This is a genomic window from Thermodesulfobacteriota bacterium (assembly GCA_040753795.1).
Taxonomy (GTDB): Bacteria; Desulfobacterota; Desulfobacteria; order Desulfobacterales; family Desulfosudaceae; genus JBFMDX01.
Map to the genome: position 1 here is coordinate 1 of JBFMDX010000009.1, position 57,671 is coordinate 57,671.

At 58.9% G+C, this 57,671-nt stretch carries 46 protein-coding genes; 27 read left to right on the forward strand and 19 right to left on the reverse strand.

What is annotated here, in order from left to right; all coding sequences use genetic code 11:
- The first annotated feature begins 153 nt into the window (after positions 1-153).
- The 3 genes from AB1724_11780 to AB1724_11790 all read left to right on the forward strand — a co-directional run bounded on the left by AB1724_11780 (position 154) and on the right by AB1724_11790 (position 4,149).
- A complete protein-coding gene (locus tag AB1724_11780; GenBank protein ID MEW6078485.1) occupies positions 154-1,356 on the forward strand; it encodes an acyl-CoA dehydrogenase family protein in 1,203 nt (400 codons plus the stop codon).
- An 84-nt stretch (positions 1,357-1,440) separates the two neighbouring features.
- Positions 1,441-1,725: a TRL domain-containing protein gene (locus AB1724_11785; GenBank protein MEW6078486.1), complete on the forward strand. Its 285-nt coding sequence runs from the start codon at positions 1,441-1,443 to the stop codon at positions 1,723-1,725.
- A 129-nt stretch (positions 1,726-1,854) separates the two neighbouring features.
- Complete coding sequence (locus AB1724_11790; protein MEW6078487.1) at positions 1,855-4,149, forward strand: PAS domain S-box protein; 2,295 nt, start codon at positions 1,855-1,857, stop codon at positions 4,147-4,149.
- Here the strand turns inward: AB1724_11790 and AB1724_11795 are convergent.
- From AB1724_11795 to AB1724_11825, 7 genes are all read right to left on the reverse strand, one after another.
- Positions 4,146-6,038, reverse strand: a complete 1,893-nt coding sequence (locus tag AB1724_11795) for a hypothetical protein (protein ID MEW6078488.1) — start codon at positions 6,036-6,038, stop codon at positions 4,146-4,148. The genes AB1724_11790 and AB1724_11795 overlap by 4 nt on opposite strands.
- A gap of 185 nt (positions 6,039-6,223) precedes the next feature.
- Positions 6,224-6,931 carry an ABC transporter ATP-binding protein gene (locus AB1724_11800; GenBank protein MEW6078489.1) on the reverse strand — a complete coding sequence of 236 codons (708 nt, stop codon included), beginning with the start codon at positions 6,929-6,931 and terminating at the stop codon, positions 6,224-6,226.
- Positions 6,924-7,721, reverse strand: a complete 798-nt coding sequence (locus AB1724_11805) for an ABC transporter ATP-binding protein (GenBank protein MEW6078490.1) — start codon at positions 7,719-7,721, stop codon at positions 6,924-6,926. Before AB1724_11805 ends, AB1724_11800 begins: the two co-directional genes overlap by 8 nt.
- Positions 7,718-8,920, reverse strand: coding sequence for a branched-chain amino acid ABC transporter permease (locus AB1724_11810; protein ID MEW6078491.1), 1,203 nt, complete (start codon positions 8,918-8,920; stop codon positions 7,718-7,720). The genes AB1724_11805 and AB1724_11810 overlap by 4 nt, the downstream gene beginning before the upstream one ends.
- Before the next feature lie 9 nt (positions 8,921-8,929).
- Positions 8,930-9,838 carry a branched-chain amino acid ABC transporter permease LivH gene (locus AB1724_11815; protein ID MEW6078492.1) on the reverse strand — a complete coding sequence of 303 codons (909 nt, stop codon included), beginning with the start codon at positions 9,836-9,838 and terminating at the stop codon, positions 8,930-8,932.
- A gap of 2 nt (positions 9,839-9,840) precedes the next feature.
- Positions 9,841-10,923: a branched-chain amino acid ABC transporter substrate-binding protein gene (locus tag AB1724_11820; GenBank protein ID MEW6078493.1), complete on the reverse strand. Its 1,083-nt coding sequence runs from the start codon at positions 10,921-10,923 to the stop codon at positions 9,841-9,843.
- 213 nt (positions 10,924-11,136) lie between these two features.
- Positions 11,137-12,441 carry a helix-turn-helix domain-containing protein gene (locus AB1724_11825; protein MEW6078494.1) on the reverse strand — a complete coding sequence of 435 codons (1,305 nt, stop codon included), beginning with the start codon at positions 12,439-12,441 and terminating at the stop codon, positions 11,137-11,139.
- Positions 12,442-12,729: 288 nt separating this feature from the next.
- On the opposite strand from AB1724_11825, the gene AB1724_11830 reads away from it, so the two are divergent.
- The 4 genes from AB1724_11830 to AB1724_11845 all read left to right on the forward strand — a co-directional run bounded on the left by AB1724_11830 (position 12,730) and on the right by AB1724_11845 (position 18,129).
- Positions 12,730-14,385 carry a glutamate synthase-related protein gene (locus tag AB1724_11830; GenBank protein MEW6078495.1) on the forward strand — a complete coding sequence of 552 codons (1,656 nt, stop codon included), beginning with the start codon at positions 12,730-12,732 and terminating at the stop codon, positions 14,383-14,385.
- 392 nt (positions 14,386-14,777) lie between these two features.
- A complete protein-coding gene (locus AB1724_11835) occupies positions 14,778-15,674 on the forward strand; it encodes a hypothetical protein (GenBank protein ID MEW6078496.1) in 897 nt (298 codons plus the stop codon).
- Positions 15,675-15,711: 37 nt separating this feature from the next.
- A complete protein-coding gene (locus AB1724_11840; protein ID MEW6078497.1) occupies positions 15,712-16,731 on the forward strand; it encodes a hypothetical protein in 1,020 nt (339 codons plus the stop codon).
- A 48-nt stretch (positions 16,732-16,779) separates the two neighbouring features.
- Complete coding sequence (locus AB1724_11845; protein ID MEW6078498.1) at positions 16,780-18,129, forward strand: YhjD/YihY/BrkB family envelope integrity protein; 1,350 nt, start codon at positions 16,780-16,782, stop codon at positions 18,127-18,129.
- A gap of 6 nt (positions 18,130-18,135) precedes the next feature.
- Here AB1724_11845 and AB1724_11850 read toward each other — a convergent pair whose 3' ends face one another.
- From AB1724_11850 to AB1724_11865, 4 genes are all read right to left on the reverse strand, one after another.
- The gene (locus AB1724_11850) at positions 18,136-20,118 is read right to left on the reverse strand and encodes an adenylate/guanylate cyclase domain-containing protein (GenBank protein ID MEW6078499.1); all 1,983 of its coding nucleotides are present in this window, start codon (positions 20,116-20,118) and stop codon (positions 18,136-18,138) included.
- Between the two features lie 53 nt (positions 20,119-20,171).
- Positions 20,172-23,996 (reverse strand): FecR domain-containing protein, encoded by a 3,825-nt coding sequence (locus tag AB1724_11855; protein ID MEW6078500.1) that lies wholly within the window; start codon positions 23,994-23,996, stop codon positions 20,172-20,174.
- Positions 23,997-24,143: 147 nt separating this feature from the next.
- On the reverse strand, positions 24,144-24,590 hold the full coding sequence (locus tag AB1724_11860) for a DUF6756 family protein (GenBank protein ID MEW6078501.1): 447 nt from the start codon (positions 24,588-24,590) through the stop codon (positions 24,144-24,146).
- Positions 24,591-24,626: 36 nt separating this feature from the next.
- On the reverse strand, positions 24,627-25,709 hold the full coding sequence (locus AB1724_11865) for a DUF763 domain-containing protein (protein ID MEW6078502.1): 1,083 nt from the start codon (positions 25,707-25,709) through the stop codon (positions 24,627-24,629).
- Between the two features lie 219 nt (positions 25,710-25,928).
- On the opposite strand from AB1724_11865, the gene AB1724_11870 reads away from it, so the two are divergent.
- The 12 genes from AB1724_11870 to dinB all read left to right on the forward strand — a co-directional run bounded on the left by AB1724_11870 (position 25,929) and on the right by dinB (position 37,596).
- Entirely contained in the window at positions 25,929-27,605 is a 1,677-nt protein-coding gene (locus AB1724_11870) for a radical SAM protein (protein ID MEW6078503.1), read from the forward strand.
- Between the two features lie 52 nt (positions 27,606-27,657).
- Positions 27,658-28,506, forward strand: a complete 849-nt coding sequence (locus AB1724_11875; GenBank protein ID MEW6078504.1) for a 3-hydroxybutyryl-CoA dehydrogenase — start codon at positions 27,658-27,660, stop codon at positions 28,504-28,506.
- Positions 28,507-28,652: 146 nt separating this feature from the next.
- Positions 28,653-29,072, forward strand: coding sequence for a DUF3795 domain-containing protein (locus AB1724_11880; protein ID MEW6078505.1), 420 nt, complete (start codon positions 28,653-28,655; stop codon positions 29,070-29,072).
- A gap of 11 nt (positions 29,073-29,083) precedes the next feature.
- Complete coding sequence (locus AB1724_11885) at positions 29,084-29,443, forward strand: hypothetical protein (protein ID MEW6078506.1); 360 nt, start codon at positions 29,084-29,086, stop codon at positions 29,441-29,443.
- Positions 29,444-29,468: 25 nt separating this feature from the next.
- Positions 29,469-30,125 carry a M15 family metallopeptidase gene (locus tag AB1724_11890; protein MEW6078507.1) on the forward strand — a complete coding sequence of 219 codons (657 nt, stop codon included), beginning with the start codon at positions 29,469-29,471 and terminating at the stop codon, positions 30,123-30,125.
- Positions 30,126-30,186: 61 nt separating this feature from the next.
- Positions 30,187-30,987: a penicillin-binding transpeptidase domain-containing protein gene (locus AB1724_11895; protein ID MEW6078508.1), complete on the forward strand. Its 801-nt coding sequence runs from the start codon at positions 30,187-30,189 to the stop codon at positions 30,985-30,987.
- A 34-nt stretch (positions 30,988-31,021) separates the two neighbouring features.
- Positions 31,022-31,354, forward strand: coding sequence for a hypothetical protein (locus AB1724_11900; protein ID MEW6078509.1), 333 nt, complete (start codon positions 31,022-31,024; stop codon positions 31,352-31,354).
- 21 nt (positions 31,355-31,375) lie between these two features.
- Positions 31,376-32,143 (forward strand): acyl-CoA dehydratase activase, encoded by a 768-nt coding sequence (locus tag AB1724_11905; GenBank protein MEW6078510.1) that lies wholly within the window; start codon positions 31,376-31,378, stop codon positions 32,141-32,143.
- Between the two features lie 179 nt (positions 32,144-32,322).
- On the forward strand, positions 32,323-33,978 hold the full coding sequence (pgm, locus tag AB1724_11910) for a phosphoglucomutase (alpha-D-glucose-1,6-bisphosphate-dependent) (GenBank protein MEW6078511.1): 1,656 nt from the start codon (positions 32,323-32,325) through the stop codon (positions 33,976-33,978).
- A 63-nt stretch (positions 33,979-34,041) separates the two neighbouring features.
- The gene (locus AB1724_11915) at positions 34,042-35,361 is read left to right on the forward strand and encodes an HD domain-containing phosphohydrolase (protein ID MEW6078512.1); all 1,320 of its coding nucleotides are present in this window, start codon (positions 34,042-34,044) and stop codon (positions 35,359-35,361) included.
- Between the two features lie 11 nt (positions 35,362-35,372).
- Complete coding sequence (locus AB1724_11920) at positions 35,373-36,434, forward strand: AI-2E family transporter (GenBank protein ID MEW6078513.1); 1,062 nt, start codon at positions 35,373-35,375, stop codon at positions 36,432-36,434.
- Positions 36,435-36,441: 7 nt separating this feature from the next.
- A complete protein-coding gene (dinB, locus tag AB1724_11925; protein MEW6078514.1) occupies positions 36,442-37,596 on the forward strand; it encodes a DNA polymerase IV in 1,155 nt (384 codons plus the stop codon).
- Positions 37,597-37,659: 63 nt separating this feature from the next.
- Here dinB and AB1724_11930 read toward each other — a convergent pair whose 3' ends face one another.
- Both AB1724_11930 and AB1724_11935 read right to left on the reverse strand, forming a co-directional pair.
- The gene (locus AB1724_11930) at positions 37,660-37,965 is read right to left on the reverse strand and encodes an ArsR family transcriptional regulator (protein MEW6078515.1); all 306 of its coding nucleotides are present in this window, start codon (positions 37,963-37,965) and stop codon (positions 37,660-37,662) included.
- Positions 37,962-39,419, reverse strand: a complete 1,458-nt coding sequence (locus AB1724_11935) for a coniferyl aldehyde dehydrogenase (GenBank protein ID MEW6078516.1) — start codon at positions 39,417-39,419, stop codon at positions 37,962-37,964. The genes AB1724_11930 and AB1724_11935 overlap by 4 nt, the downstream gene beginning before the upstream one ends.
- A gap of 287 nt (positions 39,420-39,706) precedes the next feature.
- Between AB1724_11935 and AB1724_11940 the strand changes: the two genes are divergently transcribed.
- A complete protein-coding gene (locus AB1724_11940; protein ID MEW6078517.1) occupies positions 39,707-41,296 on the forward strand; it encodes an MmgE/PrpD family protein in 1,590 nt (529 codons plus the stop codon).
- Between the two features lie 116 nt (positions 41,297-41,412).
- A complete protein-coding gene (locus AB1724_11945; protein ID MEW6078518.1) occupies positions 41,413-42,534 on the forward strand; it encodes an FAD-dependent oxidoreductase in 1,122 nt (373 codons plus the stop codon).
- 93 nt (positions 42,535-42,627) lie between these two features.
- Here the strand turns inward: AB1724_11945 and AB1724_11950 are convergent, their stop codons facing one another.
- A complete protein-coding gene (locus AB1724_11950) occupies positions 42,628-43,761 on the reverse strand; it encodes a hypothetical protein (protein ID MEW6078519.1) in 1,134 nt (377 codons plus the stop codon).
- A gap of 31 nt (positions 43,762-43,792) precedes the next feature.
- Complete coding sequence (locus tag AB1724_11955; protein MEW6078520.1) at positions 43,793-46,141, reverse strand: pyruvate formate lyase family protein; 2,349 nt, start codon at positions 46,139-46,141, stop codon at positions 43,793-43,795.
- Between the two features lie 195 nt (positions 46,142-46,336).
- Between AB1724_11955 and AB1724_11960 the strand changes: the two genes are divergently transcribed.
- The 6 genes from AB1724_11960 (at position 46,337) to AB1724_11985 (ending at position 53,192) form a co-directional block, all read left to right on the forward strand.
- The gene (locus AB1724_11960; protein MEW6078521.1) at positions 46,337-47,173 is read left to right on the forward strand and encodes a M90 family metallopeptidase; all 837 of its coding nucleotides are present in this window, start codon (positions 46,337-46,339) and stop codon (positions 47,171-47,173) included.
- A gap of 390 nt (positions 47,174-47,563) precedes the next feature.
- Positions 47,564-47,767, forward strand: a complete 204-nt coding sequence (locus AB1724_11965; protein ID MEW6078522.1) for a heavy-metal-associated domain-containing protein — start codon at positions 47,564-47,566, stop codon at positions 47,765-47,767.
- Between the two features lie 46 nt (positions 47,768-47,813).
- A complete protein-coding gene (locus tag AB1724_11970; protein MEW6078523.1) occupies positions 47,814-50,072 on the forward strand; it encodes a heavy metal translocating P-type ATPase in 2,259 nt (752 codons plus the stop codon).
- A 137-nt stretch (positions 50,073-50,209) separates the two neighbouring features.
- Entirely contained in the window at positions 50,210-51,358 is a 1,149-nt protein-coding gene (locus AB1724_11975) for a nitronate monooxygenase (GenBank protein ID MEW6078524.1), read from the forward strand.
- A 143-nt stretch (positions 51,359-51,501) separates the two neighbouring features.
- Complete coding sequence (locus AB1724_11980) at positions 51,502-51,825, forward strand: hypothetical protein (GenBank protein ID MEW6078525.1); 324 nt, start codon at positions 51,502-51,504, stop codon at positions 51,823-51,825.
- Positions 51,826-51,893: 68 nt separating this feature from the next.
- On the forward strand, positions 51,894-53,192 hold the full coding sequence (locus AB1724_11985) for a CBS domain-containing protein (GenBank protein MEW6078526.1): 1,299 nt from the start codon (positions 51,894-51,896) through the stop codon (positions 53,190-53,192).
- A gap of 5 nt (positions 53,193-53,197) precedes the next feature.
- Here AB1724_11985 and AB1724_11990 read toward each other — a convergent pair whose 3' ends face one another.
- Genes AB1724_11990 through AB1724_12005 form a run of 4 tightly spaced genes read right to left on the reverse strand, consistent with a single transcriptional unit; the run spans position 53,198 to position 57,601 of the window.
- Positions 53,198-53,620, reverse strand: coding sequence for a hypothetical protein (locus AB1724_11990; GenBank protein MEW6078527.1), 423 nt, complete (start codon positions 53,618-53,620; stop codon positions 53,198-53,200).
- 47 nt (positions 53,621-53,667) lie between these two features.
- On the reverse strand, positions 53,668-54,813 hold the full coding sequence (locus tag AB1724_11995; protein MEW6078528.1) for an acyl-CoA dehydrogenase family protein: 1,146 nt from the start codon (positions 54,811-54,813) through the stop codon (positions 53,668-53,670).
- A complete protein-coding gene (locus tag AB1724_12000) occupies positions 54,810-56,246 on the reverse strand; it encodes an acyl-CoA dehydrogenase family protein (GenBank protein ID MEW6078529.1) in 1,437 nt (478 codons plus the stop codon). The genes AB1724_11995 and AB1724_12000 overlap by 4 nt, the downstream gene beginning before the upstream one ends.
- Complete coding sequence (locus tag AB1724_12005) at positions 56,246-57,601, reverse strand: DUF1566 domain-containing protein (GenBank protein MEW6078530.1); 1,356 nt, start codon at positions 57,599-57,601, stop codon at positions 56,246-56,248. Before AB1724_12005 ends, AB1724_12000 begins: the two co-directional genes overlap by 1 nt.
- Between the last annotated feature and the right edge of the window lie 70 nt (positions 57,602-57,671).

Below are 57,671 nucleotides of genomic sequence, written 5' to 3' on the forward strand. Positions count from 1 at the left end.
CTCCCAGCGGCAAAAAAGCCTGGCGTCGGAGATGTTTTAAACAAATTTTCAAAGAGCAGGCGATCAACTAACGAAATCGGATCGCAAAAAGTCAAAAATATATAGGAAGGCTGCGAGACAGCCTGTTCAGCCTTCCAGAACCAGGAGATGCTCATGTCTTTCCGTGATATCGATATTCTTCCGGACGAAACTTCCCGGGCCATCATAAAAGAGCTGGAAAAATTTACCGCCACGGTCATGCGGCCGGCCGCCATGGAACTGGACAAGAGCCATGCCCCAGCCGAAGTGTTCGCCGAAACGTCCCCTCTGTGGAACGTCTTCTCCTCCTTCCGCGGGCTGGACCTTCATCTGACCGGCATCCCCGAAGCCCTGGGCGGCATCGGCCATATGGACGCGGTCACTTCCGTCATGATGGCCGAGCGCCTGGGATACGCCGACGCCGGGCTGGCCATCGGCCTGACCGCGGCCGGGACACCCTTCTGCCTGGCCGCGCAGCTTCAGACTCCAGCCATGGAGGCCCTGGCGCGGAATTTCTGCCAGGACAGGGAAGGCCGGATGATCGGCTGCCGTTCCCTCGGCCGCCGGCGGAAAACACCGGCCGGCGGGAATGGGACCGGAACCGCGGGCCCGAGCCCCTTTCTTTCGGCTCGGGAGGACGGAAGCGATGTTATCCTCTCCGGAAAACTCTCCGGCATCGTCAATGCCCCTATCGCCACCCACGGGGCCTTTGAGGTGATATTATCTCCGGAAAGAACAGGGTTGGCCGTTATCCCGCTTGATCAGCCGGGCATAACCCGCCAGACCCCGGCCGTCGTCGTCAGCCAGAAATCGGCTCCCCGGGGTTCGCTGCGGTTTGAAGCGGTCCGCGTTCCCGGTGAATGTGTCATTACGGAAGACAACACGTCCCTGGCCGGAATCCGCGAAACGTTCACGGCCGGCCTGAATCTTTTCCTGAGCGGAATTTATGCCGGCACGGCCCGCGCCGCCCTGGACGAAGCCCTGCGGTATGCGAAAAACCGGGTGCAGGGAGGCGTTCCCATTTTCGAGCACGGCAACATCCGCCTGCAGCTGTTTACCATGTTCAAGATGGTCGAGGCCGCCCGCGCCGCCGCCCTGCGCCTGGCCGGTTATCAGGACCGTCAGGGCACGGCCGGAACCTGGCCGCACACGGTGGCCGCCCGCTGTCTGGCCGTGGAGGCCGCCTGCCAGGTGACCAGCGACGCCATCCAGGTATTCGGCGGCTACGGTCTGGCCCGGGAATTTCCACTGGAAAAATTTTTTCGGGACGCCCGCCTGGGGCTGGTGGAAAACGGCGTCAACGAGGACCTGGCCATAGAGGCTATGCTTGAGGGTTGAGAGGGTTAGCCCGTAACACCTTGTTTAAGAAGGGTGCTCCGGGTTTGTCGGATAAAATAAAACGCTTAAAAAAGGAGAACGGTTATGAGAAAACTGATGGTCGCCGCGGCTTGTATCTTTCTGGCGGTAACGCTGATGTCCTGCGCCACTTACCCCATTCCCATCACGGCCACGGGCAACCCCATGGGGCCCAAGGTGGGCAAGGCTTCCGACAATATTTACTTCGGCTTTTTCGGGGATGCCTCGGACGCCAGCATTCCCAATGCCGCCAGAGCCGGCAATATCACCAAAATCTCGACGGTCGACGTTCAGGTCGAAAACTTCCTGAACATCGTCCAGACGGTTACCTGCGTTGTAACCGGAGAATAAAAATCCGGGGACAGTATACTGAAGTAATTCCAGGGACAGTATATTGATTTCTTCTGTGTCGGAGAGAGCCCGGGCACGCGTTTATGAAATCAATATACTGTCCCCCGTTTTTTGTTGAAAGAGAGCAACGTGCCCGAAAGACCGGTTTACGAAGAGATTGAGTCGATCGTCCGGAAACATGACCGCCTGAAAAAGAGCCTTCAGCGGATTTTCGATACCTCTCCGGATCTGATCGGCTTTGCCGATCTGCAGGGATACTTTAAACAAATCAACGGCTCCTTTGAAAAAATTCTCGGATACAGTCCGGAAGAATTCTGCAGCAAGCCTTTCCTCCATTTTGTGCACGAGGATGATCGCGAGAAGACCGCTGAAGCGCTGGCCAGCGCCTCGACCGGCGCCAAACTGATTGAAATCGAAAACCGCTATCGCTGTAAAAACGGGGAATGCAAATGGATCGACTGGAAGGTCTGGGATACGGAAGCTGGCGGCCAGTACATCGCGGTGGGAAGGGACATCACCGATCGCAAACAGCTGGAAGAGTTGCTGCGGAACCGGACCGAAATACTCAACACCATTCTTGACAATATTCCCGCCATGATCGTTGTGATCGACCAGCATCGGGCCCCCCAGTTTATCAATCGCTGTTTTCAGAATACCCTTTGCTGTCAGCCGGACATGGCCCGGGGCGTCGATATTTGGGCAGAGCTTTATCCGGACCCTGAGGAATTCCAACGGGCAATTGATTTTATTGATTCCTCCAGCGGCGACTGGGAAGAGTTTACAACCCGGGCCCTGGATGGTCGAATGCTTGATTTGCTGTGCGCCAGCATTTCATTGAGGGACGGAACAAAAATAGGCATCGGGATCGACCTGACCGAAAAAAAACGGTTGAAAAAAGCGCTGACGGCCAGCGAACAGCGTTATGCGGCCATTGCCGCGGCGGCCCAGGACTGCATCTTCATCAAAAATGAAAACAGGCAGTATGCCTTCCTGAATCCGGCCGCTATCAAGCTGTTCGGACGGAAACAGGAGGCTTTGCTCGGGAAAACGCCGGAACAACTTTATGGACCCCGATACGCGGCGGTGATCAATGCGGTAGACGACAGAACCTTCCAAGGAGAGACGGTCAACGAAATCAGGCCCCTGTCGATCGACGGCAGGGAACACATTCTTCATACCATTCAATTTCCCCTGGAACGAAAGGACGGAAAGGTCATCAGCATCAGCGGCATTGTCCGTGATATTACCGATAACGTCAGGCAGCGGGAACGCAAGGAAGAGATAGAAGCCCAGCAGCTCCAGATCCAGAAACTGGAATCCCTGGGGACCCTGGCCGGCGGTATCGCCCACGATTTTAACAACATGCTGGGGGTAATTCTCGGCAATGCCTCCTATGGCCAGTCTCTGCTTACAAAAGAAGACCCTCTGGTTGATATCCTGTCCAGTATTCAGACCGGCGCATCTCAAGCCCGGCTCCTGACCCAACAGCTCCTGACCTTTGCCAGAGGCGGCGCGCCCATCAAACAGTCAACCGACCTGAACCGGCTCATCGAAGAATCCGCCCGGTTTGTAACCCGCGGCTCCAAATGCGGATGCGCGTTCGAATTATCAACCGATCTGTGGCCGGGAGACGTTGACCCGGGCCAGGTCAATCAGGCCATCGGCAACCTCGTCATCAACGCCTGCCAGGCCATGCCCGAGGGAGGCACCGTTACCATAACGACGGCAAACGCGATCATTAAAGACGACACCGCCCTGCCCTTATCTCCCGGGCGCTATGTGAAAATAGTCGTCGAGGATCAGGGAATGGGCATTGCTCCGGAAGACCTGCCCCGAATTTTTGATCCCTATTTTTCGACCAAGGAAAAAGGAACCGGTCTGGGACTGGCCACCACTTTTTCAATCATTAAACGGCACGGCGGCCATATCACCGTCCGCTCGGCGCTTCAAAACGGCACGGCGTTTACCCTTTTCCTGGCGGCTTGTTCCGAAAAACACGCACAGACGGAAGAAAAACAGACAAAGCATCAGGGCCGCGGTAAGGTACTGGTCATGGATGATCACAACCAGATTCTGATCATGGCGGGCATTATGCTCGGCGAGATGGGATATGAGGCCTTTTCAGCCACGGATGGTCTTCAGGCGGTGGAGATGGTTCGGCAAGGCCTTCAGTCAGGAGCGCCCTATGACCTGATCATCCTCGACCTGACCGTTCCAGGAGGCATGGGCGGGGCAGAAGCCATGCGGGAGATCCTGAAGATCGATCCCGGGATCAAGGCCATCGTCTCCAGCGGATATTCCAATGATCCGGTCATGGCTGATTACAAAGCCCATGGTTTCCAGGGTATTCTGCCCAAGCCCTACACCCGGGACCAGCTGGCAGGGGTGCTGAACAGCGTTTTCGGCCGGGATGGACAGCCTTAAGGCGATGAATTGGTAAAGAGTATCGCCTGGTCGAAGAACACCTCACCGTCCGGGGGGCCGGTCACGGAAAAGTAACTGCCGTCCCGGACATCGCCCGGCCAGGGCCCGACGGTGGTCAGCCGGTCCACGTATATCCGGAATCCCATGAAGACCGTGTCCCCGTTGTTGTGACCGGTAAAGGAGCCATCCGGGTTGTAGGGGATGGCGAAAGTGTTTTCATCCAAGGCGGTCCGGGCGAATTTGTAGACATAGAGCATGTTCGACCGGTCCGGGTCGGCGTCGGGCAGGTCGCGCAGATAGGCCGGGGCCGTGCCGAAATAAGACCTGCGTCCAGGGGCCTCCGGCGACCAGGGGGTACTGACGATGCCGCCGACGCCGTTTTCGGCCAATCCATAACAGCTCACGTTGGAGTAGACGGATTTTCCGGTCAGGTCGTGGTTGGCGCCAAAGACCACGATGAGATCATCCTCATGAAGGATGAACTCCCTGGTTTTCAGATACAAGGTGTCGTTGGTCTCCCCCAGGACGTCTTCGGCTTCGGCGATGGCCACGTCACCTCCCGGAAACATCCAGGTGCCGGTCCCCAGCTCCCTGACGTACTGGTAGTCTCCGCCGTGGGCGGCGATGATTTCCGTTTTCAGTTCTTCCAGCATTTCCGCCAGTCCGGGCGTGTCCTGTTCCCGGACGCCGGTGCGGCGGTCCCGGGAGTCTTGCCGTTCCATGGGGTTTGACGCCAGTTCCGTCATGGGGGTGACGCGCAGGATTTCCAGGGTGGGATCGGCGGTATAGGCATCCTCATCCACCTCACTGGCAAAAACCGAGGCCCGGTGGAGAAAATTAAAACTGTCCGCCGCAAGATCCAGACCGAACCGGATGGGCAGGTCCGGTTCGGTCCGATTCGGGATAACCAGGGAGAGGATGCGGCCCGAATCAATTCCGGCGGCCAGGACCGCCCGCTCCACCGCGTCGCAGGTGCTGCGGTTACCGGCGATGATCAGCACGAAAAACTGCTCAAACGGATCATTGCTGAAGGGGAAGTTGTAGCTGTTGACGGCATCAGCCAGCCGGGCATAAAGCTTTTTCACCGTCGGCGTTCCCTCATCCGCGTAGAACCGGTTCATCAGATATAACTGGTAGCTGAAATACCGGGTTTCCGGCGGGGTGCGGCCTATCCAGACAAAAGCCTCGTCCTGATCCATTTTCAGAATCATAGGGACAGTGGATAGCTCTCCGGACCGGGGCGAGGGTGGCACCTGGGTGACCAGATAAGAGGCCCCGGCGTTGTTGCCGTTGCAGTCCTCCACGTATCCCGCGGCATACAGCCGGATAGGATCGGTCCGGCAGATTTCTCCCGGCTGGACAATAAAATCGTTTTTCAGTTGGCCGGCGATCATCCCGGCTTCCGGAAATTTGTCCCCGATTTCTCCCGGTGGTGGCATGGTGACCGTGATGATTCGCTCGTCTTCCGAAAGCTGAATGTCTCCGGACACCGCCTGCGCGAAGAAGTTCAATGGTGCCCAGTAGATGCCGGCGGCGGATTCCATCGGCGGGGTCATGGCGACTTCCCGGGCCGAACAGAAACCCGAAGCGAACCCGACGGAGGCAAAGGAAACGGACTTGCCGTACTGAAGGGCGATGCCGGCGTTGAGCGGGTTGTTCATGGGGTAGAGCCGCATTCCTGGCAGCCTGGAGGCCAGACCGCCGGCGTCCGCCACCAGGCCGCCGGCCGTGTTCCGGGTGACGACCCGGCCGGGCTGCATGACGCCGTTGACGCAGACCCGGTACTCATCCGGATTGCGACCGTGACCATTATCATCGCACCCGGCCAAGCAGAGTATCGTTGCCGCGAAGATATAAACCGCTGTTGTTGAGAAAAAAGAAGATCTCATGGCACGTTTGTCCCCATCGCAGATCAATAATTAATGCCCTAAACCCGATATATAAAAACCGACCGGGAGCGTCAATGCGGAAAACAGGACCGTCCGTATCCCGTTTTCAAATCAAAGATGATCTCAAGGCGGCCAGGAGGAGGCGACGCAGCCAACGTTTAAGAGCGCTTTGATTTGGACCGGAATCACATGCCCAGGTAGGCCTTCCTGACTTCCGGGTTCTCCAGCAGGCGCCGGGCCGAATCGGTCAGGGTGACGCATCCGTTTTCCATGACATAGCCCCGGCCGGCAACCTTCAACGCCAGGTTGGCGTTCTGCTCCACCAGAAAAATGGCGGTGCCGTTTTCCACGTTGATCTTGCGGATAATGTCGAAGATATGCCGGATCATGATGGGCGCCAGCCCCAGGGACGGTTCATCCAGCAGCAGGAGCCGGGGCCGGGCCATCAGGGCCCGGGATATGGCCAGCATCTGCTGTTCGCCGCCGCTCAAGGTTCCGCCGGCCTGGTGCCGCCGCTGCTGCAGAATCGGAAACAGGTCAAAGATGTAGTCCAGGTCCTGGCGGATACCCGCCCGGTCTTTACGTAAATAGGCGCCCATATCCAGGTTCTCCTGCACGGTCAGGCGGGGGAAGATGCGCCGGCCTTCCGGGACCTGGGAGATGCCCAGGGAGACGATCTTTGCGGCGGGCAGGCCGGTGACGGCCCGGCCCAGGAAACGGATCTGCCCTTTTTGCGCCGGCACCACCCCGCAGATGGTCATGAGGGTGGTGGTCTTGCCCGCGCCGTTAGCGCCGATGAGGCTGACGATTTCACCCTCGATGATCTTGAGGGAAACATCCCGCAGGGCGGTGATGTTGCCGTAAGCGGCGCAGACGTTCACCAGCTCAAGCATCGAAATCCTCCCCCAGGTAGGCCTTGATCACTTTCGGGTCGGACCGGATCTGCTCCGGCCGGCCGTCGGCAATCTTTCGTCCGTAATCTAAAACATAAATCCGGTCGGACAGGTTCATGACCAGTTTCATGTCATGCTCGATCAGCAGGATGGAGACATTCTCCATGTCGCGCAGCCGGACGATGAGTTCGTCCAGTTCCTGCGTCTCCCTGGGGTTCATGCCGGCGGCGGGTTCGTCCAGGAGCAGGAGGAAAGGCCCGGTGGCCAGGGCCCGGGCGATTTCCAGCCGGCGCTGGGCGCCGTAAGGCAGGTTCTTCGCCGGTTCGTTGACGTATGCGGTCAGGCCGATCTTCTCCAGAACGGCATAACTGTCATGGACCACCTTTTCCTCTTCGGCCCGCGTCCGGCGGTCGCGGCAGATGGCGCCCAGGATGCCGGAGGTGAGCCGGCAGTGCCGGCCGATCATGACGTTTTCCAGGACCGTCATGCCGGGGAACAACCGGATGGTCTGGAATGTCCGGGCCAGCCCCTTCTCGGTGATGCGGTTGGGCGCCAGGCCGTTGATCCGCTGGCTCTTTTCCCCGGGAGGGATGATGACGATGTCGCCGCCGGTGGGGGTGACGATGCCGGTGAGGCAGTCGAAGAAGGTGGTTTTGCCGGCGCCGTTGGGCCCGACCAGGGCCACGATTTCGTTCCGGCGGATTTCCAGATCGACGCCGTCCAGGGCGCGCAGTCCGCCGAAATCCATGCGCAGGCCGGAGACTTTCAGGACTGGTACGGCGGCGCTCATCCGGTTTCCCCCTTGAAGTGGTAGGTGCGCCGACGGTCCGGGAGGAGACCGCCCGGCCGGAAGATCATCATCAGTACCAGGAGGAGGCCGAACAGCAGGACGCGATACTCGGAAAAGGCCCGCAGGTATTCCGGCAGCAGGATCAGGAACAGGGCGCCGACGACCACCCCGATGATGGAACCCATGCCGCCCAGGACCACGATGCAGAGAATGAGCATGGACTCCCAGATGGTGAAGCAGGCCGGATTGATGAAGGTGGTCCGGGAGGCGAAGAGCACCCCGCCCAGCCCGGCCCAGGTGGCGCCCAGGGCGAAGGCGGCCAGCTTGATCCGGGTGGTGTCGATGCCCATGGCCTGGCAGGCGATCTCGTCCTCCCGCAGGGCCACCCAGGCCCGGCCGATCCGGGAGTGCTGGAGCCGCGTCACCACGAAGACCGTCAGGGTCACCATCAGGAGCATCAGAAAATAGAAAAAGACGGTGCTGGCTTCCAGGGACATGGAGATCCCGAACAGGGGCGGCCGGGGGATGTCGGCGATGCCGCTCGGCCCGAAGGAAAAGCCGCTCCAGTTTTCCAGCACCAGCCGGATGATTTCACCAAAAGCCAGGGTGACGATAGCCAGGTAGTCGCCCCGCAGGCGCAGCACCGGATAGCCCAGGGCGATGCCGGCCAGGGCGGCCAGCGAGGCCCCCAGGGGCAGGGCCAGCCAGAAGTTCAGGCCGTAATGTAGATGCAGCAGGGCGTAGGAGTAGGCGCCGACCGCGTAGAAGGCGACGTAGCCCAGGTTCAGGAGGCCGGCCAGGCCGACCACGATGTTCAGCCCCAGGCCCAGCATGATGTAGATCATGGCGGTGATGAGGATGTTAACCTGGTAAAGGGAGGAAAAAAACGGCAGGGCCGCCAGGCCGGCTGTCAGCAGGAGGATCCCGGCCGGGCCAAACCGCCGGAAGCGGGACAGGCGATGCCCCGGGGCGATACCGCCCGGGGTTTTCCGTCCGGCGCCGGTCTGGCGCCGCTGCCCCCGCGCCAGCATACGCCCCCAGACGATATGGAGCGCAAAGGCGGCCGCGCCCACCATCAGCATGTTCCGCCAGCGCCACTCAACGGTGTTTTCCACCGTGTTGACCCGGATGACCAGGATGGGGAAGGTCAGGAACATGAACCAGAGGCTGACCAGCAGGGCTTTGGAGAGTTCCTTCATCATTATTAATTACGCCTTTTTCGTTTCCGGCCGGCCCAGAAGACCGGACGGCCGGAAAATGAGCACCAGCACCAGGAAGACAAAGGCGAAAACGTCCTCGTAGTCGCTGGAAACGGTTCCGGCGAAAACGCTTTCCGCGCAGCCCAGCACCAGGCCGCCCAGGACCGCGCCGGGGATGCTGCCAATGCCGCCCAGAACGGCCGCCACAAAGGCTTTGATGCCGGCCAGAAAGCCGATGTAGAAATTGATCTGGCCGATGTGCGAGGCGATCAGCACGCCGCCCACGGCCGCCGTGGCCGACCCCACGATAAAGGTGACGGAGATGACCTGGTTCACGTCCACCCCGACAAGGGCGGCCATGGTTTTGTCCTGGGCCGTGGCGCGCATGGCCTTGCCCACGCGGGTGAAGCGGATCAGGAAGGTGAGCAGCACCATGATGACCGCCGTCGTCGCCAGGATCACCATTTCCGTGGAGCCGATGATGTGGGCGTAGGGTTCCCAGAAGGCGAAATCCGGGATGAGGCTGGGGAAGGGGAGGTAGTCGGACGTCTGGGCCAGCAGGACGTAGTTCTGAAGGAAAAGCGACATGCCGATGGCGCTGATCAGGGCCGAGAGCCGCGGGGCCCGGCGCAGGGGCTTGTAGGCGATTTTTTCGACGGTAAAGCCGTAGGCGCAGGCATAGACCACGGCCAGGGAGACGGCCAGCAGGATGACGGCCGCCTCATTGACGCCCATCATGTTCAGCACGCTGGCGGCAATCAGGGCGGTGAAGGCGCCGATCATGTAGATCTCGCCATGGGCGAAGTTAATCAGTTCGATGATGCCGTAGACCATGGTGTAGCCCAGGGCGATGAGGGCGTATATGCTTCCCCGGGTCAGCCCGCCCAGAAAGAGCTCCAGGAAGTACGGGGCGTCCATGTTTACGGCTGCTCTTTGAAAGCGCCCTGCTCCACCCGGTAAACCGTGAACCCGATGCCGGTGGCGTCGCCGTTTTGGTCAAAGCCGATCCGACCCAGGGGGGTTTCCACGGTTTCGGCTTTGAGCGCGTTCGTCACGGCGGCGTAATCCGTGGAGCCGGCTTTCTCTATGGCGTTGAGCAGGGCCAGGGTGGCGGCGTAGGCGTTGTCAAAGAAGGCGCCGGGGTCCGACTTGTAGGCTTCCCGGTGTGCTTTCCAGGCGGCAATCGTCATGGGGTTCTGCGACACGTCCCGGGGTCCGGTGGCGTAAACCCCTTCGGCCGCCCCGCCTGCCACCTTGATGAAGGTGTTGTCCTTGACGCCGTCGGCGCCCATGAAGGGCGTCTCCATCCGTTTCTTGCGCATCAGGGTGACGATCTTGGAGGCCTCGGGATGGTACCCGCCCCAGACCACCAGATCCGGCTTGTTGAGTTTGACCTTCTGGACGATGGCCGTGTAGTCCACCGCTCCGGGCGTGACGCCCTCAAAAAGCGCCACCTCAACGCCGGCCTTTTCAAAGTGCTTCCGGGCCAGTTCCGCCAGGTCCTTGCCGTAGTCGCCCTTATCGTGAAGAATGACGACTTTCTTCGCCTTGAGGGTCTCGACGGCAAATCTGGCCTGAAGCCGGGCCTGGGTGTCGTCGTTGGCGATGGTCCGGTAGAAGTTGGGGTAATCGCCGCTCAAGGTCAGATCGGCCTTGGTGGCCGACGGGGACACGCAGATGATGTTGGCGCCCTTGTAGATGCTCATAGCCGCCTTGGTGGCGCCGCTGCAGATGTGGCCGATGACGGCGCACACCCCCTGGGAAACCAGCTTGGTGGCGGTGTTGGTGGCCAGCTCGGGTTTGCAGGCGTCATCTTCGGTCAGCAGCACCACCGGCTTGCCCAGCACGCCCCCCCTGGCGTTGATCTCCCTGACGACCAGTTCGGCGGCCTTGACCGTGGGCAGGCCGTAGGAGGCCAGGTCGCCGCTGTGGGCCCCGGCCACACCGATTTTGATGACATCTTCCGCCAAGGCGGCGGTTGCCGCGAAAAAAAGGACAATCATCACAGACGTCAACAGGATCAGCCGCTTTCCCGGACCGTTCTTTTCCATGTTTCCTCTTTTATAATAAGGTTGTGTTTTTTGTATATTTACAGCTTGCACAGGCTGTTTCAAGAAAATTCTGCATCAGACAGGAGAGAGAAAAAATCCAAAACGGCCATATCCGGGGGCCACGCCCTGAAATGTCGAAAACAATGCAACCAAAGCCGGCGGAAACTACTTCTGAATAATCCATAGCAGACGGGCCGGTTTCCGCCCCCTGTTCTCCCACTGGGAGGGAATTTCCGAGGTCAGCAGAATAAAATCGCCGGCATCGATCTCCTGCCGCTCGTTTTCAATGGTCAAGGCCAGTCGGCCGGACAGCAGGCACCCGGCTTCGTCCTTCTTGTGAACCAGAAAATGGCCCGTCAGCATGGCTCCGGGAGAAAATTCAATCAAATAGGGGATCATGGGCGTTTCCATCCCGCTGGGCAGTAATTGTTTTACGGTGATATCCTGCCGGTTCATCCCCGGCAGCATAACGGGGATGGCATCGTCCGGCGAAAACACCGCCGCCGGCTTGCTGCCCCCGGCCTGATCAAAAAAATAACTGATATTCACCGAAAAAATCCCCGCCAGCCGCATCAGCATGGGAATGGACGGAAAAATCAGGCTGTTTTCAATCTGGGAAATATTGCTGGATGTCACACCGACCTGCCGGGCCAGGTCGTTCTGGGATATGCCTCTCTGGTTGCGCAGGTCCCTGATCCGCCGGCCCACGTCAATCGGTCCTGCTCCCGACCGCCCGGCGTCAAAGGTCACCACCATACCCTTGGTCCAGTAAGCAACGGGATTGTTCAATATTGTGGTATCCCGGCCTTCGGCCTTTTCCACGGACAAATAGGTTTTCCCCCGCCGGATGGACAGATCAACGGCCACCTGGGTAACTTTGTTGAAATGAGCCTTCAGCCGGTCGGTGTGCGCCTTTTTTTCCACGACCCAGTAAGCGACCGTATTCAACTCATACAGCCGGGGACAGGCGCTGGCATAAAATTTTAATATCTGTTCCTCACCGCCCCACAGGGACTGCATCCCGGTCAGACTTTCGAACACGAACCGGACATCGCCGGGCAGTTTCCGGTGTATTCCGTAAAACGCCTCCGAAAGGCGTTCCATGTTCCGGGGCTCTTCGACGCAGACAAGCCGGCATTTTCGTTCGGCCTTTTTCCGCTTGTAAAAATCCAGAAAGACGTCGGATGATTCGCCCAGGCCGTGGGTAAAACAGTCAAGGATGATCACGTAAGGGCTGTCCGCCATTTTGCCGAGCCGCTCCAGCAGATTCTTCGGGCTGCGATCGACACTGACGTAGATGATGTATTTACCGCCTTCAGCCGAGGCCTGAATGAGGTTGAGGCTGAAGACAGACGCCAGCAGGCCCTCCTCGTCATACCAGACGACATTGTCACCGATAAAAACGCCCCTGCCCAGAAGCCGGTCAAGGTCAGGAACGCCCGTTGTAACCGCTGTTTTATGCATGCCCATAGTCCCCTCTCCTGTTTTTCCCGCCGATATCTGATTTTTAAAACAATAAACGACAACCTTCATGCGGAATCAAGAGCAATTCCGGATTTTTTTGCTTGACACAAGTTTTAGTATATCTTAACTTTATCAAGTTTTGTAAAACACACTTAACTTGCCGCACGACGATGTGCGGCGGGACAGAAAAGACAAAGACGTCTGTTTCCCGGCAAAGGTAACCCTGCCGGGAGTCAGACGTTTTTTTTTGCGCCAACAACAATACATAATGAAGGAGAGAAAGAAATGGAGCAGATGAGATTCGCAAAAAGCAATGACGTGCTGGGCACCGCCAACCGGGGAAATCCCGCCGAATCCGGTTTATGCACTCTGTGCCGGGCGGATTGCCAGGGAAAATGTGAAACCTGGCTGTCCAGCCTGATCGGCCGGAAAATAATCTATCCCAGAGATTTCGGCATGGTCACCGCCGGCGCCAACAACACCACCCATGTGGGCGTTTCCTACAACTCTCTCCGGATTCAGGGATATGCCTACGGCGCTCAGGGCCTTTCCAAGGGGCTGAGCAACGACCCGGACGACTGCATCTTTCCCAACGTCAGCCTGGAAACCCAGTTCGGTAAAACCGTCAAAACCAAGGTCCGTGTGCCCCTGATGACCGGTGCCCTCGGCTCCACATTTGTCGCCGAGCGGTACTGGAATTCTTTTGCCATCGGCGGCGCCCTGTGCGGTATCCCCATCGTCATCGGCGAAAACGTGGTCGGCGTTGACCGTAAATCCCAGATCGGTACCGGTAAGTCCAAAAAAGGAAAGATCAAGGGCGCGCCGGAACTGGAACGCCGCATCGACGGCTATCTGCGCTATGCCGACAAGGGCTACGGCGCCATCATCGTTCAGATGAACGTGGAAGACACCCGCAACGGCGTGGCCGAGTTCGTGGCCGAAAAGTACGGCAACAAGTGCATTCTCGAGCTCAAATGGGGCCAGGGCGCCAAGGACATCGGCGGTGAAATTCAGGTCACCACCCTGGACTATGCCCTGTTCCTGAAAAACCGCGGCTATGTGGTCGATCCGGATCCGACCAAGCCGGAAGTTCAGAAGGCGTTCAAGGAAGGCGCCATCCGGTCCTTCGCCCGTCACAGCCGCCTGGGCGGAACCAACCTGGACACCGTCGATCAGGTCCGGGAAGACTTCATGAGCAGCGTGGAATACCTGCGATCCCTCGGCTTCAACCGCATCTCCCTGAAAACCGGTTCCTACGGCATGACCGAACTGGCCATGGCCATCAAGTTCGCCACCGACGCCGGTCTTGACCTGCTGACCATCGACGGTTCCGGCGGCGGCACCGGCATGAGCCCCTGGAACATGATGCAGAGCTGGGGCGTTCCCTCCATCAACCTCCACTCCAAAGCGTACGAATACACCGCCATGCTGGCCGCCAAGGGCGCCGACGTCGTCGATCTTTCCTTTGCCGGCGGCTTTGCCCTGGAAGACCATATCTTCAAGGCCCTGGCCCTGGGCGCGCCTTACGCCAAATTGATCTGCATGGGCCGGGCCGTCATGATTCCGGGATTCCTCGGCTGCAACATCGAAGGCGCCCTGCATCCGGAGCGCCGGAAAGCCCTCTGGGGCAACTGGGACGCCCTGCCGAAAACGGTCTCCAGCATCGGCAGCAAGCCCGAGGAAATTTTTGCCGCCTACTTTGACGTGGAAAAGAAACTGGGCAAAAAGGAAATGGCCAACATCCCCTATGGCGCCATCGCCTTCTGCACCCTGGTCGACAAACTTTCCTGCGGCCTGCAGCAACTCATGGCCGGCGCCAGAAAGTTCTCGCTGAAGCAGATCGCCCGTACCGATCTGTTCGCCGCCAACCGGGAAACCGCCCGGGAAACCGGCATCACCCATGTGGCCGACGCCAATGACGAACTGGCCAAGAAGATCATCAATTCGTAGCTGACGGGGTCAAAGGATCCCGGTGATCGAGGGCTCAAGGGGCCAAACATCCCCTTGAGCCCTCTTTTTTTCTGAAACCAGCACCGAACACCGCTTGTAAACTATAGAAGCGCCCTTAAATTCATGCTGGTTATATGAAAAATTGACTTGTAATACAGGAAATGTTATAAAATGAAATTATACCGATTTCCTGTTGCAGCCTCACCCGTTTGTCCGAATGAAGACAACAGCGGTTCGAAACAAAAAGTATTGAGGAGGATAAAATGCTTCAAAAACGTTTTTTACGCCGCGGCCATGAAAAATTGTTCTGCTGGGTTTTGCTGATTCTGTCCGGCTTTTTTCTGATGATGCCTGGATCCGTTGATGCGGCATGAGGTTTTCCAACGCTGACCGTGAATGTCAGCCCGGCAGACGGCGGAACAGTTACCTCTCCTCAATTTGAAACACCGATAGCGGATTACCCGGCGAGTTTTACCTGCAGCGATACATATGACCTGACCGCCGTACCCAATGCGAATGAAGGGTATGAATTTGTCGACTGGGTCGTTAACGCGACAACACAAGCCGAAAACCCCTTAACGGTGGACGTTTCCGAAGAAGCGAAAGCCGTTACCGCTTTCTTCCGCATAGCGGGCGCCCCCAACACCGCCCCCACGGCGGACGCGGGTGATGATCAGGCCGTTGACGAAAACGCCTTTGTCATATTAAACGGCTCCGGTTCGTTTGATCCGAATAACGACATCCGGAAATATCAATGGCAGCAGACATCCGGGACCGCGGTTACCCTGTCCAACCCGGCCGCCATCAACCCGACGTTCTCCGCTCCGGCGGTTTCGGCTGCCGAAAGCCCGATCATACTGATCTTTCAACTGACCGTTGAAGACGTGCCCGGTGAAACCGGCACCGACACCGTCGCCATTACCGTTGCAGACTCCGGCAATGACCCGCCGGTCGCGAACGCGGGCCTCGACCAGACGGTTGAGGAAGGCGATCTGGTAACACTGGATGGTACCGGCACCGCTGACCCCAATGGAAGTAACGATATCAAGAGCTACACCTGGGAACAATTGGAAGGCAAGGAAGTCATCCTGTCCAACAATTTACTGGTTAACCCTACCTTTACCGCTCCGGATGTGGAAGTGGTCGAAGATCCGTTATATCTGGTGTTCAAGCTGATCGTTGAGGATTTCGCGGGGTTGGAATCCGAGGACACCGTAACCATTAAAGTCAAGCGCGGCCCCATCGGGGGATCCAGCGCCGGATGTTTTATTACCGAAGCCGGCCGGTAACCGTTTCATACCGGTATATTAACAGAGGAGGGGAGGTATGGTTCATCATCATTTTCTGTACGGCCGCCTTGAAAAAGTTTCCGGTTGTGTCCTTCTTTTTCTGTTCTGCCTGTCGGTTATGCTGACCGGTCCCGCGGCCGCGACCTGTTATGATAGACTGACCGTAAAGGTCGACCCGGCAGGAAGCGGTAATATCACTTCTCCTCAGTTTTCAACCAACCCGAGCGTTTATCCGTCGGTTTATGTGCTGCAAATCAGCTACACGCTTACGGCCGTGCCCAATCCCGGATATGAGTTTGTCAACTGGACCGTAAATTATACGACGGTAACCGGCAACCCGATAACCGTATCCGTGGCTGACGGGCAGAAGACAGTCCGGGCCAATTTTAAAATAGCGGAACCGAACATCCCGCCCGCGGCAGATGCCGGCGAAGACCAGTCCGTTATGGAAGATGCGCGGGTTTTTCTGGATGGTTCCGGATCGTTGGATCCGGATGACGGTATCATCGGCTACCACTGGCAGCAGACCGATGGCCCCGTGGTCATCCTGTCGTCCCCAACCGTGGCCGCGCCTTTTTTTACCGCCCCGCAAATCCAGTCCGGGCAGCAAGCGCTTTTGTTCCAGCTCACCGTAACGGACACTGACGGAGCAACCGACACCGACACCGTTTCCATAACTGTTCAGGATACCGACGAGGATAATATTAACGATCCGCCTTCGGCCGATGCCGGCGACGGTCAAACGGTCCACGAAAGAAGCCTGGTGACGCTGGACGGCTCCGGCTCCTTTGATCCGGATGACGGCATTCGGAGCTACAGCTGGCGGCAGACGGAAGGCCCTGTTGTAACCCTGTCCGACCCGTCCGCGGCCGGCCCGACGTTTACCGCACCCGGGATAAACGCTGATACCCTGACCATGGAATTCACCTTGACCGTGGAGGATTTTTCCGGCGCAGTGGCGATGGATTCTGTTTATATTGTCGTCCAGAAAGGATCCGGTAGCGGTAGCGGGGGCGGGGGCGGGGGCGGATGCTTCATCTCCGGCACCGTGCGCTGAACTTCCGGACTCCCCGTTTTTGAGTCTGATAAGAAGGGTTCCGCCTCTTTGAAAAATGCCACCAAAAAAATCCCCGCTCTAATCTCCGGCGGCAGAAACTTTCTTACCACCGACCTGTGGCGGATCCGGCTCAAAGACCTGGAAGGGAAAAAAGGCTTTTCCGTCCGGAGTCTGAGAATCCTCCTGGTGGCGGCGTCAAAGTTCATCAGCGATCAATGCCCCCTGCGGTCATCGGCACTTACTTTTTATTCCCTTCTGTCCATTGTTCCGGTCATGGCCATGGCCTTTGCCGTGGCCAAGGGGTTCGGCGTCCAGAACATGCTGGAGAAAGAATTGCTGGAGCAGTTTGCCGGGCAGCAGGAAATTATAAACAGGATCATCGAATACGCCCGCGCCATGCTGGAGCAGACCCGGGGCGGGTTACTGGCCGGGATCAGCGCCGCCGCCCTGATCTGGGCCGCCCTCAAGGTCATGGACAACATCGAGCGCTCCCTCAACGACATCTGGGCCGCCGCCGCGGGGCGGCCGTTGAGAAAGAAGTTCAGCGATTATCTCGCCATCCTCCTGATATCGCCGCTGCTGCTGATTATGTCCGGCAGCGCCACGGTGCTGATCATCAGCCGGATCACCATGATCACTGAAAAAGTCGCGGTGCTGGGCATCTTCAGCCCGGTCATCATGGGGCTGTTAAAACTGCTGCCCTATGGGGTAATCTGGATCCTGTTCACTTTTATTTATGTGTTCATGCCCAACATCCGGGTCGCCGTCAAGTCGGGTCTGATTGGGGGAATCGTGGCCGGAACGGCCTTCAAACTTCTGCAGTGGGCCTATATCTATTTTCAGGTGGGCGTGTCCCGCTACAACGCCATCTACGGCAGTTTCGCGGCCCTGCCCCTGTTTCTGATTTGGCTGGAGTTGAGCTGGCTGATCGTCCTGTTCGGGGCCGAACTGTCGTTTGCCCACCAGAACGTGGATGAATACGAACTGGCGCCGGACAGCCGGAATATCAGTGATTCCCTGAAAAAATCCCTCAGCCTGTCCGTTCTCCACCTGATGGTCAAAGCCTTTCAGCGGGGAGACCGGCCGTTGACAGACCGGGAGATATCAGAGGCCCTTGACATTCCCATCCGCCTGGTCAAGTCGATCCTGTCCGCCCTGTCCGCGGGCAACCAGATTAACCGGACAGAATGCCGGGAAGGCGCCGCATCCGCCTGGCAGCCGGCCCGTGACATCAACACCATCACCGTCGCCGCGGTGCTGGAGGCCCTGGACAAAAGCGGGGTGAACGAACTGCCGGTGGAGCGGTCCCGGGAGTTTGACGTTATTTCAGGCGCCGTCAACGCCGTTTATGACGCCGTCCGGAACTCACCGGCCAACGTGGCGTTAAAAGATATCTGATACCGGCTACTTGGTGTCCGCGACGTAAACCCCGGCCCATCCCTCTTCCGGCGGATGAATTTCATAATGATCGATGCGCCGGCTATACAGATCATGCAGCCGCCCCTGGTCCGGCGCCAGCTCCCGGCATGCCGCCAGCGCTGTCCGGGCCGCCGCCCACTCCTGCTTACGGAAACATCCCAGCAGCCGGTTGTGCCGCTCCTGAAGCCTGCTGAAGGCTTCACCTCTCCTTAACTCCGGCCCGCCCATCAGGGCAAAAACATGCATAGCCCTGGTTTTGCCTTTGACGGCGATCAGGTCCAGTTCGAGAAACGCCATATCCGCCGCGGCGGCCGCTGTCTCCGGGCCGACGACAATGCGCGTACCGTAAGTTTTGGATTGTCCCTCAAGCCGTGAGGCCAGGTTGACGGGGTCGCCCAGCACGGAATAGTCAAAACGCTGTTCGGCGCCGATGTTGCCCACCACGCACGGTCCGGTATTGATGCCGATGCCCACATCCAGCTTAGGAGCCGGGTTGCCGGCAGGCGCCGGTTCAGCGGCAAACTCATCGTTCAGGCGGCTAACGGCGGCTATCATGTCCAGGGCGGCGGCGCAGGCCCGGGCCGCGTGGTCGGAAACCTCCAGGGGAGCGTTCCAGAAGGCCATGATGCAGTCGCCGATGAATTTGTCCACGGTGCCGCCGTGTTTTAAAATAACGGCGGTCAGCGCCGAGAATAGCCGGTTCATGACATGAACCAGTCCCTGGGGATCTTCCGCGAAGCGCTCCGACAAGGCCGTGAACCCGCGGACATCGCAGAACATGAGGGTCATGTCCCGGATTTCGCCTCCCAGAACCAGGCGGGACCGGTCAGCGGCCAACTGGTCCACCAGAGCCGGGGCCAGGTAGCGGCTGAAGGCCAGCCGGATATGGCGGCGCGCGGCCTGCTCCGCGACAAAGGCGGTCCCGCCGGCACCGACGTAGATCATCAGCGCCGCCAGCACAAACAGCGACGGCGAAATCCAGGCCCGTCCATAACGCAGCAGTAAAAAGCTGGCGGCAGTCATAACGACAATGAGAGCGATCATGGTGATGGTGGCGGACCGCGGCCGCCAGGGATGAAGGACCAGGCCCAGGAGGACGACAAACACGGCCAGCGCTGCCAGAACCATAAACCCGGGCGCGGGCCGGATAAAAAGCCCCAGCCGCAGATTGTCGAAAATTGTCGCCTGGACTTCCACACCGGCCATGACCGTGCCCGCGGACCGCGTATAGGGCGTGGCAAAGGCATCTGTTTCGCCTGCCCGCGTCTCCGGGGAGGCTTTGACCGCTTTGCCGACCAGGACCACCCGGTTTTTGAAAATACCGGGGGGGAGAAATTCCTCCGGCACCAGGGCCTGGTAATAAGAAACCGTGGGATAACTCCGGGCCGGGCCGACAAACTGCAGATAGTACGGCGATCCGGTAGGGATTGCCGGCAGCTTGACCGAAGGCTTCCGGCTGGCCGTCAGCCACAGATTCAGGGCCGTCACGGCAAATCCGTCCGGCCGGAGGGGAAGCGCTCTTAAAATGCCGTCGCGGTTCAGCGTGACGGCGGCCACACCCGGGACAGCCCCGGCAGCCAACAGCAGGTCCAGCGGGTCCGTCCGGATGATCTGGGTGACATGGGGCGTTTCTTCCAGAGTTTCATCGGCGGCCAGGACTACCGGCGGGGCTTTTTCGATGGCATCGGCCAGGAACCGGTCGGATTCCGGATTCGTGGGTTCGGCGAAAAGGATGTCCAGGGCGATCACGGCGGCGCCCGCCCGGGCCAGGGACTCGATCAGGGCACCGTGAATTTCTCTCGGCCAGGGCCACTGCCGCTCCAGTTCCCTGAAACTTGACTCATCAATGGCCACTATTATCACCGGCGAGTTTACAGGAACGGGGGCGGCGGTTGTGGAAAACCAGTCAAACAGCCGGTCGTCGATCATCCGATAGTCACGGGAAAGCGAAATCATCGCCAGCGTCATAAAGACCGCCAGCCCTAAAAGCCACGACCGCAGGTTTGGTTTCGTTATCATTATTAAAAAAGGACCTTACCGCTGACGGTGACCACCCGGCCGGGACCGGGCATGTCCGTGGCCTGGTCAAAATTTGCGTCAAGCAGATTGGTGACGGAAAGGCCGATATCCAGATGCCGGTCAAGGGGCTGCCAGGAGAGGGCCAGGTCGGTGGTGACATAATCATCCAGGTCGGCGGTTCCGGCGACGACAGGCCGCTCACCGATAAAGCCGGCCGTCAGGCTGGCCCGGATCCGGGAAGGGTGTACCCAGGCCAGACCGGCCTTCAACTCGCGTTCCGGGACCAGGGGCAGTTCCGGCCGGCCCGCGACGCCGCTGCTGCGGTTGGCGGTATCCCGGACCACTCCATCGGTGATGATGCCGATGCCGCCCCGGACCCAGAGGTTGACGGCCAGGCCCAGGGAGTTAATCCGGCCGTCATCCACCGCATAGGTTTCAAAGCTGTTCTCAGCGGCGCTGACGTCAAACCGGTGAATGTCCTGGCACCCCAGCCTCAGCGCCGTAAACAGATGGGAGAACCACTCCCTGTCCCAGCGGGCCTGATAGAACGTGCTCCGCCCGCCTTCGCCGACCCGGGTCATGTCATTGAACAGGCCCACCGTAGCCGTCGGCGCCAGGCTGGCCAGTCCGGGCAGGGCGAAATCCCTGCGGGCCATGAGCCGCAGCCAGTCCCTGTCATCCACCTGCCAGGCGATTCCGGCACGGGGCCCCATGCGGGTAAAGCGGGTGCCGGCGTCATCATCATAACGGTAAAAAAAGTTTCCGCCTTCGACCCAGAATGACTTGTCGATGCGCCACAAGGCGTTGACATGGCCATTGCCGTCCAGTCCGTGCTGCCGGGTTGTCTGCTTTTGCGGCAGCGGGTCGCCGAAAACAAACGGCAGGGACTGGTCCGCGCCGAAAATATACCCCACCCCCGGGTCGCGCTGGAAAAATTCCAGCCATCGCGCCCGGTTCTCGGTGCGGTCGGACGCCATATCCAGTCCATAACTGAAGTCCACCTCGTCCACCGTAAACAGGTGCTGGCAGGAAACGCCGAGAAAGTTGTTGTCGATTTCGGTCAGGGAGGCGGATTTGGTGTCCAGGACATCGGGGATGGTGCTGGTCAGGCTGGATTCGGATTCGCCGACCAGCAGCAAAGGCGTGCCCGGGTTTTCCGGGTCGGTCACGTCCGTCAGTCCGGCGGCATAAAGCAGCCGGGACGCATCCGGCCCGAAATTGCTGACCAGGGAATAATCAATCGCCGAAAGGCCGGTGCCGAACGGATCATCGTTGCGTATGGTTTTTTGCGCCCGCGTGGCCGTGACCAGGCTCATAAACACATTGCGGGCCCCGAAGGAATGGGAGTAGCCGATGGCGCCGACCGCCCCGTCAGCCTCCATATCATCGTCCCTGTCCGGGACCGATCGTGTTCCCGGCAGGCCGGTTTCGCTGTCCGAACCGCTGATGTTGACAATCACGTGATCATGAGGGGTCAAATTCATTCCGGCCATGCCCAGACCGTATGCCGGCCGGGTCTCGGCGTTTTCAACGTCTCCGGGGAAAGCCGCCGCCTCGAAACTGAAGTAGTACGACATGGGCAGGCGGGACTGATCAAAGCCCTGGATATCACCGGCCAGGCTGTAGCCCGTACCCTCGTCCGGGCGGCTGACCGTGCCGCCAAGCGAAAAATCCGTAAAGGGACGGCGGTAAAAATCCGTCTGCCGGTTGCGGGCGGAAACCGCCAGCGGTTCGAGCATCAGCCCCTGGTAAAGCGAGGAATAATCATCAAACTGAAGGGCCCGGTAAAAATGGCTGTCCGCCGAATAAGGGTCAAACGAAACCTCGTTGTAATAATCGGCCCAGTTGTTTAAAGACAAATCCATGAAGGCGCCGCCCAGGGTGTTCTTGCCCCCTCGGTTGGCGGCCAGGCCGGAAACGCCGACGCCTTCCACCCGGCGGTATTTTTCAATGGCCTGACGGGCATAGGCAATGGCGTCGTCCGACCGGTCCTGGTCCAGGGCCATGGTCGCTCCCACCAGGGGGATATCCGGATCATTGGGATCCAGGCGGGCGGCGTTGGCCAGGGCCTGCTCGGCCAGGGCCTGTTCGCCGTTCTGATAATAGGCGATAGCCAGCCCCAGGGAGCCGGTGGGCATGCCCGGGTTGACGGTGGTGGCCTTGAGGAAATCATCCCGGGCCGTGGCTATCCGCCCGGTCTGCAGATCCTGTCGGCCCTGGAGAATCATGGTGATTTCCCGGGAGGGTTCGATGGCGACCAGTTGCTGAAGGGTGTCGGCGGCTTCGCCCATGCGGTTCTGATCCAGCAGCAGCATGGCGTAGTTGCACAGAAAAACCATGTCCCGGGGAGCGATGGAAATGGCTTTCAAGAGGGCTTCTTCGGCCAGCTGCATTTCATCGATCTCATAATACGTCAGTCCCAGGGCGCCCCAGAGATCAGGATCGCTGGGGTTGAAGCCGAGGCCCTGCCGGAAGGTGCGGATGGCGGTCTCCTTGTCCATGCGGAAGTCACTCTGACAGGTGCCGAGAACAAAAAAACCAAAAGCCGCTTCCGGATCAATGGCCAGGGTCCTGGCGGCGGCTTTTTCCGCCGCTTCCTCCCGGCCCAGCAGCAGGTCCAGCGCGCCTTCCATGCCCGGGAAGCCCGCCTCATCGGGAAACTGAACGCTGTATTGCCGTGCCATGTCCGCGGCCAGGGGCAGATCGCCGGCAAAGGCGGTCAGCACCACCTGAAACTCCAAAAACCGGGGTTCGGCCCCGTATTCCGCCGTCATCTGTTTGATAAGGGCTTTGGCCGGATCCACATCCCGCGTGAGCAGCAGGACGCCGGCCCGGCCGATCATGGCCGCCAGTCGCCTGGAAGGGTCAAGCTTATCCTGGGCCGCGCCCAGCAGTTCATCGGCCCGATCCAGTTCCAGGTCGGCGATAGCCAGCAGGCCTCGGATCAGATTCGCCCGGGCGGACAGTCGGGCGTCGTTTTCAACCCGGGCCGCCGCAAGGCACTGCCGGACCCGATCGCTTTCATGGTCTTCACAGGCGAGTTCGGCCAGATCCAGCCACTGGACGGGAGTCCGCTTCTCGCCCTCCACAGCCTCCAGCTCCGCTTTGGCCTGGCGGCGGTCACGGGTTTTAAGATCGTTCAGGGGAATCAGCCCCAGGGCCTGGGCCAGGCTCATGTTGTAATAAATCAGTTCGCGGTCGTCCGGCGCCACCATGATCATTTTACTGGGGGCTTTACCGATCTCGGCCACGGCCATCTCTCCCCGGGAGACAGCCACCCGGCCGAACTCATTTTCCAGTGATACGGTTCCGTCGAGAACGACCAGAGTGGTCCGGCCGGCTTCATCCACCTGAAGGGACCAGTCGGTTCCCCGGATGGCGGCGGTAGCCGACGGCGTTTCAATGCTGACCCGCGAATCATCCCGGGCGGCTCTGGACCATGCCCCGCCCTGGTTGAGGCGGAAGATGCTGCCCCCGGGATGAACCTCCCCGGCCACGGCCTTGACGGTCAGCGAAGAGTTGCGGTGCACCCGGATCTGGGTCCGGTCGGCAAACAGCAGGGCCATTGCCCCCAGGGGACCGGTGCGCAGGCTGTCTCCGGTCAGCAGGTCCTGATCACTGTCGGCCTGAATCCACTGGCTTTCCCGGACAAGGCAGATCTGGGCATCGCCACTGGCGCTGGCAATAACGCCCACCGCCGGCTGCTGACGGGGGACGGCAGCAAAACCGGGAATCGTGGCTGCCGATAAAATCATTAGTGCCAGTGACAGAACAGTGAAAAAGCCGGTGAGGAGAAAACAGGCCTGGGAATTTTTTTGATCGGCCATTGTGGTCGTCGCTCCGGGTTTGGGCGTTAAGATAAGAGACTGTTTTTATGATCGTTATTTATATCAGCGCCGGTCCAGGGTGTCAATGGCCTTCAGGGTCGCTGCCGTATCCGCCGCGTATCCTCTATCTTGATTCGTTACCCGCCGCTACTCGCTGATGGCGTCAAGCCGGGAAAGAGCCGCGGCGCCGGTAGCGAACATCAGGTGTCGCGGATTCTCGACAAACATCCAGCCCAGTTTTTTATCCGCCACGGCATAGGCGGGAATGAACGGGCAGGCATGGATGAGGCGCGAGGCCGCCTCGGGAAGGGCGTCATACACGCCTTCCTGTTCACCGATAGGAACAAACCAGACCTTCTTGCCCTCGTTGGGACAAAGTTCGGGTAGAAGCAGGTGCGGTTGCCGCAGCCTTCGGCTGTCGGAAGCGTACCGGAAACACTCCCACCAGGAGGCGGTTCTGGCGTCGGCCAGAAAGTGCCGCTTCACGTCTTGAAGCACCTTATGCTCGCGATGCTCGTCCAGACGCCGGAACCGGTCACTGCCCAGGCCGATCTGCCTGGCGACGGTTCTGATTTCCTTGTGAATGGTCCACATTGGTCCGTCCGCTATCGTATCGGTGCAGCCACGGATTCAGCCTGCGCGCTGAAACTCCGCCAGCCGCCTTAAAGCCTTCACCTTTTCCGTATAGTCGATTTTGCCTTTGTCCAGGGCCTTGCGCAACACCTCAATGGACAGATCATAGCTCTTCCGGTCAACGGGATAGGGGGTTCCATCCTTGCCGCCGTGCGCGAAGGAATAGCGGGCCGGGTCACGAAAACTCGGTCTGGCGCCGTAAACGATATCGGCAATCAGCGACAGCGCCCGGATGGTTTTGGGTCCCACCCCCTCCAGTCCCAGCAGCCCGGCGAAATCCGCAGGCTGGCCTTCATAGACTTTTAAAAACGTTTTTTCCAGATACTTAGGATTGATGTCCCTGGAACGGTTGATCCAGTGATCGGCCGTCATGTCCAGCGTAAGAATTTTGTTTAGTTCCGTCAGCAGCTTTTCCGGCTGCTCGCGGGAAATCTGGCAGGAGACCTCGCGGCACGGCTCGCTTTCCCCGGCGACCAGGTTCAGCGTGGCCGCTTTTTGCTGGGCGCACACGGCGGCATGGGGTTCGTTGACAAAACTGGTCACGCCGGCACCAAGCCAGTGATACCGGCGGGCGTAATGATTGGCGTCATTCATGCCCTGCTGGACGACGCACCATTTGTTGGTCCGGGTGAAGAAAAACCCGTGGTGATACAGATGATAACCGTCCTGAACCGCCGCCGAATCGACTTTGGCGGACATGCGGCTGGCATACACCAGCGCATCCGGGGAAATGGAGGAGATTTTTTCCGCCCAGCCTGCTATCTCCGCCGGGGTTTTCCGGGATGTGGCGCCTTTTCCGCCGGCGGCAAAAAAACCCAGTTCTTTTTCCATGCCCCTGATACCCTCCTTGACGGCCCCGCACACGGTGGTGGTCACGCCGCTGGAATGCCAGTCAAAACCCAGCACGCAGCCGAAACACTGGAACCAGAATGGATCGGAGAGCTTGTTGAGCACCTCCTCGGGCCCGAACTCGTAGGTGATGAATCTGACGATTTCACCGGCCAGCTTCCGCATGCGGTTAAAGAGCCAGGCCGGCGCTTTGCCGCCGTGAAGGGGAAGGTTGGCGATACCGGTACGCATATCGTGTTGATCGTTAGGGGGTTTTAAACCATACCCGGATCCGCATGGAATCAAGTATAATGAAAAAATTCCATTCCCGCCATATTTTCAGGGTGCCCTCGACAATTTGACAGACCCCGGCGGCCCTGATATGAAACAATGATAATAACGGGTTCATTATGCGCCGGGCCTTGCCCGGCCAGGACGCTATCGTCAGTGCCCGTACCGGCGATTTCGTTTATGAAGATTCTTCTGGTATATCCCTGCTTTCTTGACAACCGGATGGACGCGACCGACATCAGCGCCGTTCCCATGGGCCTTTACTATCTTGGCGCCCTGCTGTCCGAGCACGGACATTCGGTTCAACTGTTGAATATGTTCGCGCCCGGCACTCCGGCCGACAACATGGATACGTTTGTAAACGATTTCAAACCGGATATCGTCGGGTTCTCGATTGTTCACGCCAACCGCTGGGGCGGCATCGACATGGCCGGCCGGGTCAAAACAATCGACCCGGCCATTGTCACCGTGTTCGGGGGCGTCGGCGCCACCTTTTTATGGCGTCACCTGCTGGACCATTTTCCCCAGATCGACTATGTGGTGGTCGGTGAAGGCGAATACGCCTTTCTGGGCCTGGCAGAATCACTGGCCGGCGGCGGGAAACAATCCCTGTCCGGCATAAAAGGACTGGCTTATAGAAAAGACGGGGAAATCGTTCATACCGGCCCGCCGGTATTGATAGAAGACCTGGACCGCCTGCCCAACCCGGCCCGCTATTTCTCCTATCAGCATGTGGCCATCAGCCGGGGGTGCCCGCAAAACTGCACCTTCTGCGGTTCACCGGCCTTCTGGGGCCGACGGGTGCGGTTTCATTCCGCGGACTATTTTGTGCGGCAGCTCCGTTTGCTGTATGAAAAAGGGGTCCGTTTTTTTTATGTTTCCGACGACACTTTTACCTTGAAAAAAGATCTCGCCATAACCGTCTGCCGGACCATTGTCGCGGAAAAACTGCCCATCACCTGGGCGGCCATTTCCCGGGTTGATCTGGTGGACGCGGAAATCCTTTCCTGGATGCGGCGGGCCGGCTGCATCCAGATCAGCTACGGCGTGGAAAGCGGATCCGAAGCCATCCGCGGCGTTTTAGACAAACGCATTTCCCGGACGCGAATCATAGAGGCATTTGAGCAAACCATGCGCCACGGCATTCTGGCCCGGGCCTATTTTATTTACGGTTCTCCGGGGGAAAACGACGACACCATTGAGGCCTCCCTGGACCTGATCGAAGAGATAAAACCGCTGAGCGTCGTTTTCTACATGCTCACCCTTTTCCCGGGAACCGCCCTTTATCGCGATTACCTGGAAAGGACCGGCCGGACCGATGAGATCTGGATGCGGCGGATGGAAGATATCCCTTATTTTGAAACCGACGCCAGCCTGTCCCGATCGGCGGTAATGGAATTCGGTCGACGGTTGCGGACCTTCTTTTATGAGCGCCTGCCGGATTTCGCACGGGCCTGCTCCCTGACGGAAGACCCCTGTCTTTCCCCCGGCCAGGCCGATTTTTACTCCCGACTGGCCATGACCTTTACCCATGGCGATTACGCCGCCAATCCCCATATCCAGGACAAGCCGGGACTGGCTGAGGAACTCTACCGCCGAGCGCTGTCGTACCACCCGGACCACCGGGCCTTTCTGGGCCTGGGCATGCTTTACCAGCAGCAGAACGACAGCCGGGCTTCCGCCGATATATTAACCCGGGGCCTTGACTGTTTTCCCGACAGCGAGCCCCTGACCCTCTGCCTGGGGACATCTTATCTTAACCTGGACCGAATCGACCGGGCCAGGGAGTGCTTCAACCGGTTTCCGGATTCTCCCCAGGCGCGGCGCTATATTGAAGAATGTGATCGACTGGCATAAGAAACAAAAGTATTTTGTAACCGCCGTAACGGCAACTAATGTGAGGTGAACAATGGAAATCAGGACTTTCGGCGTCATCGGCGCCGGACAGATGGGCAATGGCATCGCCCAGGTCGCCGCCATGAGCGGCTTGAACATCATTATGCACGACATCGAAGAACGGTTTGTCAAAAAAGGATTGGACACCATCACCGCCAACCTTAAAAAATCAGTGGAAAAAGGGAAACTGGCCCAGGAGGTCATGGATGCGACGCTGAAAAGAATCGAAACATCCATTGATCTGAAAAACATGGCCCGGGCGGATTTCGTGGTCGAAGCCGCCACCGAGAACGAAACCCTCAAACTCAATATCTTCCGGGAACTGGATAAAATCTGCGGCAAAGGCGTTATCCTGGCGACCAACACCTCATCGATTCCTATCGGCAGAATCGCCGCCTGCACTTCCCGTCCGGAGCTGGTGATTGGCATGCATTTCATGAACCCGGTGCCGGTCATGAAGCTGGTGGAAGTCATCCGGGGCCTGGCCACGTCGGACGAGACATTTAAAACCACCTGGGATCTTTCGATAAAATTCGGAAAAACGCCGGCTGAAGCCAATGACTATCCGGGATTTATCGCCAACCGGATCCTGCTGCCCATGATCAACGAGGCCGTTTTCTGCCTGTATCATGGCGTCGGCACCCGGGAAAGCATCGATACCGTCATGAAGCTGGGCATGAACCACCCCATGGGGCCCCTGGCCCTGGCCGACCTGATCGGCCTGGACACCTGCCTGGCGATAATGGAAACCCTGTATAACGGGTTCAAGGATTCCAAATACCGGCCCTGCCCCCTGTTAAGAAAATATGTGGAGGCCGGCTGGCTGGGCCGGAAGACGGGCAGGGGTTTTTATACATATTAAGAAAAAGCCGGGGGTCTTTTTTGCGCTGCCTTTAGACGAACTCACGCCGCGGGGAACGACCACCTTTCACGAGGGATTCCGGACGGAAAGCTGACCGGAGGTCTGACCGTCGGACTGATACTTTTTTACACCAACCGGAGGGAAAAATGGATTACAGGCAAATGACCGCGCCGTGCGGCCTGGACTGTTTTAACTGCATCTGCTATCTGGCCGGTGACAACCCTGATTTGAAACCCGTTATCGCCGCCGCCTTCAACATCTCCAGCGAGGAAGCGGAAAAAGTGGTCTGCCGGGGCTGCCGCAACCATGGCGGCAACATTCCCTTTCTTCCCGTGAAATGCCGCGTTTATCCCTGCGTGGAAAGCAGAAACATTTCCTTCTGCTGCGACTGCCCGGACTTCCCCTGCGACCTGCTTCACCCTTACGCGGATAAAGCCGCAAAAGTACCCCACAACACCAAGGTATTCAATTTATGCCTGATCAAAAAAATGGGGCTGGAAGAATGGGCAAAAGATAAAGCCGGATCCGTCAAAGAGACCTATTTTAATAAAAAATGGACGCTTTAAGGAGACCGATCGTGAAACAGGCCATCATTATTATCGTTTTAGTTATTGCGGGCTATTTTGCCTATCAGCATTTTTTCGCCGGGTCATCGGATGATGTTGCCGTGGAAGAAGAGGCTGCGGTCGAAAGCGACGCGTCCGCCATTGAACAGCCGCCGCCCATACCCGAAAGCTGTAAGATGCTGGCTGGAAATCTTGAAAACGCCATTTATGGAAACATTAAAGGCCAGACGTCCTTTGCCCAACGCAACACCGCCTACCGCAAGTTCCACTCCTGCTTAAGCGACGCCGGCTTTACGGATCCGCAGATAAACGGAGCGGCGGCTGAAATCGAAGCGCGCGCGAAGCGGTATGCCGGCCAGGACGGCGGATAACGCGGCCGCGCCGGGTTTATGTTCGATGAAGAAGACGGTCCCCAGACTACCGGCGGTACTTATCATTTTTGCCGTCCTTCCGGCGGCGGGGGTTATCTATTTCTATTTTTTCGATCAGTTCTGGACCCATCTGGATCTGACCGGAGCGAACCACCTGAGGGAATATGCTTCGGACAGCATCCGCGGATATCGCGGCCAACAGATCCTGGTCCATCGGGATTTTCTGGAGCCCATGCGGCGGCTGGACGGATATGCCCGGGCAACCGGGGTAAAAATTTTGGTGGTTCACAGCTTCCGTCATCCCGAGGCCGTATTAACAGACGCCAAAGTCGTGCCGGGGAAGCGATCCAACCATCTGGCCGGTCATGCCGTAGACATCAATGTACGCAGCGGCCTGTGGCTTTACATGTTTGAAGATATGAAAAAAACGTCTCTTCCGGATCAGCCTTCTCCGGTACAGGATTTTATCCGGCTTATCCGTGAGGATCCCGGGATGCGTTGGGGCGGCGACTTTGAGGATGAGGATCCCGTTCATATTGACGACGGCCTGAATCTTGCTGATTATCAGCAATGGCAGCAACACGCCGAGGCGTGCGCCCGGGATGTCATGTCCGCCCCGCCGAAGTGGAAACGCCGGGTTCATCTCCTGCTCGACCACTGGACAAACGGCATATTCCGGTAGATTTAATGCTGCGATAATAATGTAGGGACAGCCTTCAAGCCGCCCGTGGGGAGATTAGACTTTGAAACCATTTCCAGCGATAGCGGTTACCATCGTCTTCAGTCTGTTGGCCTGCGGACCGAACCTTCGCCCGACTGACGACATCGCCGCTCGGGCCTTTGCCGGTCGCGACGGCGCCCTGGTCATCATTGACTGCGCCACGGGCGCGGTCAATGACTTCCGGCCGGCGGCTTCCGGCGAAAAGCTTCCCCCCTGCTCGACCTTCAAGATCTGGAACACCCTTATCGGCCTTGAGTCCGGGATCATTTCATCCCCCGACCAGGACTTTTATCGATGGGACGGGGTGACCCGCTCTTTACCGGACTGGGACCGGGATCTTACCCTGAAGGAGGCCTTCCGGGTCTCCTGCGTGCCCGCTTTTCAGGATCTGGCCAGGAGGATCGGTCCCGACGTCATGCGGTCCTGGCTGGACCGGATCGGTTATGGCGACCGGGACATGTCGGCCGGGGTCGACTGTTTCTGGCTTCCGGTCAGGGGACGAAAGACCATTCTGATTTCACCCCTGGAGCAGGCCCGGCTGATCGACCGTCTGGTGTCGAAAAAGCTGCCTTTCGGAGAAAGATCCCTGGCCGTACTCCGGGACGTCATGATGGTCCGGAAGACCGATCGCGGAACACTTTTTGGCAAGACCGGCTCCGGGGCTGACGATTCCGGAAAATACACGCTGGGCTGGTTCGTGGGGTATATCGAAGCCGGCGGGGAAACCCATGCTTTCGCCGGCACGGTCAAAGGTGATAATGTCATGGGCAAAGACGCCCGGGGCGTGGTAGAAAGCGTTTTTGAACGACAGGGCCTTCTATAAATTTTGATTGTTTCCGGAAAAGGAGACGCTGAAAATGACCGACGATATCATCCGGACAGACGCCATCGCCATCAACGAGGTCCAATTGATCCTGGCCGAGAAACGCACCTCCCTGGCGGTGATGCGGACAGGTATCGCGGTGTTGGCCCTGCCCCTGTCGGTCATGAGCGTTCTGATCGCCACTTCAAGATATTACAGCGTTCTGAATGTGCTGCATCTTCTCCTCCCCCTGGCCCTGATCAACCTGGCGCTGATCATCATCGGCGTTTACCTGATTTTCCGCTCCATCAGGCGCATGCGGCGCCATGACCGCCTTATTCACGAAATCAAGCTCAAACACAGCCTCATCAAAGATTTTCTGGATTAACTCATAAAACGAGGGAGAAAAATGATCACGGTCGGCATTGATATCGGCTCCATCACCACCAAGATCGCCGTGATGGACGGGAACAGGCTGGTTTATACCGATGTGGACTTCAGCGGCTACGACATGAATCTGGCCTGGCGGAATATCTACACGAAGATGCTGGGAAAAACCGGAAAAAAGGAGGCCGATATCGCCGCTGTCGTGTCCACCGGATACGGCCGGAAAAGCGTGGTCATCGCCGGCCGGCAGATCACCGAGATCTCCTGCCACGCGGCCGGGGCGCGCTATTTCTTCCCCAAAGTGCGGTCGGTCATCGATATCGGCGGTCAGGACAGCAAATGCATCAAGATCGGCGAAACCGGTGAGGTATCGGACTTTGTCATGAACGACAAGTGCGCGGCCGGAACCGGTCGGTTTCTGGAGGTCATGGCCCGGGCCCTGCAGGTAAACCTGACCGATTTTGCCGCCATGGCCGGCAAGGCGAAGAAACCCGTGATTATCAGCAGCATGTGCACGGTCTTTGCCGAATCCGAGGTCATCTCCATGATCGCCCGGGGAGAAAGCCGGGAGGACATCATCGCCGGCATTCACGATTCCATTGCCTCGCGCCTGGCCTCCATGATGCACCGGACCGGCGTGGCTGAGCCGGTGGTCATGACCGGCGGGGTGTCCAAAAACGCCGGCATGCGGACGGCCATTGAGAAACGGATGGGGGTCAAGCTCCAGGTGCCGGAAGAGGCCCAGTCCTGCGGGGCCATCGGAGCGGCGATATTAGCAGCTAAAAAATAAAGGGGGAAAAAGGTGTCATGCTTTATTCGGCCGAATTCAGCATAACAGTTTTCAGGCATTAATGAATTAAGTATGGTATTCCCCTTGACTCTCCGGCCCTTCCCTGCTATAAATAACTGATGTAAAACAGATTTTTTTGATTACCCGTCTTCCGTCAACCCCATGATCGCGAGGCACACATGACTCTTCACGAACTGGCGGGCAAGCCGGCGCCCGCGTCCATACTGGAAAATATCCCCCGACTGATAACCGCATACTACACCCGCAGGCCCGTCCCGTCCGATCCGGCCCAGCAGGTGGCCTTCGGCACCTCCGGCCACCGGGGCACGTCGACCAACGGCAGCTTCAATGAAGACCATATCCTGGCCATCTCCCGGGCCATCTGCGAATACCGCCAGGCCGGCAACATCACCGGCCCGCTGTTTCTGGGGATCGACACCCACGCCCTGTCCGAACCGGCCATGGCCACGGCCCTGGAGGTTTTTGCCGCCGAAGGCGTGGTCGTCATGATCGATCACAACCTGGGGTATACGCCGACCCCGGTCATTTCCCACGCCATTCTGACCTACAACAACCGCAAGGACCGGCGGGGGAAGGCCGACGGCGTCGTGGTCACCCCGTCGCACAACCCGCCCAAAGACGGCGGCTTCAAGTACAACCCGCCCCACGGCGGACCGGCGGACAGCGCCGCCACCGCCGCCATCGCCGACCGGGCCAATGCCCTCCTTTCAATCGGAACCGGCAGCATCCGGCGCGTTCCCTTTGAAAAGGCCATCAAGGCCGAAACCACCGTCCGCTACGACTACATCACCCCGTACGTGGCCGACCTGGCCAATGTCATCGATATGCCGGCCATCGCCGCCGCGGGACTGAAAATCGGGGTGGACCCGCTGGGCGGCTCGACCGTGGGGTTCTGGCAGCCCATGGCTGAAAAATACGGCCTTTCCCTGGAGCTGGTCAGCGACCGCACGGACCCGGCCTTTTCCTTCATGACCGTGGACAAGGACGGCAAGATCCGCATGGACTGCTCGTCCGCCTGCGCCATGCAGCGGCTGCTCGGGCTCAAAGACAAATTTGACATCGCTTTCGGCAACGATCCGGACGGCGACCGCCACGGCATCGTGACAAAAAGCGCCGGCCTGCTCAACCCCAACCATTACCTGTCGGTAGCCATCTGGTACCTGTTCCAGAACCGGCCCGGGTGGCGCCCGGACGCGGCCGTGGGCAAGACTCTGGTGTCCACCTCCATGATCGACCGGATCGCCGCCCACCTGAAACGGCCCCTTTCCGAGGTACCCGTGGGCTTTAAATGGTTCGTGGAAGGGCTGGTCGACGGCTCCTTCGGGTTCGGCGGCGAGGAGAGCGCCGGGGCCTCTTTTTTACGAAAAGACGGCACGGCCTGGACCACGGACAAGGACGGCATCATCATGGACCTATTGTCCGCCGAGATCATGGCCCGGACCGGCAAGGACCCGGGCGAGATCTACCGGGACCTGGAGGAAAAGTTCGGCTGCTGCGTGTACGAACGGATGGACGCCCCCGCCGACGCCCGGGAAAAGAAAATTTTGTCCAACCTGTCCCGGGAGGCCATCACCGACAATACCCTGGCCGGAGAGCCCATCCGGGAAGTGCTGACCCGGACGCCCTACAAAAATTCGCCCATCGGCGGCCTCAAAGTGACGGCGGAAAACGGCTGGTTCGCCGCCCGACCCTCCGGCACGGAAGACATATACAAAATCTACGCCGAAAGCTTCAGGGGCAAAGACCACTTAAAACAGATCCAGCAGGAAGCCCGGGAGATCGTCGGCCGTGCTTTGAAAGCCGGCGCCAAATAAGCCGTGACAGGGCCGCGCTTATAGTTCGGACAAAGGCATTTTTCTATAGCACGGAGAAAAAAGATGATAAAAAACCGGTCTCTGCATCTGATGCTCATCACGCGGCTGGCGGCGGTGACCCTGATCGTTTCCGTGCTGGTCGCCATTCTGGTCGTCGGTAAAGAACGGGAACGCGTTTTCCAGAAGGCCAGGGAAAAAGCCCTGATGCGGACCGGCATGCTGCGAATGCTGATTCTGGAGAATCTCGATGCCCCGAACCTGGGCAGCCACGAAGCCATTCGAAAGATGGTCAAATCCATGGCCTACCAGGGGTCCGACCTTGATGTCGGCCGCTATGTGTTCGCCCGGATCATCGATGCCTCGTTTACGGAGGTAGCCAGAGTCGTCAACGAAAACCATGATCAGATCAACGATCTGGTGCAATATATCGAATCCGGACAACACCGGATCCCCGCCGGCGTCAGCCGGCCGGAAATGACCTGGGTCCGGGTTGGATCCCGACGATATGTTTACGCCATGGTGCCCTTTGCCAACAGCCGCGGCGACATCGCGGCTTATGTGGAGGGTTTTTACGCTTCCACGGAGCAGGAGGACCGCGCCGCCTTCCGGAACCTGCTTCAGGCTCTGGCCATTGCCATCGGAACGGTCCTGGCGACTTCCCTGCTGCTTTATCCCCTGATTGTCCAGCTTCTGCGCCGGGTGGAGCGGCTCTCCCTGCGGCTGCTGGATGCCAACATGGAAATGCTCCGCGTCATCGGCAGCACCATTGCCAAGCGGGACAGCGACACCGATATCCATAATTTCCGGGTAACGATCTACGCGGTGCGGATTGCCGAAGCCATGGGGTTGGACGCTTCGATGATACGCACCCTCATCAAAGGCGCCTTTCTCCACGATGTCGGCAAAATCGGTATCCGGGATAATATCCTCCTTAAACCCGGAAAACTGGATGAAAATGAATTCACGGAAATGAAGAAACATGTTCATCACGGCAGAGACATCATCAACCGTTCTTCATGGCTCAAGGATGCCTTGCCCGTAGTCGAGAGCCACCACGAAAAGTTTGAAGGCCAGGGCTATCCGGATGGTCTGATCGGGACGGACATCCCCATCCTGGCGCGGATTTTCGCCATCGCGGACGTGTTCGACGCCCTCACCTCCCACCGCCCGTACAAAAGCCCCCTGTCCTTTGAAGATACCATCGATATTCTCATCAAGGGGCGGACCATTCATTTTGATCCCGAGGTTCTCGATGTGTTCATCGGCATTGCCAAGCCGCTATACGACACTTATGGAAACAGAGACGACGATACGCCCCGGTATGATCTGGATGAGATCGTCAAACGCTATTTCAGAGCCGATATTGCCGCATATTTAGATTAAGAGGGAACAACATGGCTGAAAAACACCAGCTTCTGCTCGAGCGGATCGCGGTCGTTACCTTTTTTCTGCTGATCGCCATTGCCTGTTTTAAAATTATCCTTCCCTTTTTAGGGCCCATCCTGTGGTCGGTCATCATCGTCGTGGCCACCTGGCCCCTGTATCTCCGGCTCAAGAACAAGCTGGGCTCCCGCTCGAAGCTGGCCACGCTGATCATGACCATCGCTCTGTCGCTGGTTCTGGTTCTTCCCCTGGTGATTCTGACGGTGTCGCTGTCGGAGCAGATCAGCAATACCAGAGACGTCATCAAGGACCTGTCTCAAGTCACCCTGCCGGAAAACCCGCCCGCCTGGATCAGTAAGATCCCCATCATCAGCACCCGGCTTGAAAAACTCTGGCATGAGGCCAGCACCGATATGCATGGGCTGGTGGAGCAGATCCGCCCTCAAATCCGGCAAGTCACCGCCTGGCTGCTGGCCCAGGGCGCTCATCTGGGTCTGGTGCTGCTCCAGTTTGTTCTGGTGCTGGTGATATCGGCGGTATTATACGGCAGCGGCGAAGCCATGGCCGGCCAATGCCGGAAACTGGCCGTCCGCCTGGGAGGAGACGGGGGCTTGAGTTCGCTGGAGGCGGCGACTCAAACCATCAAAAAGGTTTCCCTGGGGGTGATCTGCACGGCCGCCATCCAGGCGATATTGAGCGGTTTCGGGTTCTGGCTGGCCAGTGTGCCCGGTTGGGTGCTGCTGACCTTCTTCTGCTTCTTCCTGGCCATGTTACAGGTCGGCACCGGCCTGATCTGGATACCGGTGTCCGTGTGGCTTTTCTACCAGGATGCCAACGGCTGGGCGATTTTCACTATTGCCTGGGGCATTTTCATCAACATCGGCGACAATTTCATCAAGCCCCTGCTGATCAGCCACGGCGGCAAATTGCCCATCGCGCTGATTTTCCTGGGCGTCATCGGCGGCCTGCTGACCTGGGGCTTTATCGGTATTTTCCTGGGGCCGACCCTGCTGGCCATCGGTTATAACCTGCTGCATCTGTGGCTGGAACAGGAACCGGGCACGTCGCCTTGAAATTTTTATGATTCTTCACATCGACATGGACGCATTTTTCGCGTCCGTTGAACAGCTCGACAACCCCGGCCTCCGGAGCCGCTGCGTGCTGGTAGGCAAAGGTTCCGGCCGGGGGGTGGTGGCGGCCGCCAGCTACGAGGCCAGAAAGTACGGCGTCCAATCGGCCATGCCCGTGACCCGGGCCCTGCGGCTCTGCCCGGCCGCCGTCGTGATATCCCCCCGCATGGAACGCTACAAAGAGGTTTCCGAACAGGTCATGAATATCCTGTCGACCATCTCTCCTTTGGTGGAGCAGGTTTCCATCGATGAAGCTTATATCGATATTTCCGGGTGCCAACGCCTGCTCGGAACGCCGGAAGCCATCGCCCGGGCAATTAAAGACAAAGTCCGCGGCGCCATCGGCATCACCTGTTCGGTGGGCGGCGCGCCCTTGAAATTTCTGGCCAAGATCGCCTCGGACATGAACAAGCCCGACGGCCTGACCATCATTTCCCCGGAAACCATGCTCCGGTTCATCGAAACCCTGGCGATTGAAAAAGTACCGGGCGTGGGTCAGGTCACCCGCGACCTGCTTGCTCTGCTGGGCATCAAAACCCTGGGCGACGTGGCCCGCTGCCCCGAGGATCTGCTGATGAAAAAAATGGGCAAGTTCGGAGCGCGTCTGATCGCCCTGTCCCATGGCAAAGATGACGCCGCGGTGGTGCCATGGAGCCAGGCCAAGTCGGTCAGCACGGAAACCACCCTGTCCCGGGACACGACCGATCCGGTCCTTCTCAAACAGCACCTGCTGCGCCAATCCGCCCGGATCTGCCGGGAACTCCTGGATCTTGATGCCAAGGCCCGGGTGCTGTTCATCAAGATCAAGTACGCCGACTTTTCGGAAACCAGCCGACAGATCACCCTGGACCCGGCCATCGCGTCATCGGACGCCATTTATCAGCAAGCCGTGTCCCTTCTGGAAAAGCAGAAGCTTCCCAAAAAGGTACGGCTGATCGGCGTGGGGCTGACAGGCCTTGTCTTTAAAACCACCGGTGTCCAGATGGAACTGTTTAACCCGGACAACCGCCGGCAGAACCGCTGGGAAAAGGTGGATCGCTCGGTTTCGGCCATCACCGAAAAGTTTGGGGAAAACGCCATCAAGCGCGGCTCGCTGACCGAATAGTCATTGTAATTAATGCCAACCGCTTTACCTGTCTTTTGGCTTTATTGTTTTTCCCGCCAAGGATCAGGCAGGGGGTACCTTTATAGTAAACATCGGATGGCGGATACGAGTGCTTCTGCACAGCGGGCATTTCCCTGGCTTTTTAATTCTTGTCCGGTCTTTAAAAACAAAGCCGCAATCAGCGCACTTCGGCGGAATGATCGTGAGCAATCCGGAACGGCCGATCTGGTCCAGATGATCGGAGATTTCCTTTTCAGATTTTCCGACCTCCTTTGAAATGGCCCCGACAGGCAGCACCTGTCCGTCAAGCAGCTTTATTATAGCCTGCCGGACCGTTTCGGTTCTCGCCTGGGGAATCGGTTCTTTCACCGCAGCATGATTTTATAGATCAGCCTGTGTATCCACCGGCCGTATGGCGGATAAATCAATTTGCCGCTGTTGAATTTCGGTTTGAACAGCACCCCTTTTTCCTTGGAATACGTGAGAAATCCGGCATGTCCGTGATATTGTCCCATGCCGGAGTGACCGATGCCGCCGAAGGGCATGTCCTCCTGGGTCACATGAACGATAACGTCGTTGATCACGACCCCGCCGGAATGGGTGTGTTTGATGATGAACTCGGCATTCTCCCGGTTATAATCAAAAAAATAAAGGGCCAGGGGCCGCGGCCGTTCGTTGACGTATTGGGCGGCGCCGGCCAGCGACTGGTAGGGAATGACCGGTAAAACCGGACCGAAAATCTCCTTTTGAAGAAGGGCCATTTCGTCCGTTGCTTTCAGCACCAGATGAACCGGCATTTTGCGAGAACCGGAAAAGTCCTCGTTGGCCGGATTGACGACGATAATCTCGGCCCCTTTTTCCCTGGCGTCCCGGAGCAGTTCCAGCAGGTGCCGGTACTGCTGGTCGTTTTCGACGCTGGTGTAATCCGGGTTGTTCTTCAGGGAAGGGTACATGCGGCCGACCGACTCGCGAAAAGCCGCCACGAATTCATCGATGCGGTGCTCCGGGCAGAGCACGTAATCGGGCGATACGCAGGTTTGACCGGAGTTGAGCATTTTCCCCCAGGCGATGCGCTCGGCGGCGTCCTTCATGGGCACCTCCCGGCTGATGATGGCCGGCGATTTTCCGCCCAGTTCCAGGGTCACCGGCGTGAGATTGTCCGCCGCGGCCCGCATGACTTCTTTTCCGGCCGCCGTGGAACCGGTGAACATCATGTGGTCCCACGGCCGGGACGTAAAGTCGCTGCCGGAAACATCGTCACCCGTGAACAGGGCCACCAGGTCCTCGTTGAACGTTTCAGCGATAAGCCGCTTCATGACCTCGGCCGTTTTCGGAGTACACCGGCTCATGCGCAGGATGGCCCGGTTTCCAGCGGACAGAGCGCAGATCAGCGGTCCCATGGAGAGATAGACCGGATAATTCCAGGGCGCGATGATGCCGACCACACCCAGGGGCTGATAATAGACAAGTGACGAAGCCGGCAGGTACAGCAGGGAAGTCCGGCGCCGGGAGGGCTTCATCCATTTTTTCACGTGGCGAATGGTGTATTTTATACTTTCAATAGTGGAGACCAGTTCGGCCAGCAGGGTCTCATCCCGGCAGCGGGCCCCGAAATCGGCGTTCAGCGCCCCGACAATATCCTCTTTACACACAACCAGGCTCTTCTTCAGCCGCGCCAAGTGAGCGATACGCTCCTCCGCGGACGGACAGGGATTCTTTAAAAAAGCGGTTTTCTGAAACTGAAATGTTTTTTCAAAGTCGGATTTGGTTGCCTGGATATCGGAAGACGCGATTGCTTCGGAATTGATCGTGGGTTGCGGCATGATTGTCCCCCCGCCTGTCGAATGGAACGTTAAGATATGGTTTGGATTTGAAAAATCATTGACGATAAAATTCAGGAGGTTAATTATATCTCACAAATGGCGGATGAAGTCAAGTTTGTTGTCGCTGTTGCGGATAATCGGAATATCGGAATGCCCCGGGCGACATTGACACCTGCTGCCGGGGCAGGTACCATCAAAAATATTATATGAACCGTCTTCCCTTTCGTCATTCCGGCAAACATCCTAACCCAAATGGCGCTTCATGCAAGCAGCAGGAGGTGAAAACAGTGGCAACATTGATCGAACAGATAGCCGAGTGGGCCATCGGGCTTCAGGAAACGGATATCCCCGAACGCGTTAAAGCCAAGGCCCGCCTGCAGCAAATGTCCGTCATCGCGGCCATTGCCGCCAGCGCCCGCCATGACATCGGCCTTAAAATTCTGGCCGGGCTGAAGCGGTGGGCGTCATCGGGCAAGTGCACCCTCCTGCCGGCGGGCAAACGGGTGGATCTGTTGGCCGCGATCTACGGCAACGCCGCCCTGAGCCTGGCCCTGGATTATGACGACTACCTTTTATTCGGCCATACCGGCCACAGCGCCGTGTGCGTCTCCCTGGCAGTGGCCGAGCAGGAGGAGCGAACGACGGCCGAAGCCCTGACCGCCCAGATCATCGCCAACGAAATCGAAGGCCGGCTGGGCGCCGCCATCGTCATCGGCCCGCACAACGGCCAGACCTGGTCGCCGATTCACCTGGCCGGATCGGCCGCGGCCGCTTCCCGGCTGATGGGTCTGGATGCCCGGCAAACGGCCCATGCCCTGGCCATTGCCCTGTATCAGCCGCCCTACCTGCTCTTTCCCGGCTTCATGGGCCCGGACTCAAAAGCCACCACCGCGGCCACGCCGGCCGTGACCGGGGTCCAGGCTGCCCTGCTGGCGGCGGCCGGAGCGACAGGGCCGTTGAGCCTTCTGGAACACCCCCAGGGTTTTCTGAAGCGCTTTAGCTTTGTGGACACCTCGTTTTTCATCTCCGGTTTCGGACGCGCCTGGGTCACCGACACCCTGGCATATAAGATTTATCCCGGCTGTGCCTATATCGACACCACCGTGGACGCCGTGCTGGCTCTGCGTCAGGAATACGAAAAAACGGCAGGCAAGGCCTTGATGCCGGAAGAGGTGACGGACGTGCGGGTGGACGCCACTCTCCTGACCGTGGAAATGGACCTGCTCAGCCGCACGGGCGGCTCGTTTGACCCCTTAAATCCGGTCTCCATCAATTTTTCCATTCCCGGAAACATTTCGCTGGCGCTGTTAAACGGCCGTCTGACCACCGATGACCTGTCCGAAGCGTCTCTGCGCGCCAACGCCGGCCGCATACTGGAGCTGTCCGCGAAAGTCCGGTTGCGCCATGACTGGCAATTGACCCTGGATCTGATGGCGGCCATGGACCGGACGCTGAATCTGCGAAAAGCGGTCCGGCAGATCGGGTGGCGACGACTGCTGGCTGCCCGCAATCAGATCCGGGGAAATTATAATCATCCGATCGGCCTTTCCCGGGATGATTTTCGCCAGTACGCCGGTATTCTTTTCAAAATCGCGTTAAAACTTCCGAAGAAACTCCTTAAGAAAAGTCCCGCAACCCCTTTCTCCCTCGCAGGGCATCGCCCCTATGATCTGGGCGACTGCGCCCTGGAACAATTCACCATGCCTTTCGCCAGCCGCGTTACAATCCGCACTCGTGACGGACAAATCCTGACCCGCTGCCAGGCCCTCCCTCTTGGCGGCCCGGGCCGGGACTGGCATGAAACCTTCCGGCTGGTGGAGGAAAAACTGACCCGGGAAACCGGCGCTGCCTTCGCGGGTCAGTCCCTGGAAACATGACCGGCGGATGCGGCGCAGGAAAAAGGCGGCGGTCTGGTCCGGAATTTTCTGGAAAAGTGGATTGTTACCGGATAATAATCATCATATTCATTCAGACAACACATGGGGGGAATATCATGAAACAGATCACCATCGTGGGCGCGGGCCTTTCAGGCTTGACCGCGGCCATCATCCTGGCCCGCCGGGGATATGCCGTCACCGTCCTGGAGCAGAAAAAAGCCGTCGGCGGCGCCTCTCTCCACGCCTCTGCCGTCAGCGGGTCCGACGTCTGCTTCGCGGACATGACGCCCCTGGATATTGAGGCCATGAGCCGTTATCTGGGTTTTCCCCTTTCTTCTTCCGGGGATCCCCGCTCCGCGACCTTCTGCAATCCCCTGCCGATGTTGCGATTCCGCATGTTCGGCAAGAAAATGGACCTGGCCCTTCCGGATGATGTCCACATGAAGATGGTTGAGCGCGGACAGCGGCCCTCGTCTCTGGACATGGTTCTTTACCGCCTGGCCGTGGAAAGCGGGGTGAATTTCTCCTTTGACACCCCCATCCGCACCCGCCAGGATTTCAGCGGTCTTCCGCCCGACGCCATCATTGCCACGGGCATGTTCCGCCACGCCTTTGACGCCCTGGACATCCCCTACAGCCGAGCTTACGGATATTTTGCCGGAGGTCCGGCGCCCGAAGGCCGCAGCCCCTTCTGCGTGGCCTATTACCACGAGCTCACGCAGGACTATGCCTATTACGCCTCGGCCAACGGCGTCGGCGCCGCCGTCCTCTTTCAGCGGGGCAGACCCCTTTCGGTGGAAGCCTTGGAGTGGTTTCCCCGGCAGCTTCAGGAGGACGAAGCACTTTCCTTTCCCCAATGGAACATGATCGAAAACCTGGTGGGCACCCCCACCGGCACCCTGTTCAACCCTCGGCTTTTCTCCGGCCGTCTCATCCTCACGGGCACCCTGGCCGGCATGCAGGACCCCCTCATGGTCCTGGGCGTGCATGGCGCCCTGGTCTCCGGGAAGATCGCGGCCATGGCCGTGCAGGACCGGGCCGGGGCAGCGGCGGAATTCCGTCGGATGAACCGGTGGTGGCGTCTGGCCTACCTGACCCGTCGCCTGCTGTGGGCCACTCACCCCTGGGGTCCCCGGCGACTGGTTCCGCTGGTGCTGGGAATTCAGCCGCGAATCGACCAGCGCTACCTGTGGCTGCTCAATCCGGCGGTACCCGGCTGGATGCGCCTGCCGAAATAACAGGATCGGATGCGAAAAAACATGGGATACTTTGATGGTTGGTTTTCGAAGTGGCTGCTCCGCATGATTAGGGTATCCTCAACCAAAAGAATTCTAAAATTGTTCGTTTAACCCGCAACTAAGACCGGCCGAAGAGACCCCGCCTAAATAATAGTCCGGATTATCGAGAAATTTCTGGAAAAGGACGACGAAAGCGAGGGCGCTCTGGGTCATCAGTGATTTGTCCTGATAGAGCTTTTTGAGTTGGGCCTCGCGCAAATTTTTGTCGCCATGGTCAAAGTAGTTGGTGAGGAACCCGTCGAGGGGGTGGGTGGAAGAGGTCATGGTCACGCAATCAATCCCCCCGGTTACCGTGTATTTTATCGTTTTGAGAACCAATTCGCGCTGTTCCTGTTTGTCGGGCAGATGATACATGAAAATATGCAGCACAATCCGCTGGGCCTCATACATACAGGCTTTAGCCAGCGCATCGAAGAGGCGTTTGGCGCAGTCGTCCAGCGGAATGCGGCGTTGCCGGATCAGTGAGAGGATGACCGTGCTTTTGAAGAGGCGGTAAAGACGGTCAGCGCCATTAAGGGGGGATTCGGGCGGGTGCGGTTCCGTCGGCTGGTAACCTTGATAGTGCTTTTCGAAGAGGATCTTGAATATCGTTTCGTGGAATCGATCGACCGGCAGACGGTCGAAAACGTCGATGCGCAGGTCGAGCACGTTGTCGAGGCCGTCGGCGAGTTTGGCCCGCAAGATCTCCGGGGTCTGCACGGCATGGTCGAGCAAACGGCCCATGTAGTTGAAATAGGTTTCCCCGGGCCGACGGGTCAGCCAGTCGAGTCGCTCCATCAGGAACCATTCTGCATTGGGATCGATCCGTTTCAAAAGCGAGTGGAAACGGGCTTCCAATTCGGCCGTGTCCGGCAGATCCTCTCTTTTGTCATGGACCAACTCGGTGAGAATCTCCAGGAATTGGGGCTTACCGCGGGCGCGCACCAGAATGGCGGCCGCACGGAGGGGATGGAGAACGGCAAGCGAGCCGAGGCGCCGTCGTCTTCCCTGATAGGCTGCGTCAAGATAGTCCAGCACATCAAGCAGCACGACCTGCTCCCTCTCGGGCAGCGGCTGCCGGTCGAGGATGAGGGCCAGGCAGTTGGGCCATTTGCCCTGGGTTGCGCCGAGCAGATAGTTCAGGCCGGACGAAAGGCTGATAAACTCGTTCAAATCGTATAAGTGCATCTGAAAATCCTCCTCATACTGAATACCTTATTTAAACCGTGTTGAAGCTCCGGGCGATGATCTCGTCCTTCATCTGCGGGGAAAGATCGTTAAAGTAGGCGGAATAGCCGGAAACGCGCACCAGCAGATAGGGATGAAGGCCGGGGTTGTCCCTGGCCTCCAGCAGGGTTTTCGGGTCGAGCATGTTGGCCTGGACCTGCATGCCGCCGCGGTCAAAGTAAACCCGCAAAATGCTGCCCAGGGCGTTTTGCCCGGCCTCGTCCTTCATGTTCATGGCATTAAACTTGATGTTGAAATTGATGCCGTTGGTCACGCGAGTGAAATCCAGACGGTTCATGGAGTTGACCAGGGCCGTGGGGCCCCGGCGGTCCATGCCGTTTTCCGGGGCCAGGCCCGAGGCAAAGGGTTCTCCCCGGCGCCGGCCGTTGGGCAGGGCACCCACGAATTTCGCAAAATGAATATGGGTGGTGTTGGAATAGATACCCGCGGTGTAAGGGCCGCCGCGGGTGTTGCTGCCCAGAGCGGTAACGGCCTCGACGTAATCGTCCAGCACAAACCGCGTCCATTGATCCGCGGCCGGGTCGTCGTTGCCGAACTTCTCCAGGCGACGAAGCGTCACGCGGATCTTATCATCGGTCAGACCACCGCGCAGTTGCTCTACCAGGGCCGTCAGGGTCATGGATCGGTCGATGAACACGACCTTTTCAAGCGCATAAAGTGAATCACCCACCGTGGTCATGCCCACCCCTTGAATCCCGGAAAAATTGTAGACCGCGCCGCCGGCGGTGGAACATTTTCCTTTTTCAAGACAACCGTCGATGAGCAGGCTGGTCAGGGGCGTGGGATGGAAGGCGGCATGGGCTTTTTCAATGGCCTGGAGGTCGGCCCAGAGTTTGCCCAGCTGGCGCCGGAGCTGGATCCGATAGGCCGCGGTCACGTCCGCCATCGACTTCATTTGCGAGACCGGCGGCGTTTTGGCGCCGATGCGTTTGCGGGAGCCGAAGCATCGGCCTTCATTCAAGGCCAGTTCCAGGGCCAGGGGCAGGTTAAGGATGGCGGCGTCGGTGGATCCCAGGGTCTTGGCCTGGGAGGTGGGCTCCACGCACCCGATGGCCACGTAGTTACGGGCGTCGGCCAGGGAATAGCCGGCCTTGAGCATGGCGTCGATGATCGTTTCATCATTATAGAGGGCAGGCGCACTGCCGTTGCCGGTGGTCACCCGGACGATCCGGTCGAAAAATTCCCGGGGCGTGTTTTTGTGAACCCGGATGTGGGAATTGGGCTGGCGCAGGCGCAGCTCGTCCATGAGTTCTAAAAGGATAAAACTCAAGTCGTTGGTGACGTCTTCGCCATTCTCGTCCAGGCCACCGATGGTGACCACCTGGTAGCTGGTCATGCCGCCCAGGGTCCTGACCAGAATGTCCGGAAACGCCGGCACGGTTTCGTTGAGCTTGATACAGAAGGCGGCCAGGATTTCCTTGGCCTGGTCACGGGTCAGGCAGCCTGCGGCCAGGTCCTTCTGATAATAGGGAAAGAGAATCCGGTCCACCCGGCCCAGGCAGAGGCTTTCGCCCATGCTCTCCTGGAACAGGGCGATATGGGTCAGCAGCATGGACTGGACCGCCTCGAAAAAGGTCCGGGCGCCGAGACGGGGAACCTGCCGGCAGGCGTTGGCAATGCGCTCCAGGTCGGCTTTACGTCCGGAGTCGGGCTCGGTCCCGGCCTTGCTTGCGGCCAGGGCCGCGTAGCGGTCGGCCAAGGCGGTCAGGCCGTCGGCGGCGATCCCGGCGGCCCGGTAGAAATCCCGCTGCGCCTGCGCGGTTGCCTTTTCCTGAACCGCCTGCAGGTCTTTTATGTATCCTTCCAGACCGACGGCCAGTAACTTTTCATGGTTCGGCGTCAGATGGGAGATGCCGCCGGTCTCATAGATCTGATACTGATCGGCCTTCATCTGGCCCCGTAGAAACGCCAGCCGCTTTCCGGCACCGTCAAAGGCCTGCCAGGGGATACACCGGGTCACCCAGAAAGGAATGATGGCGAAAAGCTTCCAGCGGTCGGCGGGCGTGCTTTCCAGGGGGTTGACCGGCCGCCGGTGAAACCGAAAAATCTCCGCCAGCGCGCTTAAGCCGTGAGACTCGGGATAGATGATGCCGCCCACGCGACGGGAGGTGTAGTTGCCGGCCAGGATTTCATCCGGGAAGATGGCAATACTTTTGTTTTCCAGCACGTGGCGCACGGCCCCGGCGATCTGAACGGCCATGGGGTCGGTCCGAACGGCTTTTTCCTTAAAATATTCCGTCCAGAGCAGGGCCCGCTCCGGGCAGACGCCCGGCACGGCGGATTGCACTGCTTCCTTTAAACGTTGGATACGATTGCTCATGGGTTTGTTCCTTGAATCATGGCGAAGGGAAAAATCTTGTGTAAAGGCTGGGCCTGTTGCTTGATTAAAGTGTTGCTCGTCTTTGCGCTTGTTTATTTAATTCTATTATTATCATAACAATGATAAGAGTCAATCTTATGGGGCTGCTGAAGTGTGTAATTTGCCCCGGATTTTTTATTTTCTTCAGGAACGTCCATGCTGCCATGGTTCACCCGTCACCGCCGGAAGAAACTGACAGCGGCGGCGTTTCCCGCCGCCTGGGAGGAGATCGTCCGGCGCAATGTCGCTCACTACTGCCTGCTCGATGAAAACGACCGCGCCCGGCTGCGTGCCCTGATCCAGGTCTTCATTGCCGAGAAATACTGGGAAGGGGCCGGCGGCCTGGTCCTGACCGACGAGATCCGGGTAACCATATCCGCCCAGGCCTGCCTGCTGCTTCTGGGCCTGGAGCACAACTATTACCGGAACGTGATGACCATCATCGTCTACCCATCGACGGTAATCGCGCCCCCGAGGCAACCCGGCGTCTTTGAGGTCGTCCAGGCGCCGATCGAACCCGGCCAGCCGATTGTCGGGCAGGCCTTCCGGCAGGGGCCGGTCATCATCATCTGGAACGCGGCCCTGCGGGGAGGGCGCCATCCCGAACGGGGCCATAACGTCGTCTATCACGAGTTCGCCCACAAGCTGGACATGCTCGACGGCGCCGCCGACGGCACGCCACCCCTGCGGGACCGGGCCGAATACCGGGACTGGGTAACCACCTGCTCGACGGAATATCTGCGGCTCAGACACGACGCCGAACAAGGACGAATCTCCTTTCTTGACGCTTACGGCGCTGCCAGTGAAGCTGAATTTTTTGCCGTGGCCACGGAGCAGTTTTTCGATCAGCCCCGGCAGATGGTCAACCAGGCGCCGGAACTTTACCGGGTACTCAAGGCGTATTACCACCAGGATCCGGTATCGCGGCTGGAGCGAAACACCTGCGCCGGGGAAAACGTGAACGGTGATGCGGGCGGTACGGGACACCAGTAACCGCGGAGAAACCCTTGAGATGGGTTGATCCGGTTCCACCGACTCTGGGCCGTATTCCGGGGAAAACCGGCGAGATGATCTTCGCGCGCTTTATGAATCATTGACAATATGTTAAAAAGACTTAATTTATTTATATATTACAACCTGTCATGCAACTCGTTTGGGCCGGATTCCCGCATGATATTATTTCCAGATTATCATCAGGGAGCGACAAACCATGAAAGAACTGATCATCGTATTTGCCATTGTGGCCGTGTATCTGCTCCTGCAGATCGTAATTCTGCCCCGGCTGGGGATTTCCACCTGAATGCGCCCTGCCTGTCAGTTGACAGACCAGAAAAGCGATCCACGGAAAGATGAACCGAAACAAATTACTAAATGAGGCAGCCGATGGAAAAAGAGACCTTTTCCATACCCCGCATCACCTGCGGGCACTGTGTCATGACCATTAAGAATGAACTGATGGAAATGGCCGGCGTCAAGCAGGTGAAGGGTGATCCGGACGCAAAGACTATTACCGTCCAGTGGGAAGCCCCGGCCACCCGTCAGGCGATTCTCAATCTTCTTGCCGAAATCAACTACCCGGCCGCCTGACGCCGGTATCCGCCGGACTTCGCCCTGGAAAGAAAGGCCGGCCGCCATGACCGAAAAGCGCGTAACCCTGGCCGTTACCGGCATGACCTGCGCCAACTGCGCCGCCAACATTGAGCGGGCCCTGAACAAAAAAACCCCGGGCGTGGTCAATGCCGCGGTCAATTTTGCCGCCGAGCGGGTCAGTGTCGCTTATGACCCGTCGGTCCTGTCCGAGGAAGGCATTGTCGCGGCCATAAAAAAAGCCGGTTACGGCGCCCTGCCCATCGACACATCCGCGGCGGAAGGTGACCGCGAAGCCGCCGCCCGCCGGTCGGAAATCACCAACCAGACCCGAAAATTTTTAATCGGCGCCCTGTTCGCCCTGCCCCTGTTCCTGCTCAGCATGGGGCGGGATTTCGGGATCCTGGGCGCCTGGAGCCACGCGCCTTTAGTCAACTGGCTTTTTCTGGCCCTGGCCACGCCGGTCCAATTTTATACCGGATTCGATTTTTATACCGGCGGCTGGAACAGCTTGAGAAACAGAAGCGCCAACATGGACGTGCTGGTGGCCATGGGTTCGTCCGTGGCTTATGGCTATTCCCTGGCGATCCTGCTTGTCCCGTCTCTCGGCCATCATGTCTATTTTGAGACATCGGCCGTCATCATCACCCTGATCAGGCTGGGCAAACTCCTGGAATCCCGGACCAAGGGACAAACCGGCAGCGCCATCCGCAAGCTGGCCGGTCTGCGGCCGAAAACCGCCGCCATCATCAGAGACGGGGTTGAAACGATGATGCCGCTGGCGGAGGTGATGATCAATGACATGGTAGTCGTCCGGCCGGGGGAACGGATCCCGGTGGATGGCGTCATTTCCAGGGGACGTTCGGCCGTTGACGAGTCCATGCTGACCGGCGAGCCGGTGCCGGTGGACAAGGAACCGGGCGACCGGGTGACCGGCGGCACCGTCAACGGCCAGGGACTGCTGACGGTGACGGCCACGGCCGTGGGCGCCGAAACGGTCCTGTCCCAGATCATCCGCATGGTTCAGGAAGCCCAGGGCGGCAAGGCCCCCATTCAGGCCCTGGCCGACCGGGTGGCGGCGGTTTTCGTACCGGCCGTCATTCTCATCGCGATGATTACGTTTACCGCCTGGTGGGCGGCAACCGGCGATCCGGTGGCGGCCATGGTCCGGCTGGTGGCGGTGCTGGTCATCGCCTGCCCCTGCGCCCTGGGCCTGGCTACGCCTACGGCCATAATGGCCGGCACGGGCCGGGCCGCGGAAAACGGGGTTCTGTTCCGGGGGGGAGAAAGCATGGAGGCGCTTTCCCGGGTCGATACGATTGTTTTTGACAAAACCGGCACCCTCACCGAAGGACGTCCGTCGGTGGCGGATATCTTCCCTCATGCCGCTAACTGCTCTGGCGCCGATGAACTGCTGCGGATGGCGGCGTCCGCGGAAAAAGGGTCGGAACATCCGATCGGACGGGCCGTGGTCAGCGAAGCCGTCAACCGCTCCCTGGCTTTAACCGATCCGGAGGAATTCGCGGCCGTCAGCGGCATGGGGGTGACGGCCAGAGTGGCGGACCACAAGGTCATGGCCGGACGCCTGCCCTGGTTTTCGGATCAGGGACTGGATGGTTCCCCGCTTTCGCAAACCGCCGCCCGTTTTCAGGCCCAGGGCAAAACCGTTCTGGCCGTGTTTGTGGACGGCCTGCCCTGGGGGCTGATCAGCGTCGCGGACAGAATCAAACCCGAAGCCCCGAAGGTCGTCGCCAAACTCAAGGCTTACGGACTGAAGGTGGCCATGCTGACCGGCGACAACCCTCAGACCGCCGGGCAGATAGCAATGGCTGCGGGCATCGACCGGGTCCTGGCCGACATCCGGCCTGAAGAAAAAGCCGGCGAAATCCAGCGGCTGCGGCAGGAGGGAGCAAAAACAGCCATGGTCGGCGACGGCATCAATGACGCTCCGGCCCTGGCCCATGCGGACGCGGGCATCGCCATCGGCACCGGCACGGACGTGGCCATGGAGGCGGCCGACGTGATTCTATCCGGCGGCAGCCTGGAAGGCGTTCTCCGGGCCCTGGCCCTCAGCCGGGAGACCATGACCACCATCCGGCAGAACCTGTTCTGGGCTTTCGGTTATAACGTTGTGCTGATCCCGGTGGCGGCCGGGGCGCTTTACCCCCTGGCCATGGCGCCGGACTTCCTGCGGCACCTGCATCCCATCATGGCGGCCCTGGCCATGGCCGCCAGCAGCCTGTTTGTGGTCGGAAACAGTTTGCGGCTATATAGAAAAAGGCGGGTTGCGTCCAATGCGTTATAAAAAATAGAACCGATTCGATTGGACCGGTTGCAATATAATATTTTAAGTGGTTAAGTGTTACGTGTTACGTGGTTAAGGGCCAAACGGATACGGATTGAAAGACGTTTTCGCTCAATTCATTATTTAAGGAAAAAAGGATGGCCAGACGAATCCTGCGCACCCCCCTGTGTGACCTGCTGAATATTGAATACCCGATTATCAGCGCCGGCATGGGCCCGACCCTGATCGGCGAACCCAACGGCGCGCCGGTGGAACTGGTGGTGGCAGTTTCCGAGGCCGGCGGCCTGGGTGTCCTGGGCGGCGCCGGCTTCACCCTGGATCAACTGCGGGCCGCCATCCGCGACATCCGCTCCAGAACCAACAAGCCCTTTGGCGTGGACCTGCTCCTGCCCAAAAACCTGCCCGGCGCGGGCATGGCCGGCGGCGGCTCACTTTCCCTGGCCCAGGTGATTGACATGCTGCCCCCGGAGCACCTCAAGTGGTACCGAAAAATCGCCGATGAGATGGGTTTCCCGCCTTTAGACGACATCAAGGTGCCCACGGACACCGCCACCATGAACCCCCAGGCGGCCGTGGCCATATGTATCGAGGAAAAAGTCCCCCTGTTTGCCGCCGGCCTGGGCGACCCCGGGTTCATGGTCAAGGAGGCCCACGCCGCCGGCATGAAGGTCCTGGGCGTGGTGGGCAACGCCAAGAACGCCGGCCGCATCGCCCGCTCGGGGGTTGACCTGGTGGTGGCTCAGGGACATGAAGGCGGCGGTCACACCGGCCGGGTAGGAACCATGGCCCTGCTGCCCCAGGCCATTGACGCGGCCTACCCGGTACCGGTGCTGGCCGCGGGCGGGATCGGCGACGGCCGGGGGCTGGCCGCGGCCCTGGCCATGGGCTGCATCGGCGTCTGGGTCGGCACGCGCTTTCTGGCCACTGACGAAGGCGGCGCCATGGCCCTGTGCAAGCAACGCATCCTTTCGTCGACCGACGAGGACACCCGGGTCAGCAAGCTGTTCACGGGCAAAACCTCCCGGGCCAACGTCACCCGCTTCCACGAACTCTGGGACGCTTCCGGCCTGCCAACCCTGCCCTTTCCCTTCCAGGTGCTGCTGGCCTCGGCCCTGCTGGCGGGATTCATCCGCTCCGGTCACGATGACTGCGTCAGCGGCTTTGCCGGCCAGGTATCCGGGCTGATCCATGACATCAAACCCGCTGCCCGGGTCGTAGAAGAAATGGTGGAGCAGGCTGCGGATATCATAGCCCGGAGACTGCCGGAAACAGTGACGGTCCGGTAACGTCTTTGCTGCCCGCCAGCCGGGCTCTAAGGCCGTGCGATCGCGCCCAACCCCATTACGAAACTGCTTGAAACAAATAATAAAATAATTTATACTGATTTTTCTTATACGGTACGGATCAATCTACAAGGAGAGATGTTTGGATGAACCTGCAGCAATTCTGGTTGAAATATTATCCGGAAAACGGTCAGCAGATCTACATGGCTTCCAAAAACGGGCACCCTTACATGTGGATGCGCAAAACCGCCGAATGGGTTTATCTGGCTGATGCCAACGGCGATTTTCGGGCGGCCAAGGCGAACGAAAGTCTGTTTAAAGTGATGGCCGAATGGCTGAACGCCATCAAGGCCGGACAGGATCGGATCGACGATTTAAAACATGATATCGTTAAAGAAAACATCATGTTCGATGCCGTTCGGGGACGCTGGTCATACACCGGCGCACCGGACCCGGAAAACGGTCGCTGAGCCGAACGCCGATCACGCCGCTGTTTTCTTCCCTTTAAACCCCGCACCCCTGAATCACTTTCTTCTCTATGGATGTCATCACCACTCACAACACCAGCGACTTTGACGCCGTCGCCTCATTGATCGCGGCCGGGGTTCACTACCCGGGTGCCATGATGGTGATTCCCACCCGGATCAACGCCAATGTCCAGGCATTCCTCTCCCTGCATAAGGATGTGTTTAAGGTCAGCGCGCCCGGCGACATGGACCCGGAGGCGGTCACCCGCCTGATTGTCGTGGACACCAACCAGTGGAAACGGCTGGACCGCATGAACAGCCTGGCCAAAAAAAAAGATCTGGAGGTTCACGTCTGGGATCATCACGCCGTCGCCTCCGACATTACCGCCAGTATGGTCGTTCAGGAGTCCGTGGGCGCCTGCACCACCCTGTTCGCTGAACGGTTTGAATCCGGCGGCGTCGAACTGACGCCCATCCAGGCCACTCTTTTTCTGGCCGGAATATACGAGGACACGGGTAACCTGTCTTTCCCGTCCACCACGGTCCGGGACGCCCGGGCCGTGGCCTATCTGCTGGACAACAAGGCCGATCTGAACGTTTTGGGAAATTTTTTGCGTCCGGTTTACGGCGTTCGCCAGAAAGAAGTCCTCTTTGAGATGCTCCGGCACGCGGAACGGATCAATATCGACGGACACCGCATCAGTATCTGTGAAATGGATCTGAAAGGGCATACCCAGGGGCTGTCGCTGGTGGTGCATATGTACCGGGACATCCTCAACGTGGATGCCGCCTTCGGCATATTCAACGATCCGGAAAAAAAGCGCTGCGTCGTCATCGCCAGAAGCGGCGTGGACGCTTTGGACGTGGGCAAGATCATGCGGATCATGGGCGGCGGCGGGCACCCGGCGGCGGCCTCGGCCATGTTAAAGGACGTCGGCACCGGGGGCGTCAAGCAGTGGATCCTGGAGCTGATCCGGGACAATCAGCGGTCATCCATCCACATCGGTGATCTCATGTCCTTTCCGGTAAAAACCATCGAGGCTTCGGCCACCATGAAAGAAGCGGCCGCCCTTTTAAAAAAGGAAAAAGTGTCGGGCATGCCGGTGCTGGAGGGCGAAGACCTGGTGGGTATCATTTCCATCCGGGACGTCAACAAGATCAAAAAAAACTCTCAGTGGCAGGCCCCGGTCAAATCGTTCATGGCCACCAGCATTATCACCGCCCCGCCGGAAATGACGGTTCCCAAGGCGGCCCGGCTGCTGGTCAAACATGACGTGGGCCGGCTGCCGGTCATCAAAAACAATAAACTGATCGGCATTTTCACCCGCTCGGATGCCATGCTGTACTACTATGATCAAATGCCGGAATAATCTCGTTACTGGCCCATGGAGCGCATGACCGACGTCAGGCGGGCCTGGGCCTCCTGCACTTCCTTGCTTTCCATATAAGCCATGATTTTCATGAAGGCCTCTCCGAACTTGCGGCCGACCTCCTCCATCTCCTTCTCGGTGGCTTTTATTTCTTCCGGCAGGTTTTCCGGGTTCTGCAGTTCCGGGTATTTGTCACGCATCGCCTTCATTTGCGGCACCAGCTTTTCCATGCCGTCGGCCAACCGGTTGACGGCCCCGGCGGCGTCCGCGGCGCTGCCCGCGCCGGCCATATCATCCACGTAAGTCTGCATCAGTTTGACAAACTCCCGGTTGACTTTTATGACGTCCGCGTACTTGCCGCCGCATCCGACCGCCAAAATCATCAGGACCACCCCGATAACCGCCGTCATCATCATTTTTTTCATCATTTTCCCCCGTGTCGTGAGTTCAGAGACATTCTTGGTTATTAGATCCTTCACAGACCGTCGGCAATATGGCGCACCAGCAGATAGGGATTGGTTTCCCCCAGCACCTGCAGCACTTTGACGTCCCGCATGCCTTTTTCCAGGCCATACTCGTGCATGTAGCCGTACCCGCCGTGAATCTGAATAGCGTCCATCAGGACATCCAGGGCCGCGTCGGTGCAGAAGGCCTTGACCAGCGAGGCGTCCGGCGAGAGAAATAACGGCCGCCATCTTTCAGTGTCCAGCAGATCCAGGTATCCGGCCGTTCCCATGTTCAGCTTCAGGCTCATGTCGCCCAGCAGGCGCTGAATCTCCTGATGCTGGATGATCATTTTTTTAAACTGGTAGCGCTGGCCGGCATAGACTTTGGCCTTGTGCAAAGCCGACCGGGCGCAGCCCATGGCCATGGCCGCGGCAAAAGCGTAAAAGGCCTTGGCGGCGGCCTTCATCATTTTTCCGGCCGCGTCCCCCGCCGCCAGAACGGCCTGGTCCTCAACCGGGACGTCATCAAGCGCCAGAGCGGCAAAGGTGTTCATCTTCAGGCCCGGCAGATGCAGCGGCTCGCCCGTGGACACGCCGGCCGCGGACGGATCGATCCGGACAGCCACCGGATCGCCGGGGTTGCCGTTCCTGCCGGCAAAGACAATGACCGTTTTCGCCAGGCCCGCGTTTCCCATGGGCCTGCCGCTGCCGTTGATCACCCGACGGCCGTTTTTCTCCGTCACGGCAAAAGGCATGTCTTCCGGGTCCGACGGCAGGCAGAGGGCCGCCACTGGAATGGGGTCGTCTGTGGCGCCGGCCGGAGATGGAAAAAAGTTCCCGGATCCGGCCGCCATGGCCGCGGCGCAGGCGGCATAATGAAAGGCGAAAATGGAAGCAAACCCGGCGCATTCCATGGCCAGCCGGTCCAGGACCATGGCGCCGGTCAGCGGATTCATGCCGGCCCCGCCGCGGGACTCGGACACCAGCAGGCCGGGCAGATCCAGTTCGAGGGATTTGCGCCACAGCCCCCGGGCGACCTCCGGGTCCGGCGAAAGATCGGCGTCCAGAACGCAGGGCCGCAGTTCTTTTCTGGCGAACCGGTCGCACTCGCTGATAATTTCCGCGTAAACACTCCCCGCCCCGGGCGGTTTTTCGCTGTCGGTTGTCCGCGTCATAAAAACCGGCCAATTTCAAAGTTAAACAGGTCAATGCGGTTGGCCTGATTGCTGCCCTCATAGATCTGGGTAATCTTGGCATCCCGGAAGCACTTTTCCAGGCCGCAGCGGTGATCCATGCCCTCGAGCCCCACTATATCCAGCATCCGGGAGGCGGTCTTAACGGCCAGGTCGGTTCCCGTCACCTTGACCGCCGATCCGTGGGCGACAAACGCTTCCACCGTTTCGTCGCTGACCAGCCGGTTTTTAAGATAAGTCCCGGCCCGATCCAGAAAGGGCGTTCCGGCCAGGGCGGCCACCGGCTCGGAGAGCAGCAGACGCCCGGGAAGCAGGTTCAGAGACAGCTTGACCGGCGGGGCTTCAAACAACTGCCAGGCATGCCGGGTATCCAGGGCCACGGCGAAATTATAACAGGCGTTTCTGGCCGCGGCGATGTCCTTGAGCGTGTCGGCGATGATGAATTGCACCCACTCCTCGTCGATCAGGCGATGGCCGCGGACCTTTTTTCCGGCAGCGTAGGCCAGGCAGCGCTCCAGGGCGCCCCGGGCCAGGCCCACCCCGGCCATACCGATGTATCCCCGGGTGATGGAAAGGATTTCCCGGGTGTGGCGCAGCCCGCGGCCGGGCGGCTCCCACATGTTTTCTTCCGGCACGAAAATATCATTGAAAAACAATTCCGCGGTCTGGCTGGCCTTCTGCCCGCACTTTCGTTCCACCCGGCCCACGGAAAAACCCTTGGCATCGGCGGGGATCAGGAAGGTGGCCATGGTGTCGCGGGGAGCGGCGGGATCGACGGGAATATTGGCCAGCACGAAATGGGCCAGGCTGCCGTTGGTGATAAAGCACTTGGTGCCGTTGATGACGTAGCCGCCGGCCACCTTGCGCGCGGAAGTGGACGGCCGCATGGCCGCCATGGCCTCGCCTTCCTCCATGTCGGTGCCGGCGGAGGGCTCGGTAATGGCCCAGGACCAGAACAGGGGCTCTCCCTTTTTCTGGGCGTTCACCATCCGGCGGATGATCTTCAGAATGGTGCCGGTCCGGCACTCCACCATGGCGCCCAGCAGGCCGAAGGTGTTAAAGGCGATGTTGCTGGCCGAAGCCAGGCAGGCGCAGGACAGCTCCTCGACCATGACGGCATTGGCCAGGGCATGCCAGCCCAGACCGCCCAGCCGCTCGGGAATCGCGGCAATGGTCAGCTTCAAATCATTGGCCTTGCGCCAGAGGTCCCAGTCAAAAAAGCTCGGATCTTCGGCGCATTTCCGGTCCGTCGGCAATACAACCGGCAGCATCTCCTGCCGGGCGAAACGGCGGGCCACGGCCTGGGCCTGCTCGGCCTTGGCGATATAGGCCGGACAATGTTTCTTCAGCCGACCGAGGGCCGGAACCGATTTTAAGAGATCCGTCCCGATCCCGTCAGAGAACAGCGTCGTCATTACTCCCCGCCACGGACCGGACGGACATAAAACTCACTCGACTTGGAGTATTCAAACAGGTCGCCGCTTTCCCCGAAGTAGGTGCTGTTTCCATAGGCGAAGTCAATCTTCCAGGCGCATCCCGGAAGCTGACTGGCCGAGGTAGACGTCCAGTATCCGGAAGCCACCGTATCCGGGAAATAGCCGGTGTCAATAGCCGGGTTCTGCCTGCTCAAATCCACGATGGTGGCCAGTTCCTTGATGGTCGGCAGCCGCCAGTCATCGTGTCCGGCATAGACCAGACTTTCGCACCAGGCCAGGGCTTCCTGCCAGTTCAACTGATCCCGGTCGTCAATCATACCGTCGTTGTTCACATCGGCGGTCCGCTGCAGCCACACCAGGCCGGTGTTATCGTCCGTAACCGTGCCGTTGCTGTTGCTGGCCAGGTTGTCCCATGCCCCGGACTGCCGTCCGCGCACCGCGATCGCGCTCCACTGATCACCTTTATTGGTAGCATCATCGACACCGTTATAAAAATAAAGGCGCCAGGCAAAATTCGTGTCAAAGGCCGCCGGCGAAGCCGTCCAGTGCCGGGACGACATGTCGGCCATGATCAGCGGAAAATAATAGCTGTCAACGCTGGGAATAAAATCACCGTAATTGACAATAGAACGGAGTTCCTCCAGGGTGGGCAGCCGCCAGTCCGTGTAACCGCCGAAACCGTCGGCATTCAACTGGGCGATAAAGACATCCTCGGCATCATGCCAGGTATACGCGTTGTCCTTGTCATGAATGCCGCCGTCATTGGTTTTGGTCTCCCAGATCAGCCCGGTGACGTTGTCCCTGACCATGGACCAGGAGGTGGCCCGGGAAGACAGGACGTTGCCGCCGGCGTCGAGCTTGGTATAGGAAGGTTCGTTGATATCGTAGCAGGCATCCTGACCGTAAAACTCGTCTCCTTCGTACGGGCAGCGGTTGTAGGCATTGCCGGACAGATCATAGCAGGTGGTCTGACCGGTGTCGGGAACCCACGGCCCGCCGGTGGAACAACCTTCGTCGATCTGGCCGTTGCAATCATTATCCCTGGCGTCACCACAGACTTCCGTCGCGCCGGGATGAACGGCCGCGTCCGCGTCATCGCAGTCCGTGTCATCGGTCACATACCCCTGGGGCCGGGAGGCGCTTTCCGTGGTGACATCCGGATCGCCGTATCCATCCCCGTCGCTGTCAAGATAATACGTATTTAACTGATTATTGTTGTTGTGAGACGAGCCACCGCCGCCTCCGGTGCCGATGATGGAAACCAGTCCGAGCACAATGACTGACAGCAGCCCGGCAAAACGAAGCGCGTTAAAAAGTTTCTGGGGATGTTTCATGGCGTGCTCCTTATTCTGTATTTACCGATAAAAAAGCCGGACTCTCTTTGCTCCAGAGAAATCCGGCGAA

Coding starts and splice junctions, on each gene's coding strand:
- AB1724_11780 (MEW6078485.1), top strand. CDS start 154: ATGTCTTTCCGTGATATCGATATTCTTCCGGACGAAACTTCCCGGGCC.
- AB1724_11785 (MEW6078486.1), top strand. CDS start 1,441: ATGAGAAAACTGATGGTCGCCGCGGCTTGTATCTTTCTGGCGGTAACG.
- AB1724_11795 (MEW6078488.1), bottom strand. CDS start 6,038: ATGAGATCTTCTTTTTTCTCAACAACAGCGGTTTATATCTTCGCGGCA.
- AB1724_11800 (MEW6078489.1), bottom strand. CDS start 6,931: ATGCTTGAGCTGGTGAACGTCTGCGCCGCTTACGGCAACATCACCGCC.
- AB1724_11805 (MEW6078490.1), bottom strand. CDS start 7,721: ATGAGCGCCGCCGTACCAGTCCTGAAAGTCTCCGGCCTGCGCATGGAT.
- AB1724_11810 (MEW6078491.1), bottom strand. CDS start 8,920: ATGAAGGAACTCTCCAAAGCCCTGCTGGTCAGCCTCTGGTTCATGTTC.
- AB1724_11815 (MEW6078492.1), bottom strand. CDS start 9,838: ATGGACGCCCCGTACTTCCTGGAGCTCTTTCTGGGCGGGCTGACCCGG.
- AB1724_11820 (MEW6078493.1), bottom strand. CDS start 10,923: ATGATTGTCCTTTTTTTCGCGGCAACCGCCGCCTTGGCGGAAGATGTC.
- AB1724_11825 (MEW6078494.1), bottom strand. CDS start 12,441: ATGGGCATGCATAAAACAGCGGTTACAACGGGCGTTCCTGACCTTGAC.
- AB1724_11830 (MEW6078495.1), top strand. CDS start 12,730: ATGAGATTCGCAAAAAGCAATGACGTGCTGGGCACCGCCAACCGGGGA.
- AB1724_11840 (MEW6078497.1), top strand. CDS start 15,712: ATGGTTCATCATCATTTTCTGTACGGCCGCCTTGAAAAAGTTTCCGGT.
- AB1724_11850 (MEW6078499.1), bottom strand. CDS start 20,118: ATGACGCTGGCGATGATTTCGCTTTCCCGTGACTATCGGATGATCGAC.
- AB1724_11855 (MEW6078500.1), bottom strand. CDS start 23,996: ATGGCCGATCAAAAAAATTCCCAGGCCTGTTTTCTCCTCACCGGCTTT.
- AB1724_11860 (MEW6078501.1), bottom strand. CDS start 24,590: ATGTGGACCATTCACAAGGAAATCAGAACCGTCGCCAGGCAGATCGGC.
- AB1724_11865 (MEW6078502.1), bottom strand. CDS start 25,709: ATGCGTACCGGTATCGCCAACCTTCCCCTTCACGGCGGCAAAGCGCCG.
- AB1724_11870 (MEW6078503.1), top strand. CDS start 25,929: ATGAAGATTCTTCTGGTATATCCCTGCTTTCTTGACAACCGGATGGAC.
- AB1724_11875 (MEW6078504.1), top strand. CDS start 27,658: ATGGAAATCAGGACTTTCGGCGTCATCGGCGCCGGACAGATGGGCAAT.
- AB1724_11880 (MEW6078505.1), top strand. CDS start 28,653: ATGGATTACAGGCAAATGACCGCGCCGTGCGGCCTGGACTGTTTTAAC.
- AB1724_11890 (MEW6078507.1), top strand. CDS start 29,469: ATGAAGAAGACGGTCCCCAGACTACCGGCGGTACTTATCATTTTTGCC.
- AB1724_11900 (MEW6078509.1), top strand. CDS start 31,022: ATGACCGACGATATCATCCGGACAGACGCCATCGCCATCAACGAGGTC.
- AB1724_11905 (MEW6078510.1), top strand. CDS start 31,376: ATGATCACGGTCGGCATTGATATCGGCTCCATCACCACCAAGATCGCC.
- pgm (MEW6078511.1), top strand. CDS start 32,323: ATGACTCTTCACGAACTGGCGGGCAAGCCGGCGCCCGCGTCCATACTG.
- AB1724_11915 (MEW6078512.1), top strand. CDS start 34,042: ATGATAAAAAACCGGTCTCTGCATCTGATGCTCATCACGCGGCTGGCG.
- AB1724_11920 (MEW6078513.1), top strand. CDS start 35,373: ATGGCTGAAAAACACCAGCTTCTGCTCGAGCGGATCGCGGTCGTTACC.
- dinB (MEW6078514.1), top strand. CDS start 36,442: ATGATTCTTCACATCGACATGGACGCATTTTTCGCGTCCGTTGAACAG.
- AB1724_11935 (MEW6078516.1), bottom strand. CDS start 39,419: ATGCCGCAACCCACGATCAATTCCGAAGCAATCGCGTCTTCCGATATC.
- AB1724_11945 (MEW6078518.1), top strand. CDS start 41,413: ATGAAACAGATCACCATCGTGGGCGCGGGCCTTTCAGGCTTGACCGCG.
- AB1724_11950 (MEW6078519.1), bottom strand. CDS start 43,761: ATGCACTTATACGATTTGAACGAGTTTATCAGCCTTTCGTCCGGCCTG.
- AB1724_11955 (MEW6078520.1), bottom strand. CDS start 46,141: ATGAGCAATCGTATCCAACGTTTAAAGGAAGCAGTGCAATCCGCCGTG.
- AB1724_11960 (MEW6078521.1), top strand. CDS start 46,337: ATGCTGCCATGGTTCACCCGTCACCGCCGGAAGAAACTGACAGCGGCG.
- AB1724_11965 (MEW6078522.1), top strand. CDS start 47,564: ATGGAAAAAGAGACCTTTTCCATACCCCGCATCACCTGCGGGCACTGT.
- AB1724_11970 (MEW6078523.1), top strand. CDS start 47,814: ATGACCGAAAAGCGCGTAACCCTGGCCGTTACCGGCATGACCTGCGCC.
- AB1724_11975 (MEW6078524.1), top strand. CDS start 50,210: ATGGCCAGACGAATCCTGCGCACCCCCCTGTGTGACCTGCTGAATATT.
- AB1724_11980 (MEW6078525.1), top strand. CDS start 51,502: ATGAACCTGCAGCAATTCTGGTTGAAATATTATCCGGAAAACGGTCAG.
- AB1724_11985 (MEW6078526.1), top strand. CDS start 51,894: ATGGATGTCATCACCACTCACAACACCAGCGACTTTGACGCCGTCGCC.
- AB1724_11990 (MEW6078527.1), bottom strand. CDS start 53,620: ATGATGAAAAAAATGATGATGACGGCGGTTATCGGGGTGGTCCTGATG.
- AB1724_11995 (MEW6078528.1), bottom strand. CDS start 54,813: ATGACGCGGACAACCGACAGCGAAAAACCGCCCGGGGCGGGGAGTGTT.
- AB1724_12000 (MEW6078529.1), bottom strand. CDS start 56,246: ATGACGACGCTGTTCTCTGACGGGATCGGGACGGATCTCTTAAAATCG.
- AB1724_12005 (MEW6078530.1), bottom strand. CDS start 57,601: ATGAAACATCCCCAGAAACTTTTTAACGCGCTTCGTTTTGCCGGGCTG.